Here is a 57671-nt window from a genome sequence, read left to right as displayed (position 1 = left end):
GGGCTCCCGATCCCATGGGTCCAAGTGCGGCGCTCGAAATCAACATCCGTGAACTGACCAAGGCCTACGGGCCAGTGCGTGCGCTCGACGCGGTCGATCTCGACATCCGCGCGGGCGAGTTCCTGACCCTGCTCGGGCCGTCTGGCTCGGGCAAGACGACGCTCCTGATGGCGCTGGCCGGCTTCCTGAGGCCCGACCGCGGCAGCATCCGCTTCGGCGGGCGCGAGGTGGTGCGGCTCGCCCCACACAGGCGCGACATCGGCATGGTGTTCCAGAACTATGCCCTGTTCCCGCATATGGACGTGGCCGCCAACATCGCCTTTCCGCTGAAGCTCCGGCGCGTGGCGGCCGCCGATATCGCCCGCCGCGTTGAGGCGGCGCTCGCCATGGTCCAGCTTGCCGGCTACGGGCCGCGCCGGATCGATCAATTGTCCGGCGGCCAGCGGCAGCGCGTGGCGCTCGCCCGCGCCATCGTGTTCGAACCGCGCATCGTGCTGATGGACGAGCCGCTCTCGGCGCTCGACAAGCAGCTGCGCGAGGCGATGCAGATCGAAATCCGCCAGCTGCACGAGAAGATCGGCTCGACCACCGTCTACGTGACCCACGACCAGCGCGAGGCGTTGACCATGTCGGACCGCGTAGCGGTGGTCAATCACGGCCGGATCATCCAGATCGGCGCGCCGCGCGACATCTACGAGCGGCCGAACAGCCGCTTCGTCGCCGAATTCATCGGCGAATCTTCGTTCCTGCCGGTCGAGCGCCGCGACGGCGTCTGGCACCACGGCGGCACAGCCCTGACAGTGGCGGCCGAACCCGCGGGTACCGGCGGTCACGTGCTGATGATCCGGCCCGAACGGCTGCACCTGATGCAGAGCGGCGACGGGGCCGGGGACACGGCCGGCCGGTCGCTCAATCGCTTCGACGGCACCCTCGCCAACGTGGTCTATCAGGGCGACACCATCCTGATGCAGGTGCGCCTCGCCGACGGCACGCCGCTGCACCTGCGCCAGACCGCCCGCACCTTCGGGGCGGCGCTGCCGGAGCGCGGCGCCACGGTGCGACTCGGTCTCGCGCCCGAGGATACGGTGCTGATCGCCGAGGATCGGGAGGGCGCCCGATGAGCGTATCGACCGGTTCCGCGGCGAAGGCTCCGGCGGGCGACGGCAACGCGGCGGCCCTGCGCCGCGACCACGCCTTCGAGCGGCTGGCGCTGTTCGGTCTGGCCGTACCGGCGCTGCTTCTGGTGATCGTCACCATGGCGATCCCGACCGCCTGGCTGTTCTGGCTCTCTTTCGTCGGCGACGACGGCAGCGTCAGCCTGGTCAACTACCAGCGCATGATCGAGCAGCCCTCGTACATGCGCACCTTCGTGGCGACCTTCCAGATCGCCGGCCTGACCACCGCCATCTGCGTGCTGGTCGGCTATCCGCTGGCCTATTTCCTGTCGCAACTGCCGGAGCGGGTCGCCAATCTGTGCATGATCGCGGTCCTCCTGCCGTTCTGGACCTCGCTCCTGGTGCGCACCTATGCCTGGCTGGTGCTCCTGCAGCGGACCGGGCTGATCAACACCTGGGGCATGAAGGCGGGCCTTTGGAGCGAGCCGCTGCCGCTGGTCCACAACCAGACCGGCACGCTGATCGGCATGGTCCATGTGCTGCTGCCCTTCCTGGTGCTGCCGCTCTACGGCGCCATGCGGGCGATCGACCGCGACCTCCTGCGCGCCGCCTCCAGCCTCGGGGCGACGCCGAGCCAGGCCTTCGCCAAGGTGTTCCTGCCGCTCTCCGTGCCGGGACTGACCGCCGGGGGGATGATCGTGTTCATCCTGTGCCTCGGCTTCTACGTGACGCCGGCCGTGCTCGGCGGCGGCAAGGTGACGATGGTGTCGAACCGGATCGCGGACAATATCGAGGTCTTCTTCAACTGGGGCGCGGCGAGCGCGCTCGGCGTGGTGCTGCTGGTCCTGACCTTCGCGCTCCTCTGGCTGGCCGGGCGGCTCGCACGCGGCGTCGACCTCTTCGGCGGAGGGCACGGCTGATGTCCTGGCTCGACCGTCCCGCCTCGGAAACCCAGATCACGCACCGCAACCGGCTCTGGCTTTATGCGCTTGGCATCCTGACGCTCGCCTTCCTGGTGCTGCCGACGCTGATCGTGGTGCCGATGTCCTTCTCGGACTCGCAATATCTCGAATTCCCGCCGCGCCGCTGGTCGCTGCGCTGGTACGAGGCCTATTTCGCCTCGGCGTCCTGGATGGATGCGACCGCGACCTCGCTCAAGGCCGGCATCCTGACCGCGCTGATCGCCACCCCGCTCGGCACGGCCGCCGCCTACGGTTTCTTCCACTCGCGCTTCTGGTTCGGTACTCTCGGCTTCTGGCTCCTGATGACGCCGATCATCGTGCCTGTGATCCTGGTCGGCATCGCGATCTTCTACGCCTATGTGCAGCTGAAGCTGGTCAACTCGCTGATCGGCATCGTGCTCGCCCATGCGGTGCTGGCCATCCCGATCGTGCTGGTCATCGTCACCTCGGCCTTGAAGAGCTTCGACGCCAACCAGGAGCGCGCCGCCCAGAGCCTCGGCGCCTCGCGGGCGCGGGCCTTCTTCCTGGTGGTCATGCCGCAGATCCGGTTCCCGCTGGTCACGGCGGCGATCTTCGCCTTCCTGACCAGCTTCGACGAGGTGGTGGTGGCGATCTTCATCTCGGGCGGGCCCAATTCCACGCTGACCCGCAACATGTTCGCCTCGCTGCGCGACCAGATCGACCCGACCATCGCGGCCATCTCGAGCATCATGATCGCCGCCACCACGGTGCTGATTCTGCTGACTCAACTGCGCGGCGGCGGGCAACAGCGGTAAGGGCGGGGGAGCGGCTTCGGCCGCGCTCCCCGGCCGGCAGGCCTATTCGCCGCGCATCCGGCTCGGCGGCGCGTCGTGGACCCGCCCCCAGGCGCGGCGCAGTTGGCGGGTCGAGCCGAAGCCGGCGCGTTCGGCGACGGTCTCCATGTCGAGGCGCGAGCCGGCCAGCAGGTCGCGGGCGAGGGCCAGGCGGATGCGGTTGACATAGTCGGTCACGCTCGACCCGGCATGTTCGTTGAAGAGCCGCGACAGGTTCCGCGGGCTGGTCCCGGCGACGCGGGCGAGGCTCGCCACCGACCAGTCGCGCGCCGGCTCGGCCGCGACCGCATCCTGCGCGCGGTGGACCGCCGGATGGATGTGGTTGCGCCCTTCGAGCCAGGGCGAGAGCTGCGGGTCCTGGCCGGTGCGGCGCAGATAGACGACCAGATAGCGGGCGACCGACAGCGCCACCGCCGGCCCGGCGATGCGGGCGACCAGATGCAGCATCAGGTCAATGCCGGCCGTGATCCCGGCCGAGGTCAGCACGTCGCCATCGTCGACGAACAGCCGGTTCTCGCGCACCCGCGCGGTCGGGGCGAGGCGGGCGAGTTCGTCGAGACAGGCATGATGGGTGGTGCAGTCGCGCCCTTCCAGGAGGCCGGCCCGGGCGGCAAGCAGCGCACCTGAGCAGATCGAGACCAGCCGGATGCCGAACACGTCGGGGTCCGCGGCACCGGCCTGTTCGGTCCTGCCACCTGGCGCGGCCACGCCGGCCTGTTTGGCCACGCGGGCGAGCCAGCGCACGATCTCACGTTCCGCGGCGCCGTCCCGGTCCTCGCCGGGCCGGACGCCGCGGAGCGGCACTTCGGTGCTGCCCGGCACGATCAGGATCGTGCCGGGGGCGAGGCGGTCGGGCAGGGGAGCAAGCCCGGCAAGGTCCAAGCCGATGGAACTGCCGGCCGTTCCGCCCGGCGCCACATAGGTCACCTCGAAGCGCACCGCCTCCTGTTCGAGATTGGCCTTGCGCAGCACCTCGATCGGGCCGGCGAGATCGAGCAGCAGCACCCGCGGCGGCACCACGGCGACGACCGGCACGATCCCGGTCAGGCCGGAGAGTCCGGCCGGCGCTTTGGTGGTGGCGGGTGCCTGCTCGTCCGTCATGCGGCGATCCGGGCGGGTAGCGCGCCGAGCGCCTCGGCGACGGTGACGATCCGGGCGAAGCGACCGGCCAGCACCAGTTCGGTGCGCGCGGCGATCTCGGCCGGGCTCCAGACGCGTCCCGCCGCATCGGTCATCGGGAAGCTGTGCGTCGCCTCGGTGCAGAAATCGACCTTGAAGCCGAGATCGGAGGCGTGCCGGGTGGTCGTCTCGCAGCACTGCTCGGTGCGGATGCCGGAGACGATCAGCCGGCCGATGCCGTGGCTGGTCAGCCAGACATCGAGGCCGGTGCCGACCAGCGCCGAATGCCGGCGCTTGTGGAAGACGGCATCCGGCGCGATCGCGAGCGGCGCCAGCGGCACGACATGGCCGGAGGCGAGCGCGAAGGGGCCCTGATCCTCGATATGGAAGATCTGCACGACCGGGATGCCGGCAGCCTTGGCGCCGTCGATCAGCGCCTGCTGGCGCTCCAGATAGGCGTCGAGGCCGACGGGCGTGAAATAGGGGCGGTGGCGGAACGACTCCTGCACGTCGATGACGATCAGGGCGGTCTTCAGGTCGGACATTCTCGTCTCCCTCGGTTCGAGTATGGATACGAGCCTAGCCGTGGGGCGAAAAGCCGAAAGCACGGCGACGGACGAAGAGCGGACAGATCGCGCCACCGTGGCGCGGCGAACGGGGGAGGGACCGGATCACCGGGCGGCGAGCGCACTCAGCCAGCGGAAGAAGCGCAAGGCGGCGGCCCGCGCCGCAGCGAGAAGCGGCGCCAGTGCCGCCCAAATCCGGCCGAGCAGGGCCCGCAGTTGCGCCTTGAGGGCCGCCGCGAAGGCGGCCGCGACCTGCCAGGCCCGCGTCGCCTTGACGATGCCGAAGGCCCAGTCGCGCCAGCCCATCACCTTGCGGTAGCACCAGGCGAACCAGCCGATGCTCATCAGCTTGTCGCGGGTGACATGAAACAGGCGCTCGATGGCCATGAAGCCGAACACCTTGAGGGCCAGATAGACCGCCAGCCCGGCGAAGAAATGGCCGGTCGCCATCAGATAGACGGCATAGAGCTTCGGCGGCCAGATCGCCGCAAAGGGGATCAGGAACAGGAGCAGGGTGGGATAGGGGGGCAGCCGATGGATTGCCGCGCCCAGGCGCGCGAACAGACGCAGTTCGGCCAACCGGCGAAAGACCGGTCGGATCGCTGCGAAGACGACATCGTCGATCAGGAAGGACAGCGCGACCAGGATGACCAGCGGCACCCGCGCAATGTGGCGCAGGAGGGCGTATCCGCGATGCGTCGGCTGCCGGTCGTCCATTCAACCCCTCGAAATATCGTAACGTCGCTCCCAGGTAAGCGGTTGCCGGCAGGTCTGGCAAGCTGGCTTGCGTCCGCGGCTTGACCTCGGCGCCGGATCCGTTACCACCGCGCTGCACAATCGGCGAAGGACCACCCCCCGCGATGACCCGTTCCAGCCTCGAAGCCCTGCTCGCCGAGCGTCCCGTCCTGCTCGCCGACGGCGCGACCGGAACCAATCTCTTCGCCATGGGGCTCGAGGCGGGCGATCCGCCGGAATTCTGGAACGACCTGCATCCCGATCGCATCCGCGCCCTGCATCAGGGCTTCGTCGATGCCGGCGCCGACATCATTCTGACCAACAGCTTCGGCTGCAACCGCCGCCGCCTCGCCCTACACAAGGCCGAGGGACGCACGCGCGAACTGGCCGAGAAGGCGGCCCGGCTCGCCCGCGAGGTCGCCGACGCGGCCGGTCGCCCGGTCGTGGTTGCCGGCTCGGTCGGGCCGACCGGCGATCTCTTCGCCCCGCTCGGGCCGATGACCGAGGAAGAGGCGATCGACGTCTTTGCCGAGGAGATCGAGGGGCTGAAGGCCGGCGGCGCCGATGTCGCCTGGATCGAGACCATGTCGGCACCCGAGGAGATCCGCGCCGCGACCGCGGCCGCGATCCGGGTCGGGCTGCCCTTCACCGTGACGGCGAGTTTCGATACGGCGGGGAGGACCATGATGGGCCTGCCGCCGGCCGCATTGGCCGACCTCGCCGCCGGCCTGGCGCAGGCCCCGCTCGCGGTCGGCGCCAATTGCGGCGTCGGCGCCTCCGACCTGCTTGCCTCCGTCGGCGCCATGACCGAGGCCCATCCGGAGATGGCGGTGGTCGCCAAGGCCAATTGCGGCATCCCGCGCATCGACGGCGACAAGGTCGTCTATACCGGCACGCCGGAGCTGATGGCCGACTATGCCCGGCTGGCGATCGACACCGGCTGCCGCATCGTCGGCGGCTGCTGCGGCACCTCGTCGGGCCATCTCGCCGCCATGCGCCGGGCGGTCGACGAGCATATCCGCCGCGCCCGTCCGAGCCTCGATGAGATCGTGGCCGCCGTCGGCCCGCTGCAGAGCCCGCCGCCGAGCGCCGAGACCCGCGCCCGCGGCGGTCGCCGGCGCGGGTGAGGCCCGCACCGGGTCGCAGAGGCCTGACTTAGCCCTGTTCGCGCCGCAACACGGCGCCGAGCACATCGCGCACGCCGATGGCGCCGACCAGATGGTCCTCGGCATCGAACACTGCGACCGGCCCGGCATCGCGTTGCATGGCATGCATGACATGGCGCAGTGGCGTCGTCTGGCACGCCCAGAAGGCGACATGGGCGCCGTCCGGGAAGGGCTTGCCGGCATCCTCGGTTGCCACCCAGGTCGCCGCGCTGCCCATCGCCTCGGCCTGGACGACCTTGCGGTCCGGTCCGAGCCGGAAGCGCGTGGTGCGGCGGCGGTCGAGCCACAGCCAGCCTTCGCCGGCCGGTTCCAGGTCGCGGGCGTCGCGCATGACGTTGTAGGCCGTCAGCACGTTGAGCGGGTTCACGTTGGCGACGAACTCGCGGACATAGTCGTTGACCGGCTTGAGGATGATGTCCTCCGGTGGCCCGTACTGGACGACCCGGCCGCCCTCCATGATGGCGATGTGGTTGCCGAGCTTCAGCGCCTCGTCGAGATCGTGGCTGACGAAGACGATGGTCTTCTTCAGCTCTTTCTGCAGGATCAGAAGCTCGTCCTGCAGCTTGGTGCGGATCAGCGGGTCGAGCGCCGAGAAGGGCTCGTCCATCAAGAGGATGTCGGCATCGGTCGCGAAGGCGCGGGCCAGGCCGACGCGCTGCTGCATGCCGCCGGACAGTTCGTTGGCGAACTTGTCGGCCCATTTCGACAGGCCGACCATGGCCAGCTTTTGGTCGACGACCGCGTCCCGCTCGGGCTTGGTCATGCCGCGCAGTTCCAGGCCGAAGCCGACATTCTCGCGCACCGTCCGCCAGGGCAGCAGAGCGAATTGCTGGAACACCATGGTGACGCGCCGCTGGCGCAACCGGCGCAGCGTCTCGGCCTCGCAGGAGGCGACATTGATCATCTGGCCTTCGTCGGCGACCAGGATCTCGCCGCGGCTGACCTCGTTCAGCCGGTTGATCGCGCGCAGGATGGTCGACTTGCCGGAGCCGGACAGGCCCATCAGCACGCAGATCTCGCCGCGCTTGACCTCCAGCGACACGCCGGCGGCGCCCAGCACCGCATTGGTGGCGGCGAGGATCTCCTCCCGGCTGCGGCCCTCGTCGAGCAGCTTCAGGGCCGGGGCCGGGTTCGGGGCGAAGACGATATCGACATTGCGGATCGAAATGGCGGTCTCGCCCTCGCTCATGGCGTCCCCCTCTTACGTTCGGGGGCCTTGCACACCCGGTCGAGAATAATGGCGAGCAGCACGATGGAGAGGCCCGCCTCGAAGCCCATCGGAATGTTGACGCTGGACAGCGCGCGCACCACCGGCTTGCCGAGACCGCCGGCGCCGACCATGGCGGCGATCACCACCATCGACAGGCTGAGCATGATGCACTGATTGATGCCGGTCATGATGGTCGGCAGCGCCGAGGGCAGTTCCACCTTCCAGAGCAGCTGCTGCCTGGTGGCGCCGAAGGCCTGGCCGGCTTCGAGCAGCGGCTTCGGCACGGAGGTGATGCCGAGATAGGTCAGCCGGATCGGCGCCGGCACGGCGAAGATGACGGTCGAGATGATGCCCGGCACCACGCCCAGCCCGAACAGGACCAGCGTCGGGATCAGGTAGACGAAGGTCGGCAGGGTCTGCATCAGGTCGAGGACGGGCCGCATGGCGTCATAGAGCCAGGGACGGTGCCCGGCGGCGACGCCGAGCGGCACGCCGATGACGACCGAAAACAGCGTCGCATAGCCGACCAGCGACACGGTCTCCATCAGCGCTTCCCAGTAGCCGAGATTGGCGATCAGCAGGAGCGCGGCGGCGACGCCGACGGTCAGCGACACCTTGCGGTGCAGCCACCAGACCAGGGCGGCGACGAGGGCGATCATGGCCAGGGGCGGCAGGAGCAGGAACACCCAGGTGGTGCCCTCGATGATGAACTTCATCGTGTCGGTGATGCCGTCGAGCGCGGTCCCGAAATTATCCTGGATGAAGTCGATGACGACCTTCATCCAGGCCCCGAAGGGCAGTTTCCAAGCCGTCAACCACTCTTCCATGCCGAAGCCCCCCGCGGTCGCCGGCGCCACCGCCGGCCTCCCAATGACTGGAAAGACCGCCCCCGCCGGTCACGGCGGAAGGCGAGAACGTCGAAATCCGGCCGCTCCCAATCCCCCGGATCCTTCCCCTTCTCCCCTTGCGGGAGAAGGTGCCCGAAGGGCGGATGAGGGGTCGCGATGCGGCAACCCGTTGTGGACTTTCGGTTCCCCTCGGACCGGACTCGGACGGAAGATCCTGCGGACATCCGCGCGATCCACCCCCTCATCCGGCCTTCGGCCACCTTCTCCCCCTCCAGGGGGAGAAGGGGAGGTTGCGGGATCGAGCCAGGGCTGTGAGGTGCTACTCACCGCGTTCCCGATTCCCCGGTTCCTCTCCCTACGATCCACCGGATCCTGCCCCTTCGATCCCCCGGCACCTTCGCCTTCTCCCCTTGAGGGAGAAGGTGCCTGAAGGGCGGATGAGGGGTGCGATGCTGCGAGGCCGACAGAGCTTCCGGTCCAGCACCCACCCGGCTTAGGGAGAAGGCCCCGCGGCCTTTGCCGCGGGGCGCGCGCGGTCAGGTCAGAGGCCGAGGCTCTTCTTGACGGCGGGGAGGCCGGGCTTGCCGTCGAGGGTGGAGACGTTCTTCAGCCAGTCGTCGAGCACCTTGGGGTTCGACTTCAGCCACTTCTCGCCGGCCTTGCTGCCGTCGAGGCCGCCGTCCAAGATCAGGCCCATCACCTCGTTCTCCATCTTGAGCGAGAACTTGAGGTTCTTGAGCAGCTGGGCGACGTTCGGGCATTCGGCCAGGTAGCCGGCGCGGACGTTGGTGTAGATGGTGGCGCCGCCCAGATTCGGGCCGAACACGTCGTCGCCGCCTTCCAGATACTTCATCTTGAACTTGGTGTTCATCGGGTGCGGCTCCCAGCCCAGGAACACGACGTGATCCTTGCGCTTGGATGCGCGCTCGACCTCGGCGATCATGCCCTGCTCAGACGATTCCACCAGCTGGAAGGTCTTCAGGCCGAACTTGTCGTCCTTGATCATGTCGAGGATCAGGCGGTTGCCGTCGTTACCGGCCTCGATGCCGACGATCTTGCCCTTCAGCTTGTCCTTGAACTTCGCGATGTCGTTGAAGGTCTTCAGGCCGGCATCATAGGTCGGCTGCAGGACGGCGAGGGTGTACTTGGCGCCCTCGAGATTGGCCTCGAGGACCTCGACCGACTTGTCCTCGACGAAGGGCTTCCGGTCCGCCTCCATCGACGGCATCCAGTTGCCAAGGAATACGTCGATGTCCTTGTTCTTCAGCGACTGATAGGTCACCGGGACGGTCAAGACCTCCGATTTCGGCGTGTAGCCGAGGCCGGTCAGAACGCGCGAGGCCAGGCCGGTCGTGGCCGTGATGTCGGTCCAGCCGACGTCGGAGAAGCGGACGGTCTTGCAGCTTGCGGGCTCCGCGGCTGCCGCACTGCCGGCAAAAAAGGCAAGGCCGAATGCCAGGGCGGCGCCGGCGACGAAACGCTTGGATTGCATGGATCTCACTCCTCCCGAACGACCGGCCCCGCCGCCAGCGGCATCCGCGGGAGCCGGCCCCCGATACCGTATCGGTAATGGGGATGCCCGACCATATCCCAATCGTTCCCGATCGTCCCACCGGGAACAATCGATTGAACACCTGATCAATGAAGCCTCAGATGTCTGAAAGCGACGGAATCAGGCGAATTCACGTCAAGGCCGGCAAAGCATTCCGGTCCTTTGGGGCAGCCTTCGGGCATCCCGTTTTCGCGCGGTCGCCGCCAATATTGCAGATCATTCCGACGGTAACCGAAAATGGGCGCCGGTCCGCCGATCGGGTGCCGTCACCGTGCTCACGTCTGGTCGCCATGCGTCATAGGATGTCGCGCTCGCGCTTGTCCTCGATGCGACATGCGATAGATTGAACGCACGTTCAGCAAACCCCCTCGAATGCGAGACCGCCCTTGCCGCAGACCGCCCGCCGCATCGTCCGCGCCCGAACGCCCGAGGCCGAGGACGGGCGCCGCCGCCAGATCATCGAGGCGACGATCGACGAGATCGCGGCGGTCGGCTTCGCGCAGACGACGCTGGCCGGCATCGCCGGCCGTGCCGGCATCTCGACCGGGCTGGTCGCCTTCTACTTCACCGACAAGGGTGGCCTTCTGGAAGCGACGCTGCGCCATCTCGCGGCCGGGCTCGGTGCCTTGGTGTCGGAGGGGTTGAGGGCTGCTCGCTCGCCGCGCGCGCGCATCCAGGCGGTGATCGACGCCAATCTGGGCGAATGCCAGTTCGAACGGCGCATCGCCACCGTGTGGCTCGCCTTCTGGGGCGAGGTCACCGTCATGCCGCGCTTCCGGCGCGTGCAGCGGGTCTACGAGCGGCGCATGATCTCCAACCTGAAGGCCGGCTTTCGAGGCTTTGCCGGGCCGGATGCCGCGCAGCGCCTCGCCGAGGCGACGGCGGCGATGATCGACGGCGTCTGGCTGCGCGCCACGCTGTCCGACCGCCCCCTCGACAGCGCGGCCGCACGGGCGACCGTCTCCGCCTTCGTCGATGCCCAACTCGCGCTGCTCGCTCTCGCCCTCGTTGCGCCCGCACCGCCAAGGACACGCCCATGACCCGCTTCCCCCTGGTCTGCAACCATATCGGCGGCGCCTATGTCTCGACCGCGTCGGGCGAGCGTTTCCAGAGCCGCGATCCGGCGCGCGGGGAGTTGCTCGCGGAGATCGAGACGGCCGGGCCCGACGAGGTCGAGGCGGCGGTCGTGGCCGCGGAAGCCGGCTTCAAGGTCTGGTCGCGCATGACCGGCGCCGAACGCGCCCGCATCCTGCGCCGGACTGCCGATATCCTGCGCGCCCGCAACGCGGAACTGGCCGAACTGGAGACCCGCGACACCGGCAAGCCGATCCAGGAGACCAGCGTCGTCGACGTGCTGTCCGGCGCCGACTGCCTCGACTATTTCGCCGCGATCGCCGCAACCCTGACCGGCGAGCAGGTCGATCTCGGACCCTCCGCCTTCGGCTATGTCCGGCGCGAGCCGCTCGGCGTGGTCGCCGGCATCGGCGCCTGGAACTATCCGCTGCAGATCGCCTGCTGGAAGGCCGCTCCGGCACTCGCCTGCGGCAACGCGATGGTGTTCAAGCCGGCCGAACTGACACCGCTGTCGGCCGCGAGGCTCGCCGAGATCTTCGTCGAGGCCGGCCTGCCGGCGGGTGTCTTCAACGTCGTGCAGGGCGATGCCCGCACCGGCCGGGCCCTGGTCGCCCATCCGCGCATCCGCAAGGTGTCGCTGACCGGCGAGGTCGGCACCGGCAAGCGCGTCATGGCCGATGCGGCCGCCACCCTGAAGCATGTCACGCTCGAACTCGGCGGCAAGTCGCCGATCCTGGTCTTCGACGACGCCAACCTGGACAATGCGGTCGGCGGGGCCCTGCTCGGCAATTTCTATTCGGCCGGCGAGGTCTGCTCCAACGGCACGCGCGTCTTCGTGCATCGCACCGTCAAGGCCGAGTTCCTGGCCCGGCTCAAGGCGCGCGTCGAGCGCATGGTGGTCGGCGATCCGCTCGACCCGGCGAGCCATGTCGGCGCGCTGATCTCGGCCGAGCACATGGACAAGGTGCTCGGCTATATCGAAAAGGGTCGCGCTGAAGGCGCGCGCCTGCTGACCGGCGGCGAGCGCGTCACCTGCGACGGGCTCGACCGCGGCTTCTTCGTCGCCCCGACCGTGTTCGACGGCTGCCAGGACGGGATGGCGATCGTGCGCGAGGAGATCTTCGGGCCGGTCATGACCGTGCTCGAATTCGACGACGAGGACGAGGTGGTCGAGCGCGCCAACGCGACCGAGTTTGGCCTCGCCGCCGGCGTCTTCACGCGCGACTTGACCCGCGGCCACCGCGTCGTCGCGGCGCTCGAAGCCGGCACCTGCTGGATCAACCACTACAACGTCACGCCGATCGAACTGCCCTTCGGCGGCGTCAAGCTATCCGGCCTCGGTCGCGAGAATTCGCGCGCCGCGGTCGAGCACTACACCCAGGCGAAGAGCGTCTATGTCGCGCTCGCCGATGTCGAAAGCCCCTATTGAGCGGTCGACCGGTCCAGCCGTCGACAAACCGCTTCAAACGTCCGGGATGCCGTCCATGGAGTTCGATTTCGTCATCGTCGGTTCGGGATCGGCCGGTTCGGTCCTCGCCGCCCGCCTGACCGAGGATGGCCGCCACAGCGCGATTGTGCTGGAACGGGGCGGCTGGGACGGCTCGATCTTCATCCAGATGCCGACCGCGCTGTCGATCCCGATGAACCAGCCGCGCTACAACTGGTTCTACGAGACCGAGGCCGAGCCGCATCTCGGCGGCCGCCACCTGCATGTGCCGCGCGGCAAGGTCATCGGCGGATCGTCGTCGATCAACGGCATGGTCTATATCCGCGGCAACCCGGCCGATTTCGATCGTTGGGCGGAAGAGGGCGCCGATGGCTGGTCCTATGCGGACGTGCTGCCCTATTTCAAGCGCGCCGAGACCCGCGCGGCGGGCGAAACCGAGTATCGCGGCGGGTCCGGCCCGCTGAACACCTCCTACGGCACGCTGAAGAACCCGCTCTACCGCGCCTTCGTCGAGGCGGGCCGCGAGGCCGGCTATGCGGAGACCGACGACGTCAACGGCTACCGGCAGGAGGGCTTCGGCCGCATGGACATGACCGTCCATCGCGGCCGGCGCTGGTCGACCGCCAATGCCTATCTGAAGCCCGCCCTGAAACGGAAGAACCTGGCGGTGATGACCGACGTGCTGGTCACGCGCGTCGTGTTCGAGGCCGGCCGCGCGGTCGGCGTCGAGATCGAGCGCGGCGGGGCGCGCGAGACCATCCGGGCGCGGCGCGAGGTGATCCTGTCGGCCGGTTCGATCGGCTCGCCCCAACTCCTGAAGCTGTCTGGGATCGGGCCGGGGGCGGAACTCGGCCGTCTCGGCATTCCACTCTTGGCCGACCGGCCGGGCGTCGGCGAGAACCTGCAAGACCATCTGGAATTCTATTTCCAGGTCGCCGCGCGCGAACCGGTCACGCTCTATTCGCACATGAATCCGCTCGCCAAGGCGCTCATCGGCATGCGCTGGATCCTGCGCCGCGACGGGCTCGGCGCGACCAATCATTTCGAGACCTGCGGCTTCATCCGCTCGCGCGCCGGCATCCGCTATCCGGACATCCAGTATCACTTCCTGCCCGCCGCGGTGCGCTACGACGGCGCCGCCCATGTCGACCGCCACGGCTTCCAGGCCCATGTCGGGCCGATGCGCTCCAAATCGCGCGGCCATGTCCGCCTGAAAAGCGCCAATCCGCAGGACAAGCCGTCGATCCTGTTCAACTATATGAGCCATCCCGACGACTGGGAGGAGATGCGTGCCTGCGTGCGGCTGACGCGGGAATTGTTCGCCCAGCCGGCTTTCGCCCGCTGGCGCGCCGAGGAGATCCAGCCCGGCGCCGACGTGACCTCCGACGCGTCGATCGACGACTGGATCATGCGCAATGTCGAGAGCGCCTATCATCCCTCCTGCACGGCCCGGATGGGGCGGCGCGACGATCCCCAGGCGGTGGTGGACGGGCAGGGGAGGGTCTATGGCGTCGACGGCCTCCGGGTCGCCGACAGTTCGATCATGCCCTCGATCACGACCGGCAATCTCAATGCGCCGACCATCATGATCGGCGAGAAGATCGCCGACCATGTGCTCGGCCGGACGCCGCTGCCGCGCTCGAACGCGCCGTATTTCATCCATCCGGAATGGGCAAGCCGGCAGCGCTGACGCCGCGCGCGGCGCTTGCCGTTCAGCGGCGGACCGCTCGCCTCAGGCGGCGCAGGACAAATCGGGCAAGGTTGCCGATCCGTTCCAAAGCCGGGCCGAGGCGACCGCGATCATATTTGCTGCCCGCCTTGCGGCTCGGCCCGACGGTGGCGGCCAGTTGATCGGTCAGCCGGTCGATCGCGGCCTGGGCGGCGACCGGATCGGAACTGTCGATCGGGGCGACCGGTCCTCCCAGAATCCCGGCGAGCGCCGCGCGCGTCTCTTCACTCCACGCCGCCGCGCTGGCGATTTTACCAGGGTCGGTGTCGGAGAAGAAGGGTTGCCCGGTTTCCTTGCGCAGCCAGGCCACGTCCTCCTCGACCGCCTGCATCACCGCCCGCAGTACCGGTTCGGGTAGCGAGAAGTGCGAGCCGGGAACATCTTCGAGGCGGTCGCGCAGGGGGGCGAAGGCCGGACGGCGGCCTTCACGGCTGCGCCTCAGATAGCTGTCGAGGATCAGGATCGACTCGGCATTGCGGGCGGTCTTCGTCCAGATCCCCGCAAGCGCCTGGTGCATGGCGTCCGGCACGCCGACCACATGGCAGAAGTCGACCAGCAGGTCGCCGCCGACGAATTGTGCCCGGTTGAATTCACGCAGGATCATGGCATCCCGGCCGAAGACGGACGCCCAGGTTTCGAGATGCTCGCGGTAATGCGGCACCAGCGGGCTGCGGCCGGTCCGGATCGCGGCCGGGTCGGCCATCTCGGCGAGGGTGCCGCGGGCGCCCTTGACGTTCTGCTGGGCGCGGCTGTTGGCAAGGCTGAGGGGTTCGCGCAGGTAGGCGACGACCCGGATCGTATCGAAATGCGGCGCCAGGAAACGATGCAGGTCGCGGCACTGGGCCTTGGAGAACCGGAACAGCATCTCGCCGGAGGCGATCGTGATCCCAGCGCCCGGAAGCGTCAGCTGTGTCGTGAATGCCTGTTCGAGATCGTCGAGAGAGTAGTCGGTCATCGCGGTGTCCGCACCGAGATGCTTGGTGACCCTCGTCCGCAGTTTCATCTTCTTCGGCGAGAACAGCGCCAGAAAAACCTTGGAATGGCTCGGTCCGAAATCGAGATAGTTGATGCCTGCCGCCAGCAGTTCGGCGCGGTGGGCGTCGAACGACTCCTGGATCGAGGTCGATCCGGTCTTCGGCATGCCGATATGCAGGTAGAGTGTTCGGGGCATGGAGACAGCCTAGAAGGCTGACATTGTTCCTTCAATCCAGACAAGTTTGGAAACGATCCAGTTGGGTGGGAGTTGATCAAGGTGTTGCCGCGACGCCGCGGTCTTGCGGTTGCGGCCAGAGCTGCACCAGCAGGATGGCACCGAAGATCAACAGGCAGCCCACCATGGCGGCCGGGGTCAGCCTTTCGCCGAGCAGGAGGGCGCCGCCGATGGCCGCGAAGGGCGCCTCCGCGGCAAAGACGATCGCGGCATCCGAAGCTTTGGTATGCCGCTGCGCCAGCGCCTGCAGCGTATAGGCGAGCCCGCCGGACAGCAGGCCGCCATAGAGCAGCGGCCAGACGGCGTCGCGGACGGCGTCCAGACTGATCGGCGCCGTGGGTATCGCGATCGCCACGCAGGCGAGCCCGGTGAAGAGGCTCTGCACGAAGGCCAGCCCGACCGGCCGGCCGGCCGCCTGGACCACCCGCCCGATCAGGACGATCAGCGCCGCCCAGCCGATTGCCGTCACCACGATCATGCCGTCGCCGCGGGTGAAGCCGGATAGACCGCCGCCGAGCAGCCACGTGCCGGACAGGCCGACCGCGGCGCCGACCCAGACGATCGGCCGCGGCCGGTCCCGATAGAGCAGCCAGCCCACGATCGGGGTGAAGAGCACGTAGAGGCTGGTCAGGAAGCCGGCATTGGTGGCCGTTGCCGACACCATCGCCACCTGCTGGAGGGCCGAGGCGGCGAACATCACCAGGCAGATCGCCACGACCGTGCCGACGAGGCGACGCGGATACGGCTGCTGCGCGCGCCGCCGCTCCGCCGCCGCGAAGGGGGCCAGCGCCACCGCGGCGATCAGGAAGCGCAATCCGCTGAACCAGAAGGGATCCAGCGTCTTCATGGCGACCGATTGGGCCACGAAGGCGGTGCCCCAGATGGCGGCACAGGCGAGAAGCATCAGGTTGGCGGTGGAGCGGCGCATCGGCAGGACATATCGGCGGGAGCCGGTTGGGACAATCGAATTCGCCGCCGGCGGGATGGTTGTCGACGGGCAGGGCGCAGGTTCCCGTTCAGGCGGCGCCGGCGATCCAGTCGACAAGGCCGCCGAGCCCGGTCGTCCGCATCTCGAAGGCGAGACCCAGGCGCCGGGCGGCGGCGCGCGCATCCGCCTCCAAATTCGCGTCGGGCATCTGCGCCAGATAGATCAGCCGGGTGTAGTTGCCGAAATAGGCGGAGAGCAGGTCGGGATGCCGGTCGAGACCGAGCCCGCGCCAGACCAGGCTGTCGAAATGGCGGGCGAGATAGTCGGTCAGATAGAAGGTCGCCGGATCGGCGTCGTGCAAGGCCGCGAATTCGTCGATGCCGGCAAAGAAGGCGTAGCAATGATCGCCCGCGATTCGCTCGACGCCCTCGGCTGCGAGCATCCGGTCGAGTTCGCCGCCGGTGCCGCAATCGCCATAGGCGACCAGGATGCGGCCATAGCCGTCGCGGATGCGCGCGCTCGCGATTCGGCAGCGGACGGCGTCGGCGATCTTTTCGGGGCGGTTGTGCAGCTTGGCCGGGATGCCGACGACATCGACATGGTCGAGGCCGGCGAGCCGCAGCGCCGCCATCACCTCGCGGACGACGGCCCCGCAGCCGATCACCAGGGTGCGAGCGGACCGGTCGACGGCCGGTCGGGCGGTTGGGCCGGGTTTGCAAGCGGCCGTGACCGAGACCGCCATGTCCCGGCCGGGGGCCCCGGCGGGGGCGTCGGTGGTTGTCGTCGGCCAGGCCGGAGAGACGGTCCGGGCCGCCCGTTCCATCGCGGCCGCCCGGCCGCCGCGGCGACGGCCGGGCGTGGCGCGTCCGGCACCGGTAGCGCCGTCCTGGGGTTTGCGATCGTCGTCGCCGTCGTCCGTCATGAGGTTCGGTCCGTCCGGGCGGCGAAGGCGGCAACCGGGGGTGCCGCCGGTCCAGTGGTTCGATCGAGACGGATGGTCCCCACCCGTCTCGTTGTTCCGAACCGCTCACATTCTTGATTGCGTGGCCAATTCGATCTGACATTTGCGGCACGCAAATGTCAGATTTCGACCGCCAGATCAGCCGCGCGCCTGCACCGAGCCCTGGCGCCGGGCCATCCAGGTCTTGGCGGTCTCGACCGCAATGGCCGCGTCGCGGCAATAGGCGTCCGCGCCGATCGCCTCGGCGAAGGCCTCGTTGAGCGGGGCGCCGCCAACCAGCACGACATGGTCGTTGCGGATACCCTTCTCGCGCATCGTGTCGATGACCACCTTCATATAGGGCATGGTCGTCGTCAGCAGCGCCGACATGCCGAGAATGTCCGGCTGATGCTCGTCGATCGCCTTCAGGTAGTTCTCGACCGGATTGTTGATGCCGAGGTCGATCACCTCGAAGCCGGCGCCTTCCATCATCATGCAGACGAGGTTCTTGCCGATGTCGTGGATGTCGCCCTTGACGGTGCCGATGACCATCTTGCCGATCTTCGGCGCGCCGGTCTCCGCGAGCAGCGGCCGCAGGATGGCCATCCCGGCCTTCATCGCATTGGCCGACATCAGCACTTCCGGCACGAACAGGATGCCGTCCCGGAAGTCGACGCCGACGATGCGCATGCCCTCGACCAACGCCTTGGTCAGGATGTCGTAGGGCGTCCAGCCGCGCCCGAGCAGGATGTTGACGCTGTCCTCGATCTCGGCGGCGAGGCCGTCATAGAGGTCGTCCCACATCTGCTCGACGAGTTCGTCGTCGGAGAGCGCATTCAGATCGAGATCGTCGTCGGCCATTTCGGTCGGATCCTCAGGGGGATAGAGGGCGCAGGAAGCGGCGCCGCAGCGGCAGGTTTCCAGCCATGAGGCTGCCTCGCCGCGTCGTGCCGGGCTATCGTCTCCCGGACCGTCACTGTCGGCGGAACGACATGGTGGAACCTTGGCGGGCCTTCACGCTGCCTTGTCGCAGGACGACCCCGCATTCGCGCCGCCACGATAGGCGGATGTGGCCGAGATGTGGAGCGAAAGGGTCGAGCGCGAGGCCGAGAGGGCGGCGATCTCCGCCTCGCCGTCGCCGATCGCGGCCGAGAAGCCGGCGACCATCTCCTGGCTGAACTCGAATTCGGCGGTCATGCTGCCCTTGTCGGTCATCACCTCGAAGGTGCCCTTGATGGAGACCGACAGGCTCTCGGCCCGCGAGACGGTGGCGACGACTCCTTCGGCGGATGCGGCGGCCGGCGTTTCGGGCAGCGTCGCGAAGGTGCCGAGCAGGGTGCGATAGTCGGCCGCCCGGTCAGGCGGCAGGTTCGCCCGATCCGCGACCCCGCTCATCGCCTTGCCGAAGGCCGCCTTGGCCTCGTCCGGGGGCGCCTTGCCGGTCGCCACGTCGGAGAGATAGCCGAACATGGCGATCTTGTCCGAGGACGACAGGTCCCGGTCCTTCAGGATCATCTGCAGGCTGTCGAGCAGGAATTGCAGGCGGTCGAGCGTCTCGCTGCCCTGAGCGTCGCCGTCCTTGGCGAGAAGATGGTCGAGCGAGGCGTCGAGCGACTTCAGTCCGCCTGCCAGGGTATCCCGCGGCGTCGGCGCGCTGATCGCGAGGGTCGACGTGCTGGATCGGGTGACGGAGATCTCCACGGCCGCCTGCGCGCTGGCGCCGGACGATCGGCCGCCGCCTGTCGCCGATGCGCCGATGCTGCCGCCCGAAGCGAAGAGCGAGGCGGTCAGGTTGATGGTGGATGCGGACGTGCCGGCAAGGGCGAGCATGGCGTATCACTCCGAGTCCCCGCGGAGTTTGACGCCGGACCGTTCCAGTATGGTTAACGAATTCTGTAAAGTCGCGCCAAACCCACCGAAACCGGCCGATCGGGGGCCTTGGCGGCGCGATACGCTTTCCGGTGTCGCGCGATCAGGCTTTGTCTTCGGCCAGAGTGTGCGCGACGATCGCGTTGGCGTGGCCGTGACCCATGCCGTGCTGGTCCTTCAGCATGGCGACGAGGTCCATGTGACGGGCCGGACAGGCGGCCCGGACCACGGCTTTCCATTCGGCGATCGGGCGGCCGTATTTCTTCTCGATCGACGGGAAATACGAGGCAGGGCCTTTGATCGTCTCGGTCATCCGGAGATGAAAAGGCCGCCCGCCGCCGAAGTCAATGCGATCCCCGAATAGGGAAAGGGGGACGCCCGGGCCGCAGCACGAAGGTGCAGCCGCCCGAGCCGTGCTGTCCGCGGTCCCGCTCTCAGGCGCGCAGGCGCAGATTGTCCGGATCGAACGGGCTCTCCGGGACCACGACGGCGCGATGCGTCGTGCCGAGCACGGTAACCTGCAGTTCCGTGCCGACCTCGCCGAGATCGGGCCGGACCATGGCCAGCGCCAGCGACTTGCCGGTCCGCCAGCCGTAGCCGCCCGAGGTGCAGCGGCCGACCAGGACGCCGTCCTTCAGGATCGGCTCGGAGCCGCGGGCATCGGCATCGGTCGCGTCGAGAAGTTCGAGCGTGACGAAGCGGTTCGGATAACCCTTCTCTCGGCCGGCGACCAGCGCGTCGCGGCCGATGAAGTCGCCCTTGTTGGGATGCACGAAGCGGTCGAGCGCGCTCTCATAGGCGGAATACTCGATCGACAGTTCGCGTCCCATGTTGCGGTAGGACTTCTCCAGCGCCATCGAGACCATGGCGCGGATGCCGAAGGGCCGGATGCCGAGCGGCTTGCCGGCCTGCATGATCAGGTCGAACAGGCGGTTCTGCATTTCGATCGGGTGGTGCAGTTCCCAACCCAGTTCGCCGACGAAGTTCACGCGCAGCGCATCGACGCCGACGGTGCCGACCGAAAGCGTCTTGCCGGTCAGCCACGGGAAGGCGGCATTGGACAAGTCGGTATCGGTCAGCGACTGCAGCAACTCACGCGAGCGCGGCCCGGCCAGCACGAAGACGCCCATCGAGGTCGTCAGCGGACGAAGCCTGACGCTGCCATCCGCCGGCAGCAGCCGCTCCAGTACGTCGTGATCGTGCCGCTCCAGGCCGCCGGCGGAGACCAGATAGAACTGGTTGGCGGCGCGCTCGTAGACGGTGAACTCGGCCCGGACGCCGCCCGACGGGGTCAGCAGGTGGCTGAGGGCGAGCCGGCCGCGCTGCTTGGGGATGCGGTTGGCCAGAATGCGGTCGAGCCAGGCGCGCGCGCCGGGGCCGGTCACCAGCATCTTGGCGAAGGGCGTCATGTCCTGCAGGCCGACGCCCTCGGTGACCGCGCGGATCTCGTTGCCGACATGCTGGAAATAGTTCGAACGCCGGAAGGACCAGATCTCCTTCACGGTGCCGTCGGCATCGGGCGTCGGATGGTTGTGGTTGGTGATCACATCCGGCTTGTCGAGGCTTGCCACGTCGATCGCATAGCCCTCCGGTGCGAACCAGTTCGGGCGTTCCCAGCCGTAGACCGAGCCGAACACGGCGCCGAGCGCCTTCATCCGGTCGTAGCAGGGCGAGGTCTTGAGCGGGCGCGCGGCCTCGCGCTCCTCGTCCGGATAGTGCGGCGTGAAGACGTTGCGGTAGGCTTCCTCGTTCTTTTCGCGCAGATAGCCGCGCGAGGCATAGGGGCCGAAGCGGCGCGGATCGACGCCGCCCATGTCGATGGTCGGCTCGCCCTCGACGATCCATTCGGCCAGCTGCCAGCCGGCGCCGCCCGAGGCCGTGACGCCGAAGGAATGGCCCTCGTTCAGCCAGAAATTCTTCAGGCCCGGTGCGGGGCCGACGATCGGCGAGCCGTCCGGCGTATAGGCGATGGCGCCGTTATAGACCTTCTTGACGCCGACCTCGCCGAAGGCCGGCACGCGCACCATGGCGGTCTCGATATGCGGCGCGAGCCGGTCGAGATCCTCCTGGAACAGTTCGTATTCGCTGTCGTCGGCCGGGCCGTCCATGTAACAGCACGGCGCGCCGCGCTCGTAGGGCCCGAGGATCAGGCCGCCGGCCTCCTCGCGCATGTACCAGGCGCTGTCGGATTCGCGCAGCACGCCCATTTCCGGCAGGCCGGCGGCATGCCGCGCCTGGATCGCCGGATGTGGCTCGGTGACGATATATTGGTGCTCGACCGGGATGACCGGGATGTCGAGCCCGACCATGGCGCCGGTCTTGCGGGCGAAGTTGCCGGTCGCCGACACGACATGCTCGCAGGTGATGTCGCCCTTGTCGGTTTTCACCAGCCATTCGCCGCCCGGCAGCTGCTCGATGCCGGTGACGGTGGTGAAGCGATGGATCTCGGCGCCGAGCTGCCGGGCGCCCTTGGCCATGGCCTGGGTCAGGTCGGCGGGCTGGATATAGCCGTCGTCGGGGTGGCGGATCGCGCCGAGGAGCCCGTCGGTCTCGCAGAGCGGCCAGATGGCCTTGACCTCGTCGGGTGTCAGCACCTCAACACGGATCCCGATCGTGTCGGCGATGCCCTTGTAGTACATGTACTCGTCCCAGCGATCCTTGGTCCGGGCGAGACGGATGTTGGAGACTTTCCGGAAGCCGACATGCTGGCCGGTCTCGGCTTCCAGGCTCTCGTAGAGCTTGACCGAATATTTGTGCAGCTGGCCGACCGAATAGGACAGGTTGAACAGCGGCAAGAGGCCGGCCGCGTGCCAGGTTGAGCCGGAGGTCAGCTCCTTGCGCTCGATCAGGCAGACATCGGTCCAGCCCTTCTTGGCGAGATGATAGAGCGTGCCCACGCCCACCACGCCACCGCCGATGACCACCACGCGCGCATGCGTTCTCATTGTCTTTCCCCCGGATCCCGGCGCTTCAATCGGTCGGGAGTGTCGGAGCCGGCGCCGCCCGGAGCTATCCGCCGGACGACGCGGCATGTCGCGGGAGGGATAGGGCGTCGCACCCCTGGTGCGGACGGCCGAGGCACCCCGATCCTGCCCGACGCCGCTTCGGCCGTCCCGTCAGCGCGGCGGCTCGGAGGTCATCGGTGCGGGCGCGCCGGGGACACCTTCCGCCAGACACTTCTCGGCCGAACGGCGCCAGAAGGCGATCGTCCAGGCGACCGCCATGCCGATCGGCAGCGTGATCCATCCGGTCAGCATGACCCCGAAGAAGAGCCCGTAGGTCATCGCGAAGGCGAACATGTATGCGAAATCTTCGAGGCGTCCGGACGAACCGGCCGGGGCCTCGATCGGCTTTTCGGACAGGATGGCCTCGAAGGGCAGGCCGATGGCGAGCATGACCGGGTAGCTGATCAGCACCACCGCAGCGCCGAGCCCGATCGCCCCCCACAGCGAGGTTCGCGGCGGCCGGGCGACCATCGGCCGCCATAGAATGAATGTCGCCACCAGTCCCGCGAGGGCCGCCGGAACGGCAAGCGGCAGGCCGTTGGACAGCGCATAGGCTGTGGTGAAGGCCGCCGCCGCCATGGCAAGACTGGCGACTGCCCGGTCGTACCGCAGGATGAAGGCAGGCCGAGGGGGCGGTGCGGGCGTCATCGCGGATCGGGCTTGAAATCGCCGCCGCCGGCCGGCCCGGTCTCGCCGACCGTCATCCGCGACTTGCCGGCCGTGCGCACGCCTTCGATCGAGCGCAGGGCGCCGTTGAAGGTCGGGTTGGCGCGCAGCGCCTCGCGGCCGGCCTCGATCACCAGATCGACCTGGGCTGCCGGAAGTTGGAGCGTGGTCGGCACCTGGTTGAGCGCCGCCTGCTTGTCGGGCACGTTGTCGAAGGCGACCTGGCCGATGAAGAACTTCAGGTCGCGGCAGTCCCAGCCGGCCGTCGAGCCGCGCAGGCGCTTGACCTCGCTGAAGGACAGCTTGCAGCGATACTCGATCAGCTGCTGCTGCCAGTCGCGCATGGTCATCCGGAAGGCGTCGTAGCTTTCCGCGACCGTCGATTCGATCATCGCGTCGGTGACGGCGCTGAGGAATTCACCGCCGCTCGGTCCTTCGAGGCGACGGCCCCAATCGCCGATCTGCTCGCGGCCGGCATTGACCACCAGATAGACCATCCGCTTCATGCGCACGGCCTGACGGGGTGTCAGGGGGCCGTAGGCGGTCTGCGAGGCGGCGCGCGCCAGCGTCAGGCCGGTCACTCCGAAATTGTCAGACAGGCCGCCGTCGAGCAGCTTGACGTATTTCAGCTTGGCCGGGTCGCGGTAATTCTCCAGCGCGCGCGCATAGTTCTTGAGGCTCTGGGCGGCCTGCATGTTGTGGCGCGCCGTCTCCAGCCAACCGGGCGGATTGTAGGTGCAGCGAGGGCCATAGGCCTCGAGCACGATCGGCGCGAAGGCCACCGGCACGGCGGCCGACGCCGCGACGGCCTCCGACAGCGGCAACTGGTTCAGGTCGCTGCACAGCGCCCGGAACGTCTCGGTCTCGAAGATGAAGGGGGCCCGGCTGTAGAGATCGGTGGCATTGATCCAGATGACCGGCGCGCCCGGCCGGCGCATCTGGCCGAAGCGGGCATTGTGGAAAACCTTTTCGTCCAGCCAGCGGGCGAAGCCGGTGCGGTCGTTGACGCCGCCCGACAGCGCGCGCAGCAGGTTCGACGGCCGGACCATCGAGGTGCGCAGATATTCCTCGGCGTTCTGGATCAGAAAGCTCTCGCGATAGTCCTGGAACCCTTGCGGTCCCTTCAGACCGAAATAGGCGGCGGTCACGGAGCCGCCCGAAACGCCCGAGACGAAGCCGATCGCCTCGATCATGCTGCGCTTGCCGGTCTCTCCGGGCAGCGGCGTTGCGGCCATCTCCTTCAGAACGCCGAACGAAAAGGCGGCAGCGCGCGTCCCGCCGCCCGAGAAGGACAGGCCGATCAGAGTGGCGTTGTCCTCGGAATTCGGGGCGACGGGTTCCGCCGCATTGGCGGCCTCGATGGCCGGCAGGTTGATCGGCTCGTTGAGCACGCTCGCGCAGCCGGACAGCAGACCGGCGGCAAGGACGAGGATGGCGGACGACAGCGGACGCGACATGGAGGGATGCTCGACGAAGGCGGTGCGTTTGAAAGGCTGCGGGATTGTTCGGGCACGACCCCGCACTTGTCCACGCATCCGCTCTGAAATTCGCGATATGACGCATCTTGTAATCTACTGTAATCGGTGCCGTGTTGCAGATCCGCACCGAGCCTGAGCGCGCACGCGCCCAAACCGGTTCGAAAGTGCGATCCGGTCGGCCGGAGGTCGCCCGGTCAGGCGGCCGAGCCGAGGGGAAGCCGGAATGTGACGGTCAGCCCCGGTTGGGCATCGGTGAGCTCGATCCGGGCGCCGTGGCGGATGGCGATGGCGCGCACCAGGCTGAGGCCGAGGCCATGGCCTGGCACCTCGGCGGTGTCGGCGCCGCGGGTGAAGCGGTCGAAGGCGCGCTTGCGGAAGGCGGGGTCGAGCCCGGGGCCGCGGTCGGTCACCGACAGCACGGCAAGATCGTCGGCAACCGTGAGGGCGATCGTCACCCCGGCCCCCGGCGGCGAGAATTTCACCGCGTTGTCGACGACGTTGGCGAGCATGCGGGCAAGCAGCATCCGGTCGCCGAGCACCGGCACCGGCCCGGCCGCGGCGACCGACAGCGTGATGCCGCGCTCCTCGGCCACCGCCTCGTAGAGGTCGGCCACGTCGGCGACCACTGCGGCGAGATCGACCGGCGCCAGGCCGGCCCGGTTGCCGGCCTCGGCCTCCGTGGTGGCGATATCGAGCAGAGCCTCGAACACCCGGACGGTGTCGGAGACCTCGGTCCGCGCAGCCTCGGCGGCGGCGGCACGTTCGGCCTCGCTGCCGGCATCGGCGATCAGGTCGATACGGCCGCGGATGCGGTTGAGCGGCGTGCGCAATTCATGCGCGATCCGGTCGGAGACTTCGCGCAGGCCCCCGATCAGGCGCTCGGTGCGTTCCAGCATGGCATTGACGTGGCGGGCGAGGTCGCCGAACTCGTCCGGCCGGTCGGCTCCGGCGACGCGCGCAGCCATCGTGCCAGCCTCGACGGCGGCCGCAACCTCGTTGACGGCCAGGATGCGGGCGAACAGCCGCCGGCTGGCCAGCACGCCGCCGCCGATGCCGAGCGCCAGGGTGGCGGCGGAGGCGCCGATGAGGATCAGGGCGAGGCGGGCCAGATGGGTGTCGTCCTCGGCCAGCGCATGGCCGATGACGAGCCGGAAACCGCCGGGCAGGGTGGTGCCGGCGCCCCAATAGTCGCCGGGGGGGCGGCCGTCGGCGGCGGCGGTGAAGCGGCCGAGCCGATCGCCGGTCGGGACGCCCACCGGCCACTGCGCCAGATTGCCGGCGAGCCGGCCGTCCTTCTTGTCGGTCAGGAGATAGACCGCCGCGACGGTCGGATCGCGTTCGAGCCGCGTCTCGATCGCCTCGCGCAACGCGATCAGGCGGCGCTGGGCGTAGAGGTCGGCGAGCCCGGTCAGATCGGCGCGGACCAGCGCCTCGGTGCGGGCGGCCACCTCGCGCGCGGCAAACCAGTAGACCCCGGCAAAGATCACCCCATTGGCGATGGTGATCGCCAGCGCGATGCCGAGCGCGAGCCGGAAGGTCGCCGAGCGGGCGAGGGCGGTCGGGCGTCGGGTCGCCGGGTCTGGGGCCGCCGGGTTTGGGGGCGCAGCGCTTGGGGTCGCAGGCGCCGTCACGGGTGCCGCGCGGCGGTCGCGTCCGGCCCCCCGGTCTGGCTCGGACCTCTCGTCTCGGACGGATCGACCGGCTCGAAGGCGTAGCCCTCGCCGCGCTGGGTGACGATCGGATTGGGCAGGCCGTCGATCTCCAGCTTGCGCCGCAGCCGGCTGACATGGACATCGACCACGTTGGTCTGCGGATCGAAGCGCAGGTTCCAGACCGCGTCGAGCAGCATCGAGCGGGTCAGCACGTCGCCGGCATGGTCGGCCAGCATGCGCAGCAGCTCGAATTCCTTGCGCGAGACGGCGACGAACTGGCCGCGTCGGTGCACGGTGCGCGCCTTGACGTGGATCTCGACATCGCCGAGCCGGAGCAGATCGGGGCTCTCCGCCGGCATGGCGGCGCGGCGCATCAGGGCGCGGGCGCGGGCGACGAACTCGTCCGGATCGAACGGCTTGGCCAGATAGTCGTCGGCGCCGCCGTCGAGCCCCTCGACCTTGTTGGCAGCGCGGCCCAGAGCACTCAGGATCAGCACCGGGACGGCCGGCCCCCGGCCGCGCAGGCCGCGCACCCAATCGAGCCCGTCGCCGTCCGGCAGCATTCGGTCGACGACCAGAAGATCGAACGTCTCGCGGGCAACCGCCGTCCGGCCGCCGGCGATGGAGGCGACGCGGGTCGAGGCCCAGCCGGCGGCGTCGGCGATGCGGGCGAGATCGGCCGCCGCGGCATCGTCGTCTTCGACCAGCAGCACCCGTTTCACGTCGCAGCCCCCCTCAGAAGCCGATGCTATCGCGCGGGCGGACATTGCCGCGCGCGCCGATGCCGTCGCCGGGACCCCTGGCCGGATCGACCAGGACATAGCGGGTGCTGCCGTCGGCGCCGCGCAAGAGCAGGACGGCGGTCGCGGCCGGACGGGCGGCGACCCGCGCGCGCGCCTCTTCTGCCGACGCGACCGGGTCGGTCCCGACCGCCAGGACGGCATCCCCGGCGCGGATGCCGGCGGCGGCGGCCGGCGTGCCGGCATCCGGTTCGGCGAGTTCGCTGCCGCTCGACGCGAAGGCAAGGCCGAGACCGGCGGCATCGGGACGGCCGGCGGCGATTGGCGCGGCCCGGCCGTCGGGCGTCAAGGCCGCGAACGGAGCAACGGCGGATGGCGGCGCCGGCGGCAGGTCGAGCATCAGTTCGGATCCGGCCCGGCGCACGGTGAGGGGAACCGGCCTGTCGATGCCGGCCGCATCGAACGCCAACGTCAGATCGAAGGCGCGCCCGACCTTGCGGCCGGCGGCCCCGACGATCACGTCGCCGGCCCGCAGCCCGGCCCGGTCGGCGGCTTCGCCCGGCGCAATCTCCTCGACCAGGACGCCGCTGCCGACGGGATTGCCGAGCGCCCGCGCGAGGTCGCCCTCGATGCTGCGGGCGACCAGACCGACGGTGCGCGTGCCGACCGGCCGCCCGGCGGCGACGTCGGCCAGGAAGCGGGCGACCACGGAGCCCGGAATGGCGTAGCCGATGCCGACATGGCGGCGGAAGCCGTCCGGCATGGCGGCGTTGAGGCCGACGGCGCGGCCGGCGCGGTCGACCAGCGGCCCGCCCGAACTGCCGGGATTGAGCGCCGCGTCATGCTGGATGGCCGGGTAGGGCGAGCGCGCGTCGATCTCGCGGCCGAGCGCCGAGACGATGCCGCGGGTGACCGAGTGGCCGAGCCCGAGCGGGGCGCCGACGGCCAGGACCTCGTCGCCCGGCGCCAGCCGGTCCTCGGGCGCGACCGCGATTCCCGGCCCATCCGGCCCGCCGGTCAGAGCGGCGATGTCCTTGATCGCATCGCGCGCCACGACCCGCGCCTCGGCTCGGCGGCCGGCGCGGTCGGCCAGTACGACCGCCTCGGCATCGCCGACGACATGGGCGGTGGTCACGATCAGCCCGGTCGCGGCATCGCGGAAGGCGGTGCCGACGGCCGGAGCCTCCTCGCCGCCGAGGGGATGGACCGAAAGGGTCGCCGCCAGAGCGATCGAAGCCGGGCTGGCGGGCGGGGCCGGAGCGGTCGTCGGCGCCATGTCGACGGCGGAAGGCCGTGGGACCGGCGCGCAGCTGCAGCTCGGACGGACCAGAAGGATCACGCCGGCGACGAGAGCGACGGCAAAGAAGCCGGCGAGGACGAGAGGGAATGCGCGTCGGCCCATGGTCACCGTACCGCCCGGAGAGCGGGGTTCGAGTCGAAGGACATGCCGTTTTACCCTCTCGCGGCGAAGTCCTCCCGTGAAAAATTCCGTCATCCGGCAGCGGACACCCCGCCGCCCGCCGCGTTCGCGCAACCGACCATGCGAATGACGGAATTTGTCACGCAGGCCGTCGTTGCGCCGTGGCGGCGCAAGGGCTTAAGGTCCCGCCGTCGCGTTTCGACCGGGGGGCAGGGGCCGGTTCTCGCGATCCGGCTTGCCGCCGGTTCAATGCCACGGGGGAAATCATGATCACGCGCCCGGTTCGCTTTGCTGTGCTTCTCGCCGGCTCCCTTCTCGCCGGCCTTGCCGTCCCGGCCTCCGCCCAGGAGGGCGTCAACCGCGCCGACGGCTCGGCGAAGAAGGACGGCGAGGCGATCGCCAAGTATCTGCAGATGTCCCGCGAACTGGTCGATTTCGGCCGTGCCAACCGCAGCCCCGCGGCCCTGGTGGTCGCCGCGCAACTGCGCGCCCAGGCGCCGCTGCACCCGATCGAACGCCAGCCGAAGACCGAAGGCGGCGAGGCGGGGCCCAAGGACGACAGCGCCATCCTGACGGTCGCTTCGATCCTGGCCGAGGCCAAGGCCATGTCGCGCAACGATCCGACCATCCTGGCGCTGGCCGACGACGTGATCGCCACCCAGCCGAAAGGGCGTCTGGCCGGGCCGGGCTACAACGTCAACGTCGTGCCGGCGCGCGGCACCGACACCTATTCGAATGTCGGCTTCGCCGGCGGCCGCTATGCCGAGGTCTATGCCGAGGGCTCGGGCCGCACCGATCTTGATCTCTTCGTCTACGACCAGAACGGCAACCTGATCTGCTCGGATACCGACGCCAGCGACGTGGTCTATTGCGGCTGGACGCCGCGCTGGAACGGCAGCTTTACCGTGAAGGTCGTCAATCGCGGCCAGCATGCCAATAAGTATGCGCTGATCACGAACTGATCGGCCGCATTTCTCCTGCCGTTCGCCTGATTCCCGGGGTGCCGCCGAAGCGGCGCCCCGTTTGCGTTTCCGTGCCCCGCCTTTGTTCGGCCGCCTTGTCACGACGCTCCCGGAAGGGGGAAATACGGACCGCCCTCTTGCGTCTGGTTCCGGTATATGTCTATACATAATGACCGCAGGGAGAGCGCGATGACCATGCCCCGACCCGACCGCCTCTGGCGCAACGCCAGGCTCGCCACCATGGCCCCCGGTCTTCCGGGGCTCGGGATCGTCGAGGCCGGCGCCGTCGCCGCAAGCGGCGGGCGGATCGTCTATGCCGGCCCCGAGGCCGACATGCCGGCGGCTCTGCGCGAGGCGGCCGAGACGGTCGATTGCGGCGGACGCTGGATCACGCCTGGTCTGATCGACTGCCACACCCATCTGGTTCATGCCGGCGACCGTGCGCACGAATTCGAACTGCGGCTGCAGGGCGCCAGCTACGAGGAGATCGCGCGCGCCGGCGGCGGCATCGTCTCCTCCGTCAAGGCGACGCGCGCGGCGAGCGAGGCCGATCTCGTCGCCGCGACCCTGCCGCGGCTCGATGCGCTGATCGCCGAGGGCGTCACCACCGTGGAGGTCAAGTCCGGCTACGGGCTCGATCTGGAGACCGAGGCGAAGCAGTTGCGCGCCGCGCGCCGGCTCGGCACGGTTCGCGACATCGGCGTCGCCACGACCTTCCTCGGCGCCCACGCCCTGCCGGTCGAGGCCGGGGGCGACAAGGATGCCTATATCGCCAAGGTCGCCGACGAGATGCTGCCGGCCATCGCGGCGGAGGGCCTCGCCGATGCGGTCGATGGCTTCTGCGAGGGCATCGCCTTCTCGCCCGAGCAGATGACGCGGGTGTTCGAGGCCGCGACGACGCTCGGCCTGCCGGTCAAGCTCCATGCCGACCAGCTCTCCAACCTGCATGGCGCCGCCCTTGCGGCCCGCTTCGGGGCGCTGTCGGCCGATCACCTCGAATATGCCGATGCCGAGGGTGCGGCCGCGATGGCGGCGGCCGGCACCGTGGCGGTGATCCTGCCGGGCGCCTTCTATTTCATCCGCGAGACCAAGGTACCGCCGATCGACCTGTTCCGCGCCGCCGGCGTGCCGATGGCGTTGGCGACCGACTGCAATCCCGGCACTTCGCCGATGACCTCGCTGCTTTTGACCATGAACATGGCGGCGACGCTGTTCCGCATGACCGTCGAGGAATGCCTCCTCGGCATCACGCGCCACGCCGCCCAGGCCCTCGGGCTGGCGGCCGAGACCGGCACGATCGAGGCCGGCAAGTGGTGCGATCTCGCCATCTGGGACATCGATCGCCCGGCCGAACTGGTCTACCGGCTCGGCTTCAATCCCCTGCACGCCCGCATCCGGAGAGGCCGATGAGCATTGCGATCCATCCCGGCGAGGTCTCGCTCGCGTCCTGGCGCGCGGTCTGGGAGGGTGCCGATCTGGCCCTCGATCCGGCCTGCCGGCCGAAGATCGTCGCCAGCGCCGAGGCCGTCCGCCGCATCCTCGCGGCCGGCGCGCCGGTCTACGGCATCAATACCGGCTTCGGCAAGCTCGCCAGCGTGCGCATCGCCGATGCCGACCTGGAGACGCTGCAGCGCAACATCGTGCTCAGCCATGCCGCCGGCACCGGCGCGCCGATGCCGAAGCCGGTCGCCCGGCTGATGATGGCCTTGAAGCTCGCCAGCCTCTCGCAGGGCGCCTCGGGTGTCCGGCCGGAAGTGATCGATCTCCTGGTCGCCATGCTGGCGCGCGATCTGATCCCGGTCGTGCCCTGCCAGGGTTCGGTCGGCGCCTCCGGCGACCTCGCCCCGCTCTCCCATATGACCGCGGCCATGATCGGCGTCGGCCATATCCTGGTCGGCGACGCCCATGTCCCGGCCGCCGATGCGCTCGCGCGCGCCGGCCTCGCCCCGCTGACGCTCGGCGCCAAGGAAGGGCTCGCGCTCCTCAACGGCACCCAGTTCTCGACCGCCTACGGGCTCGCCGCCCTGTTCCAGGCCGAGCGGCTGTTCCAGACCGCGCTGGTCACAGGGGCGCTCTCGACCGACGCGGCGCGCGGTTCCGACGCCCCGTTCGATCCGCGCATCCATCGCCTGCGCCGCCACCGCGGCCAGATCGAGACCGCCGACGCGCTGCGCCGGCTGATGGCCGGCAGCGCGATCCGCCAGTCGCACCTGGTCGACGATCCGCGTGTGCAGGATCCCTATTGCCTGCGCTGCCAGCCGCAGGTCATGGGCGCCGTGCTCGACGTTCTCCGCAGCGCCGCCGGGCTTCTCGGCACGGAAGCCAACGGCGTCTCCGACAATCCGCTGATCTTCGCGGAGGAGGGCGAGGCCCTGTCGGGCGGCAATTTTCACGCCGAGCCGGTCGCCTTCGCGGCCGACATGATCGCCATGGCGGTGTGCGAGATCGGCTCGATCGCCGAACGGCGCATCGCCATGCTGGTCGACCCGGCGCTGTCCGGCCTGCCGGCCTTCCTGACGCCGAAGCCGGGGCTCAATTCCGGCTTCATGATCCCGCAGGTCACCGCCGCCGCGCTGGTCTCCGAGAACAAGCAGATGGCCCATCCGGCGAGCGTCGATTCCATTCCGACCTCGGCCAACCAGGAGGACCACGTCTCGATGGCCGCCCATGGCGCGCGGCGGCTGCTCGGCATGATCGCCAATGCCGAGGCGGTGATCGGGATCGAACTCCTGGCGGCCGCGCAGGGCGTCGATTTCCATGCGCCATTGACCTCCTCTGACCCGCTCGAGGCCGTCCGCCGGGTGCTGCGCGCCGCGGTACCGCATCTCGACGACGACCGGCACTTCCACCCCGACATGGAGGCCGCCAACCGTCTGGTCCGCTCCGGCGCCATCGCGGCGGCCGCCGGGCTCGACCTGCCGGGGCTGTTCTGATGGCCCCGACCGGCTGGCTGACCGTCACCCGCGGCGACGCGCCGCTCCTGGTCTCGATCCCGCATACCGGGACCGACATCCCGGCCGCGCTCGAAGATCGCCTCGTCTCGCCCTGGTTGGCGCGCAAGGACGCCGACTGGTGGATCGACCGGCTCTACGACTTCGCCGCCGGGCTCGGCGCGACCGTGGTGCACACGGCGATCTCGCGCACGGTGATCGACGTGAACCGCGACCCGTCCGGCGTCTCGCTCTATCCGGGCCAGGCGACGACCGGCCTCTGCCCGGTCGAGACCTTCGACGGCGAGCCGCTGTACCGGTCCGGGCAAGAGCCCGATGCGGCCGAGATCGCGGCGCGGCGGACGGCCTATTTCGAGCCCTACCACGACGCGCTCGCCGCCGAGATCGCGCGCCTGAGGGCGATCCACCCGCGCGTCGTGGTCTATGACTGCCACTCGATCCGGTCGGTGATCCCGCGCCTGTTCGAGGGCTCATTGCCGAACTTCAACATCGGCACCAATTCCGGCGCGAGCTGCGATCCCGCGCTGACCACGCGCATCGAGGCGGATGTGTCGGGCGGCGGCTTCGACCGCGTCACCAACGGCCGCTTCAAGGGCGGCTTCATCACCCGCAGCCTCGGCCGGCCGGCCGACGGCGTCCATGCCGTGCAGATGGAACTCGCCTGCCGCGGCTACATGGCCGATCCTTCCGGGTCGCTCGGCCCCGAGACCTGGCCGGCGCCGTTCGATCCGGCCTTCGCGGCGCCGATGCGCGACCGCCTCGTTTCCGTTCTCAAGACCTGCCTCGCCTTTGCGCTCGAAGGAGCCCGTCCATGACCCGCCCCGTCTCCCGCATCGACAATGCCCGCGTCATCCGTGCCCCGCGCGGTCCCGTGCTCAACGCCAAGAGCTGGATGACCGAAGCGCCGCTGCGCATGCTGATGAACAATCTTGACCCGGAGGTCGCCGAAAAGCCGGGGGAGCTGGTCGTCTATGGCGGCATCGGCCGCGCCGCGCGCGACTGGGACCAGTATGACCGCATCGTCGAGACCCTGAAGCGGCTCGAAGAGGACCAGACCCTGCTGGTCCAGTCCGGCAAGGCGGTCGGCGTGTTCCGGACGCACGCCGACGCGCCGCGCGTGCTGATCGCCAATTCCAACCTGGTGCCGCGCTGGGCGACCTGGGACCATTTCCACGAGCTCGATCGCAAGGGCCTGATGATGTACGGCCAGATGACGGCCGGCTCCTGGATCTATATCGGCAGCCAGGGCATCGTGCAGGGCACTTACGAGACCTTCGTCGAGGTCGGCCGGCGCCACTATGGCGGCGACCTGTCGGGCCGCTGGATCCTGACCGCGGGGCTCGGCGGCATGGGCGGCGCGCAGCCGCTGGCGGCCGTCATGGCGGGCGCCTCCTGCCTGGCGATCGAGTGCCAGCCCTCGCGCATCGAGATGCGGCTGAAGACCCGCTACCTCGACGTCCAGGCGAAGGACCTCGACGAAGCGCTTGCCATCATTGAGCAAAGCTGCCGCGACAAGAAGCCGCTCTCGGTCGGCCTGGTCGGCAATGCCGCCGAAGTCCTGCCCGAACTGGTGCGCCGCGGCGTGCGCCCGGATGCGGTCACCGACCAGACCTCGGCGCATGATCCGATCAACGGCTACCTCCCGGTCGGCTGGACGCTGGACGAATGGGCGAGCCGGCGCGAGAGCGATCCGAAGGCGGTCGAGACGGCGGCGCGCGCCTCCATGGCGGCCCATGTCCGCGCCATGCTCGACTTCCACCATGCCGGCGTGCCGACGCTCGACTACGGCAACAACATCCGCCAGATGGCCAAGGAGGAGGGCGTCGCCGACGCCTTCGACTTCCCCGGCTTCGTGCCGGCCTATATCCGGCCGCTGTTCTGCCGCGGCATCGGGCCGTTCCGCTGGGCGGCGCTGTCGGGCGATCCGGAGGACATCTGGAAGACCGACGCCAAGGTCAAGGAACTGCTGCCCGACAACAAGCACCTGCACAACTGGCTCGACATGGCGCGCGAGCGGATCGCCTTCCAGGGCCTGCCGGCGCGCATCTGCTGGGTCGGCCTCGGCGACCGCCACCGGCTCGGCCTGGCCTTCAACGAGATGGTCGCGCGCGGCGAACTGAAGGCGCCGGTCGTGATCGGCCGCGACCACCTGGATTCCGGCTCGGTCGCCTCGCCGAACCGCGAGACCGAGGCGATGAAGGACGGCTCCGACGCCGTCTCCGACTGGCCGCTCCTCAACGCGCTGCTCAACTGCGCCTCCGGGGCGACCTGGGTCTCGCTGCATCACGGCGGCGGCGTCGGCATGGGCTTTTCGCAGCATTCCGGCGTGGTCATCTGCTGCGACGGCAGCGAGGCGGCGGCGAAGCGCATCGGCCGGGTGCTGTGGAACGATCCGGCGACCGGCGTCATGCGCCATGCCGATGCCGGCTACGACATCGCGCTCGATTGCGCCCGCGAGCAGGGCCTCGATCTGCCGGGCATCCTCGGGTGAGCCGGCCCGTCCTGCTCCCCGCCGCCGCCCGCGTGCCCAGGCCCTGGAAGAACGGCGGCGGGGTGACGACCGAGATCGCCGTCTTTCCGGACGGGGCGGGTCTCGATGATTTCGACTGGCGGCTTTCGGCCGCCGAGGTCGCCAGCGACGGCCCCTTCTCGACCTTCCCGGGCATCGACCGCATCATTGGCATCCTGGCCGGCGACGGCCTGATCCTGACGGTCGAGGGGATCGGTACGGTCCGGCTCAACCCCCGCTCGGACCCATTCGCCTTTCCGGGTGACGCGCCGACGGACGGGCAGCTGGCCGGCGGTCCGGTGACCGATCTGAACCTGATGGTCCGCCGGGGCCGGACGGCACGCCTGGAGCGAATCGAACTCTCTGGTTCGCACGCGCTGACGGCGGGACCGGGCGTGCTGCTCTGGCAGACCGGACAGGGCGGCGTGACCGTCGGCGACCGCGCCGTCGGACTCGCGGCCATGGACGGCTTGCAATTCGCCGACCGATTTCCGTGCCTTGTCCAATCCGACGGGCCGGGAACGATTTGGCTGGCGACGATCGACCGAGCGGGCGATTGACCGGCAACGCAATCGGAGCGATGGAAAACTGTGGCTCGCAGGACGGACGAGCCAGCCCGGTGCCCGTGTGCGACATGATCTCTGCCGGCGAGGTTGGTGCAAAGATTGGTGCTGGCTGTCGTTCGCGCAGCTCAGGTCACTGGGCCTTGCGTATCGTCACCGCCGGCAGCCTGCTCGTGCCGATCGCCTTACTCATCGGCTTTGCGGTACTGTCCTATACTGAACGCGCCAGGGCGGCGAGGGAGACCGTCTACAGTCAGATGGTGCTCGTCCAGGAGCATGTCGAACGGGTCTTCGGCACCTTCGAACTGATCCGCGCCTATATCGACGAAGCCACGGACGGTTTGACCAACGATCAGGTGCGGGCCGACGAGGTTCGGATACACCGCAAGCTCGAACGCTTCAGCCAGGACTATCCGCAGGTCCAGGGCATCTGGGTCCTCGACGAAACCGGGCGGCCGCTGGTCAGCGCGAACATCTTCCCGCTGCCGCCGAATCTCGATCTGTCGGATCGCGCGTATTTCAAGGCTCAAGTCAAGGAAGACAAGCCCTACATCAGCGAGATCATGGTCGGCCGCGTTCAGGACTCTCGGTTTTTTCAGGTGAGTTATCGCCGGGCACGGGCAGACGGGAGTTTTTCAGGTGTCATCGCCATCTCGGTCCAGCCTGAATATTTCAATTCGTATTTTCGAAAATACGGTCAAAGTGGCATAAATCACGTCACATTGTGGCGGGATGACGCTACGGTCTTGGTACGCTTCCCAGAACTGCCGAATATGAACATTCAAGATGCGAATTTGGAGCGATTCGTCAAAACGATTGCGCGTAAGCCGGATTGGGATGTCATCACTGGACGCGGCGTCTTCGAAAACGTGCCAAGGACGATCGGCTATCACAAGGTGGCCGGCTATCCGCTCTATGTCTCCGTTTCGATCGACGATGCGCAGGTCTGGAAGGCTTGGCGCGAGGCCATGCTGTGGCCGCTGCTGATCGGCATCGCGGGTATCTTCGGATTGTTCCAACTGATCCGGATAGCGGTGCGCTTCGCGGAGAGCGAGAGCCGGGCGCGCGGCGAACTGGAGGACGAAAAGCGGCTTCGGGAGCAGATGGAGGAAGAGCGCCACGCCATCGAGGAGGCCCTCTATCAGGCACAGAAGATGGAGGCGGTCGCCCGTCTGACGGCCGGCGTCGCGCATGACTTCAACAACATTCTGATGATCGTCCGCGGCAGCGCCGAGGCCCTGCGCCGGCGCGCCACCGACCCCGCCCGATCCGGCCGGCTGATCGATGCCATCGCGGCCGGGGCCGAGCGGGGTCAGACGCTGACCCGCCAATTGCTGGCCTTTTCGCGGCCATCCGCTGCGCAGGCCACCACGATCCGTCTCCAAGGCCTGGCAGCGGAGCTGAAACGCCTGCTGGTCCAATCCACCCGGGCCGATATCGACGTGGAAGTCGCGATGGCGGGCGACCTTTGGCCGGTTCGGGTCGATCGCAACGCGTTCGAGGTGGCGCTCATCAATCTCGCCGTCAACGCACGCGACGCCATGCCGGCCGGCGGTCGACTCAATCTTTTGGCCCGTAACGTCACCGCCGACGATGCTGCCTTGCCGCTTACTGGCGAAGCGGTCACGGTCACGGTCCGCGATACCGGCTCCGGGATTGCGCCCGATCATCTCGGCAAGGTCTTCGAGCCGTTCTTCACCACCAAGGGGCAGGCGGGCCGGGGACTCGGTCTCAGCCAAGTCTATGGTTTCGCCCGCAATGCCGGCGGAGTCGTGACGATCGAAAGCAGCTTGGGTCGGGGCACGTCGGTGACGCTCTGGCTGCCGCGGGTCAAGGCGGCCGTTCGGGACTCTGGGGAACCGGGCGGGCTGACGATGGCAGCCGCCCGGCCGGGCCATGCCATGCTGCTGGTCGAGGACAATCCCTGCGTGGCGGCCTCGGTGATGGAGATGTTCAAGGGCCTCGGCTATGCCGTCGATTGGGTTACCGACGCCGAACGGGCCGCGGACGTGCTGGCGGGCGGCTCCTATGAGTTGGTTCTTTGCGATGTCGTGATGCCGGGTCAATCCGGGCTCGACCTTGCCGAAAGTCTGGCTCGAAGCCGACCCGATCTGCCCATGATCCTCATGACCGGTTACAGCGAGATGCTGGAGCAGGCGACGCCCGCAAAAATCGAAATCCTATGGAAGCCCTTTTCGGAAGCGGCGCTCGGCGAAGCGATCGCCCGGGCTTTCGACCGCATCCGGGCCGGAGAGCACGTCGCCTCTGAGCCCGTCACCGCCGACAATGTCATTCGATTTCCGGGCGTCTAGAGCACGGTTCGATCGGAGCGGCTGCACTCTGATCGGAGCAGAAAAGCTTGGCCAAACATAAACTTGCGGCGGCAGCATTCGGGTGCTTCCGGGCGGGGATATTGCTTCGGCATCGGACTCGAGGCGGAACGGTCACGCGTCCGGGGCCGGTACTCTCCGCCACGCCGCCGTCAGTGCCGGCCGATCCGATAGAATCGGGCGGCCGTGCCGCCGAAAATCTCGGCCCGATCGCTCGCGCCGAGATCAGCCGTCAGCTTTTCTGCCGCAGAGACCCAGCCCGCATATTCGGTTCTCAGCCGGCAGACCGGCCAGTCCGAGCCGAACATCAGCCGCCGCGGACCGAAGGTCTCCAGGAGATGGTCGACATAGGGTCTCAGCGCCTCGACCGTCCAACCCGGCTCGGCTTCCGTAACCAGTCCGGACAGCTTGCAGAAGGCCGGCGTCTCGCGCGCGATCGCGGCGATGCCGGCCGACCAGGCCGAGAAGTCGTCGTCGACCGTGCCGCGATCGCGGATGCGCGGCTTCATGGCATGGTCGACGACCACGCGCAGGCCCGGATTGCGGCGGAAGACGGTCAGGAAGTTGCCGAGGTGACGGGAGAAGCCGAGGGCATCGAAGGTCAGGTCGAGTTCGCCTGCGGCGGCGAATGCCCATTGCACGTCGGCCCGCAGCATCCAGTCGACATCCGCGATATCCTGGATCATCGGGCGGATGCCGGCGAATTTCGGATGGGCGGCGAAGCGTTCCAGGCGGGCGCGCTGCTCCGGCCGTTCGAAGTCGATCCAGCCGACCACCTTGGCGACCGTCGGGCAGGCATCGGCGATGCCGAGCATGTATTCGGTCTCGTCGAGGCTCGGCGCCGCCTGGACCAGCACGGTCGCCTCGAAGCCGGCGGCGTCCAGGTCGGGCGCGAGGTCGGCAGGCCGGTAGGCGCGCGACAGCACCGGATCGTCGGCCGGCATCCAGCCGTAGTCGCCGCGGCGGGGGTCCCAGTAGTGCTGGTGGGCGTCGATGCGCCGCGTCACGATCGGGCCTCGCCGGGGACGGGTGCATGCGGCGCGAGCAGGCCTTCGCGCTTCAGGTCGGCCCAGAGCGCATCCGGAATGGCCGCGCCCAGGATGTCCAGATTGCCGCGGACCTCGGCGGCGCTCTGGCCGCCCGGGATCACCGAAACCACAGCCGGGTGGGCGAGGGGAAAGCGCAAGGCCGCCTCGATCAGGCGGACGCCGTGACGCTGGCAGACCGCCTGCAGCCGACCGGTCCGCTCCAGGATCTCGACCGGTGCCGGATTGTAGTTGTAGAAGGCGCCGGGGCGGGGGCCCGTGGCGAGAAGGCCGGAATTGTAGGGTCCGCCAAGCACGATTCCGATGCCGCGCGCCTCGCACAGCGGCAGAAAACTGTCGAGGGCCTGCTGTTCCAGGAGCGTGTAGCGACCGGCGAGCAGGAACAGGTCGAAATCGCCCCGCCGCGCCATGGTTTCGCAGGACTGCCACTCGTTCACGCCCGCGCCGAAGGCCTGGATGGCGCCCTGGTCGCGCAGCGAGAGCAGCGCGTAGTAGCCCGAGCGCATGAACGCCTCGAGCCGTTCGTCGAGGGCCGCCTGGCTGCCATGAGTGAAGACATCGAGATCGTGGGCGAACAGGATGTCGACCCGGTCGAGACCCAGCCGTTCCAGCGAGGCCTCGAACGAGCGCATCACGCCGTCGTAGCTGTAGTCGAACACCTCGCGGCGGCTCGGCGTGTCGAAGAACTTGCCCTGGCCGGAGCGTTCCGCCGGCGGGCAGGCCTTGAGCAGGCGGCCGACCTTGGTCGAGATGACATAGTCGTCGCGCTTCACGCCGCGCAGGAACCGGTTCAACCGGGTCTCGGACAGGCCGTAGCCATATTGCGGGGCGGTATCGATGTAGCGCACGCCGCTCGTCCAGGCCGCCTCCAGGACGGCATCGGCCTCCGGCTCCGTGATCGCCTTGTAGAGATTGCCGAACGGCGCCGTGCCGAGGCCGAGTTCGGTGAAGGTCAGACCGCCGTTGCCGATCCGATCGAATCGCCGCGTGCGCATTGCCGATTTCCTCCTGTCGGGCTGCGCCGCTCGCCCCGGCACCATGTCGCCGGGCGTCCGATCGCCATGGCGGGTGGGGGAATTGCCGGCGCGGCACCCATCCGCCCCTGTCAGCCGAGCGGTTCGGGCAGGAGACTAGCAAGGGGCATCTCGGCCGAATAGGCCCGGCGGCGCATTGCGGTCCCGGTCGCCGACGCTATCCTGCCGGCCCGAACAAATCCGGAGGACGCGCCGTGCTGAAGGGACTCGATCCGCGGCTCAATGCCGATCTGCTGCACGCGTTGATGGCCATGGGCCATGGCGACGATCTCGTCCTGGTCGATGCCAATTTCCCGGCCGACTCCGTCGCCCGCCAGACCCGTCTCGGCCGGCCGCTGAGCCTGGAGAATCTGACCCTTCCTCAGGCGCTGGCGGCGATCCTGACGCTCTATCCGCTCGACGATTTCGTGCCCGATGCCTTGGCCCGGATGGAGGTCGTCGGTGATGAAGAGGCCATCCCGGAGGTGCAGGCCGAGGCCCAGGCGGTTGTCGACGCGGCGGAAGGGCGCCATCGTCCGTTCGTCGGCCTCGAACGCCACGCCTTCTATGCCCGCGCTGCAACCGCCTATGCGATCGTGCGGACCGGCGAGCGACGCTTCTATGGCAATGTCGCCTTGCGCAAAGGCGTGATTGCACCCGAAACGGCAAGGCCCATCTAGTCTCGACGGCCGCCTCGGCATCTGCCGCCGGCGTTGAAAACATGCAAGAAAGAGGCATGCGGCCGAGCCGGTCCGACCCGTGCGCTCTGCCGTCGACGCAGGGGAGCGGCAAAGGGGCGGGTGGGCGAAGCCGCCAAATCCGTCCCGGCAGTCGAGGCCCCCGGCTGTCGCCGGGCGTTTCGGACATGCCCCGGCGGGAATGATCGGGCCGGCGGCCGGCGCCGTCCTGGGTCGAGGAGGAAGTCGAAATGGCAATAACCGATACCGAGGCGCCCGAGACCCTTCGGTCGCAGCCCTCGGATCTCGATATTCTCGAAGGCAAGGCCGATCAGGCGGCGCGCCTGCTGGCGGCGCTCGGACACACCAAGCGCCTGCTGGCGCTGTGCCGGCTGATGGAGGCCGAAATGTCGGTCGGTGCCTTGGCCGAAGCCGTCGGGCTCGGGCAGTCGGCGCTTTCGCAACATCTGGCGCGGCTGCGCGACCTCGGCATCGTCGCCACCCGACGCGAAAGCCAGACGATCTACTATCGCCTCGCCTCCGATGAGGTCCGCCGGTTGATCGCCGTTCTCTACGACATCTATTGCCGCTGATCGGGCGGCCTGTCGATCAGGATTCCGGCCGCGGCCGGAAGAGGGTCCGCCCATAGGCCCAGACGAAGGTGCCGAAGGCCGCCAGCCACGCAAAGGCCGCGAGGAGAAACGCCGTGCGGTTGCCGTCGAGGCAGGCCATTGCGACCCGACCAACCGTCGCCACTGCAATTCCGGCATAGAGGAACTGGGTCGCCGCGGAGGCGGCGAGAGGCCGCCCGGTATGGCCGAGCGTGGCGCGTGTCATGACGGCAAGCGTCATGGTGCCGATCGCGCCGACGCCGAGCGCATGGATCCCCGCCGCCTGCGGTAAGGCGGCCGGCGCCAGTCCGTGCAGCCCGGCCAGGAGGAGGCCTGCGGCAAGAAAGCCGTAGCCGACATGCAGCACCAGGACCAGCCGATCGGACAGGACGCGGTGTCCCTGCCAGCGGGCCAGCCGGACCATATGACCGATGCCGGCCCCCGTCATGGCGATGCCGGCGACCGGCCCATCGGGGCTGACCGTCCAGACGGAAAGCGCGATCACCGCCATCGCCATGACGGCCTTGTCGAAGCGGCCGAACGGTGCGGGACGGACGGCCATCCCCTGCCGGGTCAGCCAGTTGCCGGTAAAGCTCGGGATGATCCGGCCGCCGATCAGGGCGATCAGCAGGACGATCAGGGCAAGCCCGGCGCGTGCGGAGACGCTCGCCGATCCGGTCCTAGCCTCCAGGTGAAAGGCAAGGTTGGCACAGGCCATCAGGAGGACGATGCCGACGACGGGAAGATTGCGCCGGTTGTTGCCCTGCCAGACCTCCCGGAAGGCGACGCCGGCCAATGCAACCAGGAAGGCGACATCGACGGCGGCCGCCGCGGCCCAGCCGAGCCAGTCCGAGAAGAGAACCGCCAGCCGGCCGGCGGCCCAGACCGAGACCATCGCGCCGAGCGGCCAGCCGACCACCGGCAGCCGACCGGTCCAGTTCGGAATGGCGGTCAGAAGAAAGCCGGCCATGACGGCGGGCACGAAGCCGAACATCATTTCGTGGACATGCCAGTCGACGGCGGAGAAGACCGTCGGCAGGCTGATCCTGCCGTCGAACAGCGGCAGCCAGATCGCCATGGCCAGCACCGCCCAGAAGCCGGCGCTGACGAAGAAGGGACGGAAGCCCCAGCTCAATATGGCCGGACCGGCATAGGCCCGGGCACGGGCGGCGGTGGACACGGACGGATCCTCCTCGGTTCAAGGGTCCGCGCACCATGGCCCCCGGATGCCGCCGCGGCCTGAACATCGGTCAAGCGGCGACGGCGGCAGAGTGCTCAACCCGGTTCGGAGGGGACGTTCGGACCCCCGGGTATGTTCGGTCCGGCGCCGACATTCGAGCGCCCGCGCGGCAGACCGAGAGAATCCGAACCGGCTGCGCGCCGTCGAAAGGGAAGTGCCTGCCGATCGTCCTCGGTCGGGGCCGACTTCATGCCCTGCTGTAGGCCGCCTCCATGAAGGTCTTCCAGGATCCGTCGTCCGTCTCGATCAAGGAGGTCAGCCGGCGCGAGCCGTCCGGCATCAGTTCGATGATGTCCTGGAAGCGCTTCAGGCCGCCTGAACTGCTCATGTCGGGGCCGACGGTGTCGAGCACCAGACGATCGCCGTCGAGAACCCCTTCGTAGACCCAGAGATGGGTCATCATCGAACCGAGGAAGGTCCCGACGAACCGACCCCTGGCCGGATCGAAGCCGATCGTCATCACGGTGGTGTGCCGGCCGCAGCCGGCCATCTCGCCCTCTCCTTCGGCGATGATCCACAAGCCGCCGATCGAACGGATCGTCTCGACCCAACTGCCGCCGCCGTCATGGCCGGTCATCGTCCAGGTGCCGACGAAGCGCTCGAGCCATCGATGCTCGGCCGTCGGCTCCGGCATCGCAAATCCCGGCGCGCCGTCATTCTCCGCACTCGACATGTCCGCCTTGCTCCTCTGATGCGTCGCGCTCCCTCGGCGCGACTTCAGCACAGGACGCCGGACCTGTCATCTTGCCGACAGGTCCGGTGAAAATTCGCCAGCGGGTTGCAAGCATTGTCCAGGACCGCCGATCGACAAGCCGTCCGGCCGCCCTGCGACGGTGCCTGATTGCTGCAGCGGCGCCCGGCTGCCGGTTGGCGATCCCGGCCATGACGACGGTCCGCAGAAGGCCCCGGCGGTCGCCGCCATGGGTGAAGCGGTCGACGGCGCCGGGCCTCTCGGACGGTCATACGACGTTCAACGATCGCCCTTGACGGTCAGGCCGTCGGCACGGTCGCGGGCTGTCGCGGCGGACATGCGCTCACGCGGGTCCCCATAACCGCCGCCGCCGGGAGTCACCAGGGTCAGGATGCCGCCGGAGGCCAGTGTACCGCGACCGGCGACCAGCGGTGCAGCGCCGGCCCCGAGGTCCACTGCCGAACCGGCGCCCTTGCCGCCGCCGGCGATGCCCCATGGCGCCGACCGCAGGCGCGAGGTGTCGATCTCGATCCGGCAGTCGGTCTCGGCGCGATAGACGCGGCGCAGCCCCATCCCGCCGCGCTGCCGCCCCGGCCCGGCGGAGCCTTCCGCCAGTTCGTAGCGCAGTACCGTCAGCGGATACTCGATCTCCAGAGCCTCGACCGGCAGGTTGGAGGTATTGGTCATATGCACCTGGATGCCGTCGAGCCCGTCCTTGGCCGATCGCGCGCCGCCGCCGCCGCCGATCGTCTCCAGATAGATCCAGGTCTCGCCGGTCTGCGGATCGACGCCGTCGAAGCTCGCCACCATCACGGTGCCGCAGGCGGCGGCGGTGACCCGTTCCGGCACCACCTGGGCGAAGGCGCCGAAAACGAGATCGACCACCCGCTGGCACGGGCCGATGCGGTTGAAGACCGCCGCGGGCGCCCGGCAGTTGAGCACGCTGCCCGGAGGGGCGCTGACCGTGATCGGCCGGGCCAGGCCGGCATTGGGCAGGATGGACGGATCCACGACCGCCTTGACCGCGTAGTAGACGGTCGATAGCAGGGCCGTGAAGGTCATGTTGAAGCCGGCGCGCTGCTGCGGTGGGGCGTCGAAGGCGAGATGCACCGTCTCGCCGCGCTTGGTCAGCGTCAGCGAGAAGGCCAGTTCGCCGTCGATCTCGGGATTGTCGAAGACATCGGTGAAGGACCACGCACCGTCCGGGATGGCGGCGAGGCCGGCGCGCATCTTGCGCTCGGCATAGGCCATCAGCGCGGCGCCGGCTGCGAGCAGCCGGGCGGTGCCGTAGCGGACGGCGAGTTGCTGCAGGCGTGCGACCCCGAGCCGGTTCGCCGCCATCTGGGCGCGGAGGTCGGAAAGCCGCTCGCGCGGCACCTGGCAATTGAGCAGGATCAGCGCCTCGACATCGGCGACGATCTCGCCCGCCCGCTTCAGCCGGATCGGTGGGATGCGCAGGCCTTCCTGGAAGATATGGGCATGGCCGCGGTCGGCGAAGTCGGAATGGTGGGCGGTATTGACCGCCCAGGCGATGATCGCACCATCGACGAAGATCGGCTCGGCGAGCACGAAGTCGGGCAGATGGGTGCCGCCGCCCTCATAGGCGTCGTTGCCGATGAACACGTCGCCGGGGCGCATCGCGTCGAGCGGGTGGCGCGCCAGGATCGCCGGCACGATGCCGATGAACGAACCGAGATGCATCGGGATGTGCTCGGCCTGGCACAGCGTCTCGCCGTCGCGCGTGAAGAGCGCGGTCGAACAGTCACGCCGCTCCTTGATGTTGGTCGAATAGGACGACCGCACCAGCGTCTCGCCCATCTCCTCGACGATCGAGACGAGCGCAGATCCGATGACCTCGACGGTGATCGGATCGATCGCGGGAGCCGTGCCGGCGGAAGGGAACGCATCGCTCATCACCGGCCGTCCTCCAGGATCAGGGTCTCGTAGGCGTCGACACGGGCGGTCATGCCCGGCAGCACCACCGTGGTGGTGTCCATCTGCTCGATGATCGCCGGACCTTCGATGCGGTTGCCGGGCGCCAGCCGTTCGCGTGCATAGACCGGCGTGGCGACGAAACCGCCCGCCTCGGGCATCCAGACATCGCGCCGGCCGGTAAGGGCCGCCGAGGCATCCGGGCCGGCGTCGGACCGCGGCTCGAATCGCGCCTTGGGGACCAGTCCGGCCGCCTCGATCCGCGCGGTGACGATCTGGATCGTCTCGCCCTCGGCCAGGAAGCCGTAGCGCTCGCGATGCAGCGCCTCGAAGCCGCGCGCGAGCGCGTCGAGCGTTGCGGGGCCGAGCGGGCCGTCGGGCAGGGTCACCGGCAGTTCGTAGTTCTGCCCGCGATAGCGCATGTCGACGGTGCGGGTCAGGCGGCGCGCCGCGGCCGGCAGGCCCTCGGCGGCGAGCCAAGCGTCGGCGTCGCGGGCGAGGCCGGCGAAGAGCGCTTCGAGCGGGTCGAGCGAGGCCTCTTCCAGGGTGAGCAGGCGGGTCGCGGCGAAGTCGGCGCGCAGATCGGTCAGCAGCAGGCCCATGGCGCAAAGGATGCCGGGAAAGCGCGGCACGATCACTCGCGACATGCCGAGTTCGCGGGCGAGACGGGCGGCATGCAGCGGTCCGGCCCCGCCGAAGGCGGCGAGCGCGTAGTCGCGCGGGTCGTGGCCGCGCTGCACCGAGACCACCCGGATGGCGCGGGCCATGTTGGCGGTGACCACCGAGATGATCCCCTGCGCGGTCTCCATGGTGCCGAGCCCGAGGCGTTGCGCCAGCCTCTCGATCGCGGCGTGCGACAGGTCGCGGCGGATCGCCATCCGGCCGGCCAGGAGATGGGTCGGGTTCAGCGTCTGCAGCACCACATTGGCGTCGGTGACGGCCGGTTCGATACTGCCCTGGTCGTAGCAGACGGGGCCCGGGAAGGCGCCGCAACTCTGCGGCCCGACCTTCAGCAGGCCGCCCGAGTCGATATGGGCGATCGAGCCGCCGCCCGCGCCGACCGTATGGATGTCGAGCATCGGCGCCTTGATCGGATAGCCGTGGACGACGGCCTCGCTGGCAAGCTGGCAGCGCCCGTCGCGGAGCAGAGCCACGTCGCTCGACGTGCCGCCCATGTCGAAGGTGATGATCCGGTCGAAACCGGTCGTCGCGCCGATCGCCTGCATGGCGACGACGCCGGTCGACGGGCCGGACAGGACGGTCCGGACAGGCAGCCGGGCCGCCTGGTCGAAGCCGATGACGCCGCCGTTCGACTGGGTCAGGAGCGGGCGGATGGCAAGGCCGAGTTCGGCGAGCCGCGCGTCGAGGCGGCGGATATAGCCCTCCATCACCGGACCGAGATAGGCGTTGACCACCGTGGTCGACAGGCGTTCGTATTCGCGGAACTCCGGCGCCACCTCATGGCCGGCGGACACGAACACACCGGGACATTCCGCCTCGATGATCGCCTTGGCGCGGGCTTCGTGTTCGGGACGCACGAAGCCGTAGAGGAAGCTGACTGCGACCGCGGCGACGCCGGCCGCAGCGAAAGCCCGCGCAGCATCGCGCACCGCTGCCTCGTCGAGCGCCGTCTCGACCGCGCCGTCATGGCGGATGCGTTCGGGAACCTCCAGCCGCAAGGCGCGGCCGACCAGCACTTCAGGCTTGTCGGCCTGCAGATCGTAAAGATCGGGCCGCTTCTGCCGGCCGATTTCGAGCAGGTCGCGGAAGCCGTCATTGGTGACGAGACCCGTCTTCGCGCCACGCCGCTGGATCAGCGCATTGGTGCCGACCGTCGTGCCATGGCCGAGAAAGCCGAGCGCGGCGGCCGGAATGCCGAGCCGGGCGAGCCCGTCCTCGACGCCCTGGACGATGCCGCGCGAGGGATCGTCGGGGGTCGACGACACCTTCCACACCCGGATGTCGCCGGTTTCGTCGTCGAACATGCAGACATCGGTGAAAGTGCCACCGGAATCGATGCCCATGCGCCAGGTCATGCCGTGTCGCGTCCTCATGTTCGCGGTCCCGAGGGGGCCGATGCGGGGCGAGCCGCCTTCGGGTCGGGCACGCAAGTCCTCGTTCGCGGCGCGCGGTCTGTTGGCGCACGCCCCGTCGTCGATCGGTCTCGGATCCGAATTCCCGTGGGCGCCCGCCGGAACGGACGCCGGGTCGTCAGAAGAAATGCACCGGCTGCGGCCCCCGCCGCGGCTCCTTCGACGAGGCCGCTTCGAGATTGGCGAGCAAGATGCGGGTTCCGGCGTCGATCGCGCGCTCGATCGCGCCGCGCACCGCGGCGGCATCGCGCGCCGCGAGGGCGTCGAGCAGGTCGTCGTAATTGTGGCGGCCGAGATCGACCTCGTCGGGTCGCGGGTAGAGATGGTTGAGGCTCGGCCCGATGCGCAGCCAGAGGCGTTCGATGATGTCGATCAGGTTCGGCATGTCGGCCGCCTCGTAGAGCGTGAAGCGGAAGGCCTGGTTCAGGCGCAACGCCTCGCCCACGTCATGGGCGCGGCGGGCGGCGCGATGCGCCTCGTTGATCTCGCCCAGGCGGGCGAGGCGTGCCGGCGTCATCACGGCGGTGGCGCGCTCGGCGGCGAGACCTTCGACGGTGCGCCGGATGTCGGCCATCTCGGCATATTCGCGCGCCGTCAGCACCGGCACGGTGAAGGCCTGCGCCGGCGCCATCTCCAGCGCGCCGCCGGCGACGAGTTTCAGCAAGGCTTCGCGCACCGGCGTCGGGCTCGTGCCGAGCCGCGCCGCCAGATCGCGGGTGACGAGCCGTTCGCCCGGCATCAGGCGCCCTTCCATCAGGCGCTGCTTCAGCGTCGCCTCGACGAAGCCGCTCAATCCGCCTTTCGGCGCGGCCGGTAGATCCACGCGAACCTCCAGTGTCCGGGCGGGGGTCTCGAAGCCCGCGCCGGGACGAAAAATCATTCTGTCGCTGCCGAACATAAGGGCATGGCGCCCCATTGAGCAAGCCTGATACACGATATATCATGCAACGCAGTCAGCCGACGTCAGGGTCCACGGATCGGTCCGCGGGGCAGAGCGACGGTCGCGACGGAGGGCAAGATGATGCGTTTCTCCCGTAGTCTCCTGGCCGCCACGGCACTCGCCGCGGCCTTGGTGTCGATCGCGCCGGCAAGCGGTGCGGAACTCGTGATCGGGCGCCCGGCCTCGCCGGCGACCTTCGATCCGGGCTTCCTCAAGGAGGCTGCGACGCTGGTCGACAACGTCTTCGACACGCTCGTTCTGCGCGATGCCGACATGAAGCTGGTGCCCGGCCTTGCGCTCTCCTGGAAGGCGCTTGACGACGCGACCTGGGAGATCAAGCTCCGCCCCGGCATCAAGTTCCACAATGGCGAGGCTTTCGACGCCGAGGCGGTGAAATTCACCTTCGAGCGCGTCCTCGATCCGGCCGCCAAGTCGCCGACCATCTCCTATGTGCGCACCATCGCTGGCGTCGATGTCGTCGACCCGCTGACCGTGCGCATCCGCACCAACGGTCCCGATCCGCTGCTGCCGACCCGGCTCAGCCGCTATCCGGCCTATATCGTGCCGCCCGCCTATGTGAAGCAGGTCGGCGCCGCCGAATTCGCCCGCCGTCCGGTCGGGACCGGCCCCTACAAGGTGACCGAGTTCGTCCCCGACGACCATGTCACCATGGTCGCCAACGAGACCTATTGGCGCGGCAAGGCGGCCATCGACAAGGTCGTCTGGCGGCCGATCCCGGAGGCCACCGCCCGCATCGCGGCGCTGCTGTCCGGCGAGGTGCAGTTCATCGAAAGCGTGCCGGCCGAACTCGTCGACACCCTGAAGACCTCCGGCGCGGCCGACGTGGTCGACGTGAAGAATGGCGGGCTGACCATCTATCTGGGTCTCAAGTCGGCCGAAAAGCCGCTCGACGACGTCCGTGTCCGGCGCGCCCTGTCGCTCGCCATCGACCGCAAGGGTCTGACCGTCGACATCCTAAAGGGCAAGGCGACGCTGACCGGCACCCAGGTCAGCCCGTTCGACGCCGGCTACAAGGACATCCCGACGCCGGCCTACGATCCGGCCGCCGCCAAGAAGCTCCTCGCCGAGGCCGGCTATCCGAACGGCTTTACCATCCGCTTCCAGGCCCCGCGTCGTTACATCTCGTCGGCCGAGGTGGCGCAGGCGGTGGTCCAGCAATGGGCGGCGATCGGCGTCAAGGCGGAACTGGAAGTGCCGGAATGGTCGGTCTATGCCCAGCAGGTCCCCGCCGGCAAGCAGGCGCCGATCTACATGCTCGCCTGGGGCTCGACCCAGACGCTCGATGCCGACGCCGCGCTTTACGCCATCCTGAAATCGGGCGAGCCCTATTCGACCGTCGCCGACAAGGCGCTCGATGCGCTGCTCGACGAGAGCCGCAAGACCATCGCGACCGAAGCCCGGGCAGCCATCTTCGCCAAGATACAGGACCACGTCGCCGAGTCGGTGCCGCTGATCACGCTCTACCGGGAGGATTCGCTCTACGGCAAGGCGAAGTCGGTGACCTTCGGCGGTCGTCCGGATGCCCGCATCCCGGTCTATGACATCCGCGTGGTGAAATGAACCGCCTCGCGCTTCTGCGTGGCATGTCCGTCGACCTGTGGGTCGGCGGGGGACTGGTCGTCGCGGTGATCCTCGCCGCGGCGGTCGGCCCCTGGTTCTGGCCGGTCGATCCGCTGCGCGGCGCGCTGGCCGCCTCGATGAAGGCGCCCGGCACGGTGGTCGCCGGCCAATGGTATCCGCTCGGCACCGACCAACTCGGGCGCGACCTGCTCGCCCGGCTGCTGTCGGGCTTGCGCCTGTCGCTGGTCATCGTGCTGATCGCCGGCTTCGTCTCCGTGACGCTCGGCACGCTGCTCGGCCTGGTCGCCGGCTATTTCCGCGGCATCGTCGATACCGTGATCATGCGCGCGGTCGACATCCAGCTGTCGATCCCGTTCATCCTCCTGATCCTGCTGGTCGTCGCCGTGATCGGGCCGAGCGTCTTCAATCAGATCGCCGTGCTCGGCGTGACCGGCTGGGCGATCTTCGCCCGCGTCGCCCGGGCGCGCACGCTCGAAGTGCGCGAACTCGACTATGTCGCCGCCGCCCGCAGCCTCGGCCTGCCGACGCGCAGCATCCTGCTCCGCCACGTTCTCCCCAACATCCTGACGCCGCAGATCGTCCTGCTCACGCTCGACCTGCCGCGCCTGGTCGTGCTCGAAGCCTCGATCGGCTTCCTCGGCCTCGGCGTCCAGCCGCCGACCCCGAGCCTCGGCAACCTGATCGGCGAGGGGCGCTCGCTGATGCTGGTCGCCGACTGGCTCGTGCTGTGGCCCGGCGTCGCCATCGCGATCCTGGTGGTCGGCTTCAATTTCCTCGGCGACGGACTGATCCGGCGGACGGAGGCGCGCGTCGCATGAGATTGGCCGCGTTCCTCGCCCATCGTCTCGCGCTCGCCGCCGTTGTCCTCGTCGGCGTTTCGCTGGTGGTCTTTCTCTGTCTCTTCCTGACCGGAGATCCGGCCGCGCTGATGCTGCCGCCCGACGCGACCCGCGAGGAGATCGCCCGTTTCCGTCAGGCCATGGGCTTCGACGACCCCTGGGCGGTGCAATATCTGCGCTGGATCGGCCGGATCGTTCTCGACGGTGATTTCGGCACATCGCTGCGCTTCGGCCGGCCGGTCGGCGAACTGATCCGCGAACGCCTGCCGGCGACCGCGCTGCTCGCCGTGGTCGCGCTCGCCTGGAGCACCGCGGTCGGCTTCGTGCTCGGCACCACCGCGGCGGTCTGGCGCGGCGGCATCATCGACTTCCTGGTTCGGGCGATCGCCCTGTCGGGACAGGCCATCCCGGTCTTCTGGCTGGGCCTGCTGCTGATCCTGTTCGTGTCGCTCCGGCTGCGCTGGCTGCCGACCGGCGGCTATGGCGAGGCGCGGCATCTCGTGCTGCCGGCGATCGCACTCGGTGCCTATTACATGAGCGCCGTCACGCGTCTGGTCCGTGCCAGCCTGATCGAGGCGCTCGACCAGGACTATGTCCGCACCGCACGCGCCAAGGGGCTCTCCGAATGGCGGGTGGTGATACGCCATGCCCTGCGCAACGCGCTCATTCCCGTGGTCACCGTCCAGGCGATGTATTTCGCCTCCCTGCTTGGCGGCGCGCTGGTCACCGAGATCGTCTTCGCCTGGCCCGGCATCGGCCGGCTCGCCGTGCAGGCGATCCAGAACCGCGACTTCCCGCTCGCCCAGTCGATCGTGCTCTTGGCCGCGGCCGTCTTCGTGGTGACCAACCTCTTGGTCGACATTCTCTACGTGCTGCTCAATCCGAGGATCCGGCTGTGAGCGCATCGTTCGATCTGGCGCGCCTGCGCACGGAAACGCTCGATCTTCTCGCCGGCTGGACGGCGATCGAGAGCGTCGCCGGCCATCCGGCGGGCCTGAGACGGATGGCGAACCTGCTGGTCGCGCATCTGACGACCCGGCTCGGCGCCACGATCGTTGCCGAGGGGCTGGCCCTCGATCCGCCGGTCGTCCACGCCCGCATCGATCGCGGCACGGGCCGGCGCATCCTGCTCTACAACATGTATGACGTGATGCCGGCGCCGCCGGAGGGATGGTCGGTCGCGCCCTTCGCGGGCGGCATCGTCGATCGGCCGGGGCTGGGGCCCTGCTTCGTCGGGCGCGGCGCGGAGAACAACAAGGGACCGCTGGCCGGCATGCTGGTGGCGCTGGAAGCCCTGATCGCCGCCGATGCGCTCGATGCCGATATCGAGATCCTGATCGAGGGCGAGGAGGAAAGCGGCAGCCGCGCCCTCCGGCACTATCTTGATCGACCCGATACCCCCGTCCGGCCGGCTCTGGCCGCGCTGTTCCCGTCCTTCTGCGAATATGGCGGCGGCCGGCCGCGCGTCTATTGCGGCTTCAAGGGGATCGTCCACGGCATGTTGCGATCGTCCGGCGGCGCCTGGGGCGGACCGTCGGCGGCGATCCACGGCTCCAACGCGCCCTGGATCGCCAATCCGGCGTGGCGCCTCGTCGAGGCGCTGGCAACGCTGGCCGAACCGCCGACCGGATTCCTGTTCCGGACGCCCCTGGCGCCGGCCTGGCGGCCGATGCTCGACGCGCTCGCCGCCACCTTCGATCCCGATGCCGAACTGGCCTTTCGCAAGACCGAGCGCTTCGCCATTCCGGGCAGCCCGGCCGAACGGCTTGAACATGTGTTGACGAGCGCCGTCCTGAGCCTGTCCCGGCTGGCAACCGATCCGTTCGATGCGCGTGGCGTGATCCCCTGTGCCGCAGAAGCCCGCTTCGAACTCCGCTTGCCGCCGGGTGCCGCACCGGAGACGGTTCTGTCCGAACTCCGGGCTCGACTCGCAGACGCGGGCCGCGCCGACGTCGAAATGCGCGAGGACGATGGCTTTCCGGGCATCGCCTTCGCGCCCGACGCGCCCGGCGTGGCGGCGCTCGTCTCCACCTATCGCGCCCATGGCGCCGATCCGCAGGTCTGGCCCTGGGCAATCGGCGCAGCGCCCGCCTATGCGTTTGCAGCCGTCGCCCCCGCCTTCCTGATCGGCGGCCTCGGCCATGGCGGCAACGCCCACGGCATCGATGAATTCGTCACCCTCGAAGGCATCGACCGCTTCCTCTCCTCCCTGCTCACATGGCTCCCGGCCATCGCCGATGAGAGCCGCACCCGCGCCGACGAAAGGTCCGCCCCATGAAAACCCCGGCCGATTTTCCGCGCCTCGCGCTCGGCTTCATGCCGACCCCGATCGAGCCCCTGAAGCGCCTGTCCGCCGAACTCGGCATCGATCTGGCCCTCAAGCGCGACGACTTCACCGGCTTCGGCGGCGGCGGCAACAAGGTCCGCAAGCTGGAATTCCTGATGGCCGAGGCGGTCGCTGCCGGGGCCAATGTCCTGATCACCACCGGCGGCCACCAGTCGAACCACGCCCGCATGGTGGCGGCGGCCGCGCGCCGCTTCGGCATGGAGGCCGTGCTGGTGCTGCGCGGCAATCCGCCGACCGCCTATCAGGGCAACCTGCTGCTCGACCGCCTGTTCGGCGCCACGCTCGAATTTCTGGAGCCGACCGAATATTTCACCCTGGTCGAGCCGCGCATGGCCGCCCATGCCGAAGCCGCCCGCGCGGCCGGCAAGGTGCCCTTCATCATCCCGCTCGGCGGGGCCACCCCGACCGGGGCGCTCGGCTATGTGCGTGCGGTGGAAGAGATGGACGCGCAGTTGAAGGCCGAGAGCCTGCCGCCGCCGGATGCCATCGTGGCGCCGGCCGGTTCCGGCGGGACGCTCGCCGGCTTGGCGCTTGGCGCCGCGCGCCATTGGCCGCAGACCCGCATCATCGGCATCAGCGTCAGCCGCGATCGTGCCTGGTTCCAGGCGCGCATCGCCGCGATGGCCAACGACACCGCGGCCCTCCTGGAATGGCCGGAGCGGATCGAGCCGGCGGCGCTCGAGATCGAGGACGGCTACGTCGGTTCCGCCTATGGCGTGCCGAGCCCCGGCGGCAACGCGGCGGTCGCCCGGCTGGCGGGAACCGAGGGCGTGCTGCTCGATCCGGTCTATACCGGCAAGGCGATGGACGGCCTGTTCGGCCTCGTCGCCTCCGGCGCGCTGCCGCCCGGCGCGCGGGTGATCTTCGTCCATTGCGGCGGCAGCCCGGCGCTCTATCCCTTCGCCGACAGCCTGCTGGCCTCGTGAGGCCCGCCATGGAGCCCGTGACGATCCGCTGGCTCGGACGCGCCGACGTGCTGGCGGCGGGCGGCGGCGACTTCGCCGCCGCGCTCGACGATGTCCGCGCCGGCTTCGCCCAGATCGCCGCCGGTCGCGCCACCATGCCGGCTGAAATCAGCGTCGGACTCGGGCCCCTGGAGCCGCCGATGCAGGGCGCGCGCGCCTATGCGCTGCCGGCCCGCCTTGACGGCGCGCGGCCGGTCGCCGGCCTGAAATGGACCGCCCACCGCCCGCCGCTCGACGACGGCGCGCCGACGATCCTGTCGACCACGACGGTCAACGACGCGCTGACCGGCCGGCCGATCGGCATCGTCGAAAGCGCCGGCCTGACCGTGATGCGTACCGCCGCCGTCACGGCCCTGGCGCTGGAGACCGTCGCGCCGCGGCCGCTGCGCCGCATCGCCGTGCTCGGCGCCGGCCAGCAGGCCGCCGGCCACCTCGCCATGCTGGCGGCGCTCGGGCCGCGCCTCGCCCCCGATCTCGCCGAACTGCGGCTCTGGAACCGGACGCCGGCGCGCGGCGAGGCCCTCGCCGAGCGTTTCGCCGCCCGGCTCCCGGTCCGCATCGCCGCCGACATCGATCAGGCGCTCGACGGCGCCGACGCGGTACTCGCCTGTACGGCGGCTCTGGAGCCGGTGCTGCCGGTCGAGGCGGTCCGCCCCGGTCGTCTCGTCGCCCAGATCGGCCATCACGAGGCGCCCTTCGCGGCGATCGATCGGGCCACGCAGGTCTTCGTCGATCTCTGGGGACCCTTCGCCGAGGCGAGCGGCAAGAGCCTGTTCCGGATGTACCGGGTCGGCCGCTTTTCGCCCGAACGGGTGACCGCCGATCTCGCCACCATGCTCGCCGGCGCGCCACGCCCCGGGCCGGATGCGGCGGTCTACGTCTCGTCCTTCGGCCTCAACGTCTTCGACGTGGCCCTTGCCGCCCGCGTCCTCGCCCGTGCCGAAGCGCTCGGCCTCGGCACGCCGCTGACGCTCCTCGATCGCCCCTGGGAGGCCCCATGACCGGATCGATCACCATCTCCGCCGCGGATCTACTGGCCCGATTGGGCGAACCGGGCCTCATCCTGGTCGATACCCGCGATGCCGCCGACTGGCAGGCGGCCACCATCCCCGGGGCCGTGCGGCTCGACGTCTACGGCTATTTCGTGCCGGCGAGCGATGCGGCCGGCCATGCCGATCTCGAACGGGCGACCTGGGCCGGACTGTCGGCGATCGGCGCGACCGAGGCCAGGACCGTCGTCTTCTTCGAGGCGAAGACCGGCATGGTCTCGCCGCGCGGCCTGTGGTTCCACCGCTTTGCCGGGCTCGACGGCGGCCTGATCCTGGACGGCGGCTTCGACGCCTGGGTGGCGGCCGGCGGACCGGTGGCGCCGGGCATCGGCGCGGAGGGTGCGATCGCGCGCGGCACGGGCGAAACGCCTCCGCCGGCGCCGCGCCGCGACCTGCTCGCCGGCATCGACGAGGTCGTGAACCTGCCGCCGGGCGCCGTCGTTCTCGACGTGCGCCGGCCGACCGAGCATGCCGGCAGCTTCGTGCATCCCTGCTGCGCGCGCGCCGGCCGCATCCCCGGCTCGGTGCTGCTCTTCTACGAAGACCTCCTGGTCGACGGGCACTACCGCCCGACCGAGGAGATCGCGGCGCGCGCCCGCGCGGTCGGCCTCACGCCCGAAACCCCGGTCGTCGTCTATTGCCATCGCGGCGCCCGCGCGGCGACCGCCCTGTTCGGACTGCGCCTCGCCGGCTTCGCCGAGGCGGGCCGCGTCTTCGTCGGCTCCTGGCACGAATGGGCCGAGCGCTGCGATCTGCCGGCCGATCTCGGCCCCGACCTGGGAACCGCCGGATGAACGACGCGGAGCCTCTCCTCTCCGTCCGCAATCTCACGATCGGCTTTCCGGGCCGGCCGGAGCCGACCGTCGCCGACATCGCATTCGACGTCGCGGCCGGCCGGGTCACGGCGCTGGTCGGCGAAAGCGGCTCCGGCAAGTCGCTGACCGCTGCGGCCCTGCTCGGCCTCCTGCCGGGCGGCGCGCGCTGCCGGTCCGGGCAGATGCGGTTCGACGGCCGCGACTGCGATCTGGCCGATCCGCGGGCGGTGGCCGCGCTGCGGGGCGGGGAGATCGGCATGATCTTCCAGGAGCCGATGACGGCGCTGAACCCGGTCCTGACCGTCGGCGAGCAGATTGCCGAGGGGATCGTGCGCCATCGCGGCCTTGGCTGGCGGGCGGCGGGAGAGGAGGCGATCGGCCTGCTCGACCGGGTCGGCATCCCCGAGCCGCGGCGCCGGGCGCGCCAGTATCTGCACCAGCTCTCCGGCGGCATGCGCCAGCGCGTGATGATCGCCTCGGCCCTTGCCTGCCGGCCGAAGCTGATCGTCGCCGACGAGGCGACCACGGCGCTCGATGTCACCATCCAGGCCCAGATCCTCGATCTCCTCGCCGATCTCCAGGCGAAGGAGGGGCTCGGCGTCCTGTTCATCACCCACGATCTCGGCATCGTCGCCGAGATCGCCGACCATGTCGCGGTGATGCGCGCCGGCCGCATCGTCGAGACCGGCGCCACCGCCACGGTGATCGGCCGGCCGCAGAGCCCCTATACGCGCGCCCTGATCGACGCGCTGCCGGGCGGTGCCGGCTTCGGCGCGGTGCGCGGCGGCGATGCCGGCACGTCGGCCCCGCTGCTCGAGGTGCGCGGCCTCGTCAAGACCTTCCCGGTCGGCGGAACCTTCCTGGGTGGCCGGCGCACCGTGACGGCCGTCGCCGGCGTCGACATCGAGGTCCGGCGCGGCGAGGTGATGGCGCTGGTCGGCGAGAGCGGTTCGGGCAAGACCACCATCGGCCGCTGCATCGTCGGCCTGGAGACGCCGAGCGCCGGCACGATCCAGTTCGCCGGCGGCGGCGGGCTCGCCCCCTCCGCGGCGCGCCGCCGCATCCAGATCGTCTTCCAGGATCCCTATTCCAGTCTCAACCCGAAGCTGGACGTGGCCGTGCTGGTCGGCGAGGCGATCGCCCATCATGGTCTCGCCCACGGCGCCGACGTCCGCCGCCGGGTCGGCGACCTCCTCGACCTGGTCGGTCTCGACCGGTCGATGATCGACCGCCGCCCCGCGGCCTTTTCGGGCGGGCAGCGCCAGCGCATCGCCATCGCCCGCGCCCTGGCGGTGGAGCCGGACCTGCTCGTCGCCGACGAGGCCGTCTCCGCCCTCGACGTCTCGGTCCGCGCGCAGATCGTCCGGCTGCTCGCCGATCTGCGCGACCGGCTCGGCCTCGCCATCCTGTTCATCACCCACGATCTCGCCCTGGTGCGCCACTTCGCCGATCGCGTCGCGGTACTCTATCTCGGCGAGGTGATGGAGGAGGGGCCGGTGGAAGCGGTCTTCGCCGCGCCACGCCATCCCTATACCCGCGCCCTGCTCGACGCCGAACCCGACATCGCCCACGCCGCCGAGACCGCCCGCGGCCGCCGCTCCTCGCCGCTGTCGGGCGACCTGCCGAGCCCGATCGACCGCCCGCGCGGCTGCCCCTTCTCGACCCGCTGCCCGTCCGCCTCGGCCCTCTGCAAAACCACCCCGCCGCCGATGACCGCCGCCGCGGCGGGCCACCGCTACGCCTGCCATCACCCGCTGGCGTAACGGGAGCGAGCGATCGCCGCGGCCGCCCGCATCGATGTCGGCGGCGGGTTCAACAAGTGGCAGGGGGCGGCCGCCGGCCATGTGCGGTGCCACCCGGTCGACGAGGGACAGGTCGACTCACTCCCAACGATTTCGCGCCGGCATCCCGAGCCGACCGGCACGGGATTGAAGTCTGGATCGGGAGGGGGGGAGCGAATGGGGTGGCGGGCCGAAGCCGACGAAACGGAGAACTACACCTACGCTATAGCCCTCTAAATTGAGGCACGCGCGAATGGCTCCGATGGGGTGGGAAGCTGTCGCGCAGGCTTCGGGCTGCTGCATCGGGAAAGCAGCCCGTCATCCGGTTTACCGGCTTCGTCGGCAACACAAATATACGTGCGGTAGCGAGGCGAGCTGCTCAGCAGCCAAAACTAGGCCCTGTTGACAAATGCCCGTATCCAGAGGCGGATGGCTGCGATCTGGACGAAGCCGAGGTAGCTGGCCGCGG

Annotated in this window: 49 protein-coding genes; 24 read left to right on the top strand and 25 right to left on the bottom strand. The window is 69.3% G+C overall.

Annotated elements, in window-relative coordinates:
- Positions 1-14: 14 nt before the first annotated feature.
- The 3 genes from KL771_RS22070 to KL771_RS22060 are packed head-to-tail and all read left to right on the top strand — an operon-like array spanning position 15 to position 2853.
- Positions 15-1121, top strand: a complete 1107-nt coding sequence (locus tag KL771_RS22070; protein ID WP_261970677.1) for an ABC transporter ATP-binding protein — start codon at positions 15-17, stop codon at positions 1119-1121.
- Entirely contained in the window at positions 1118-2035 is a 918-nt protein-coding gene (locus KL771_RS22065; protein WP_261970676.1) for an ABC transporter permease, read from the top strand. The genes KL771_RS22070 and KL771_RS22065 overlap by 4 nt, the downstream gene beginning before the upstream one ends.
- Positions 2035-2853, top strand: a complete 819-nt coding sequence (locus tag KL771_RS22060) for an ABC transporter permease (protein ID WP_261970675.1) — start codon at positions 2035-2037, stop codon at positions 2851-2853. Before KL771_RS22065 ends, KL771_RS22060 begins: the two co-directional genes overlap by 1 nt.
- 42 nt (positions 2854-2895) lie before the next feature.
- On the opposite strand, the gene KL771_RS22055 is transcribed toward KL771_RS22060, so the two are convergent.
- From KL771_RS22055 to KL771_RS22045, 3 genes are all read right to left on the bottom strand, one after another.
- Positions 2896-3993 (bottom strand): GlxA family transcriptional regulator, encoded by a 1098-nt coding sequence (locus KL771_RS22055; protein ID WP_261970674.1) that lies wholly within the window; start codon positions 3991-3993, stop codon positions 2896-2898.
- On the bottom strand, positions 3990-4556 hold the full coding sequence (locus tag KL771_RS22050) for an isochorismatase family protein (protein WP_261970673.1): 567 nt from the start codon (positions 4554-4556) through the stop codon (positions 3990-3992). The genes KL771_RS22055 and KL771_RS22050 overlap by 4 nt, the downstream gene beginning before the upstream one ends.
- Before the next feature lie 126 nt (positions 4557-4682).
- Positions 4683-5294 (bottom strand): hypothetical protein, encoded by a 612-nt coding sequence (locus KL771_RS22045; RefSeq protein WP_261970672.1) that lies wholly within the window; start codon positions 5292-5294, stop codon positions 4683-4685.
- A gap of 143 nt (positions 5295-5437) precedes the next feature.
- On the opposite strand from KL771_RS22045, the gene bmt reads away from it, so the two are divergent.
- Complete coding sequence (gene bmt / locus KL771_RS22040) at positions 5438-6439, top strand: betaine--homocysteine S-methyltransferase (protein WP_261970671.1); 1002 nt, start codon at positions 5438-5440, stop codon at positions 6437-6439.
- 28 nt (positions 6440-6467) lie between these two features.
- On the opposite strand, the gene choV is transcribed toward bmt, so the two are convergent.
- The 3 genes from choV to KL771_RS22025 form a co-directional block, all read right to left on the bottom strand.
- Positions 6468-7667, bottom strand: a complete 1200-nt coding sequence (gene choV / locus KL771_RS22035; protein ID WP_261970670.1) for a choline ABC transporter ATP-binding protein — start codon at positions 7665-7667, stop codon at positions 6468-6470.
- On the bottom strand, positions 7664-8515 hold the full coding sequence (choW, locus tag KL771_RS22030) for a choline ABC transporter permease subunit (RefSeq protein ID WP_261970669.1): 852 nt from the start codon (positions 8513-8515) through the stop codon (positions 7664-7666). The genes choV and choW overlap by 4 nt, the downstream gene beginning before the upstream one ends.
- A gap of 562 nt (positions 8516-9077) precedes the next feature.
- Complete coding sequence (locus KL771_RS22025; RefSeq protein ID WP_261970668.1) at positions 9078-10028, bottom strand: choline ABC transporter substrate-binding protein; 951 nt, start codon at positions 10026-10028, stop codon at positions 9078-9080.
- 446 nt (positions 10029-10474) lie between these two features.
- On the opposite strand from KL771_RS22025, the gene betI reads away from it, so the two are divergent.
- The 3 genes from betI to betA are packed head-to-tail and all read left to right on the top strand — an operon-like array spanning position 10475 to position 14299.
- On the top strand, positions 10475-11128 hold the full coding sequence (gene betI, locus KL771_RS22020; RefSeq protein ID WP_261970667.1) for a choline-binding transcriptional repressor BetI: 654 nt from the start codon (positions 10475-10477) through the stop codon (positions 11126-11128).
- Entirely contained in the window at positions 11125-12591 is a 1467-nt protein-coding gene (gene betB, locus KL771_RS22015) for a betaine-aldehyde dehydrogenase (protein WP_261970666.1), read from the top strand. The genes betI and betB overlap by 4 nt, the downstream gene beginning before the upstream one ends.
- A 55-nt stretch (positions 12592-12646) precedes the next feature.
- Positions 12647-14299 carry a choline dehydrogenase gene (gene betA / locus KL771_RS22010; RefSeq protein ID WP_261970665.1) on the top strand — a complete coding sequence of 551 codons (1653 nt, stop codon included), beginning with the start codon at positions 12647-12649 and terminating at the stop codon, positions 14297-14299.
- A gap of 22 nt (positions 14300-14321) precedes the next feature.
- On the opposite strand, the gene KL771_RS22005 is transcribed toward betA, so the two are convergent.
- The 12 genes from KL771_RS22005 to KL771_RS21950 all read right to left on the bottom strand — a co-directional run bounded on the left by KL771_RS22005 (position 14322) and on the right by KL771_RS21950 (position 28228).
- Positions 14322-15509 carry a hypothetical protein gene (locus KL771_RS22005; RefSeq protein ID WP_261970664.1) on the bottom strand — a complete coding sequence of 396 codons (1188 nt, stop codon included), beginning with the start codon at positions 15507-15509 and terminating at the stop codon, positions 14322-14324.
- Between the two features lie 76 nt (positions 15510-15585).
- Entirely contained in the window at positions 15586-16476 is an 891-nt protein-coding gene (locus KL771_RS22000; protein WP_261970663.1) for a DMT family transporter, read from the bottom strand.
- An 88-nt stretch (positions 16477-16564) separates the two neighbouring features.
- Positions 16565-17398, bottom strand: coding sequence for a DUF1638 domain-containing protein (locus KL771_RS21995; protein WP_261970662.1), 834 nt, complete (start codon positions 17396-17398; stop codon positions 16565-16567).
- A 177-nt stretch (positions 17399-17575) separates the two neighbouring features.
- Complete coding sequence (locus KL771_RS21990) at positions 17576-18277, bottom strand: corrinoid protein (protein ID WP_261970661.1); 702 nt, start codon at positions 18275-18277, stop codon at positions 17576-17578.
- A gap of 153 nt (positions 18278-18430) precedes the next feature.
- Positions 18431-19246 (bottom strand): hypothetical protein, encoded by an 816-nt coding sequence (locus KL771_RS21985; RefSeq protein ID WP_261970660.1) that lies wholly within the window; start codon positions 19244-19246, stop codon positions 18431-18433.
- A 142-nt stretch (positions 19247-19388) separates the two neighbouring features.
- A complete protein-coding gene (locus tag KL771_RS21980) occupies positions 19389-19598 on the bottom strand; it encodes a DUF4287 domain-containing protein (RefSeq protein WP_261970659.1) in 210 nt (69 codons plus the stop codon).
- Positions 19599-19719: 121 nt separating this feature from the next.
- Positions 19720-22230, bottom strand: coding sequence for a GcvT family protein (locus KL771_RS21975; RefSeq protein WP_261970658.1), 2511 nt, complete (start codon positions 22228-22230; stop codon positions 19720-19722).
- A gap of 171 nt (positions 22231-22401) precedes the next feature.
- Complete coding sequence (locus tag KL771_RS21970) at positions 22402-22938, bottom strand: hypothetical protein (RefSeq protein ID WP_261970657.1); 537 nt, start codon at positions 22936-22938, stop codon at positions 22402-22404.
- Complete coding sequence (locus tag KL771_RS21965) at positions 22935-24413, bottom strand: patatin-like phospholipase family protein (protein WP_261970656.1); 1479 nt, start codon at positions 24411-24413, stop codon at positions 22935-22937. Before KL771_RS21965 ends, KL771_RS21970 begins: the two co-directional genes overlap by 4 nt.
- A 215-nt stretch (positions 24414-24628) precedes the next feature.
- A complete protein-coding gene (locus KL771_RS21960; RefSeq protein ID WP_261970655.1) occupies positions 24629-26065 on the bottom strand; it encodes a HAMP domain-containing sensor histidine kinase in 1437 nt (478 codons plus the stop codon).
- On the bottom strand, positions 26062-26808 hold the full coding sequence (locus KL771_RS21955; protein ID WP_261970654.1) for a response regulator transcription factor: 747 nt from the start codon (positions 26806-26808) through the stop codon (positions 26062-26064). Before KL771_RS21955 ends, KL771_RS21960 begins: the two co-directional genes overlap by 4 nt.
- Positions 26809-26821: 13 nt before the next feature.
- Complete coding sequence (locus tag KL771_RS21950; RefSeq protein ID WP_261970653.1) at positions 26822-28228, bottom strand: S1C family serine protease; 1407 nt, start codon at positions 28226-28228, stop codon at positions 26822-26824.
- 284 nt (positions 28229-28512) lie between these two features.
- Here KL771_RS21950 and KL771_RS21945 point away from each other — a divergent pair, with 284 nt between their 5' ends.
- The 7 genes from KL771_RS21945 to KL771_RS21915 all read left to right on the top strand — a co-directional run bounded on the left by KL771_RS21945 (position 28513) and on the right by KL771_RS21915 (position 37543).
- Positions 28513-29208: a hypothetical protein gene (locus KL771_RS21945; RefSeq protein ID WP_261970652.1), complete on the top strand. Its 696-nt coding sequence runs from the start codon at positions 28513-28515 to the stop codon at positions 29206-29208.
- Between the two features lie 195 nt (positions 29209-29403).
- Positions 29404-30618, top strand: coding sequence for an imidazolonepropionase (gene hutI, locus KL771_RS21940; protein WP_390867504.1), 1215 nt, complete (start codon positions 29404-29406; stop codon positions 30616-30618).
- Entirely contained in the window at positions 30615-32141 is a 1527-nt protein-coding gene (gene hutH / locus KL771_RS21935; protein ID WP_261970650.1) for a histidine ammonia-lyase, read from the top strand. Before hutI ends, hutH begins: the two co-directional genes overlap by 4 nt.
- Positions 32141-32974 (top strand): N-formylglutamate deformylase, encoded by an 834-nt coding sequence (gene hutG / locus KL771_RS21930; protein ID WP_261970649.1) that lies wholly within the window; start codon positions 32141-32143, stop codon positions 32972-32974. The genes hutH and hutG overlap by 1 nt, the downstream gene beginning before the upstream one ends.
- The gene (gene hutU, locus KL771_RS21925) at positions 32971-34650 is read left to right on the top strand and encodes a urocanate hydratase (RefSeq protein ID WP_261970648.1); all 1680 of its coding nucleotides are present in this window, start codon (positions 32971-32973) and stop codon (positions 34648-34650) included. The genes hutG and hutU overlap by 4 nt, the downstream gene beginning before the upstream one ends.
- Positions 34647-35228 (top strand): HutD/Ves family protein, encoded by a 582-nt coding sequence (locus tag KL771_RS21920; protein WP_261970647.1) that lies wholly within the window; start codon positions 34647-34649, stop codon positions 35226-35228. Before hutU ends, KL771_RS21920 begins: the two co-directional genes overlap by 4 nt.
- The gene (locus tag KL771_RS21915) at positions 35225-37543 is read left to right on the top strand and encodes an ATP-binding protein (RefSeq protein WP_261970646.1); all 2319 of its coding nucleotides are present in this window, start codon (positions 35225-35227) and stop codon (positions 37541-37543) included. The genes KL771_RS21920 and KL771_RS21915 overlap by 4 nt, the downstream gene beginning before the upstream one ends.
- A gap of 170 nt (positions 37544-37713) precedes the next feature.
- Here the strand turns inward: KL771_RS21915 and KL771_RS21910 are convergent, their stop codons facing one another.
- The gene (locus KL771_RS21910) at positions 37714-38568 is read right to left on the bottom strand and encodes an amidohydrolase family protein (RefSeq protein ID WP_261970645.1); all 855 of its coding nucleotides are present in this window, start codon (positions 38566-38568) and stop codon (positions 37714-37716) included.
- Entirely contained in the window at positions 38565-39602 is a 1038-nt protein-coding gene (locus KL771_RS21905; RefSeq protein ID WP_261970644.1) for an aldo/keto reductase, read from the bottom strand. Before KL771_RS21905 ends, KL771_RS21910 begins: the two co-directional genes overlap by 4 nt.
- 233 nt (positions 39603-39835) lie before the next feature.
- Between KL771_RS21905 and KL771_RS21900 the strand changes: the two genes are divergently transcribed.
- Complete coding sequence (locus KL771_RS21900; RefSeq protein WP_261970643.1) at positions 39836-40300, top strand: RbsD/FucU family protein; 465 nt, start codon at positions 39836-39838, stop codon at positions 40298-40300.
- A gap of 248 nt (positions 40301-40548) precedes the next feature.
- Positions 40549-40890, top strand: a complete 342-nt coding sequence (locus KL771_RS21895) for an ArsR/SmtB family transcription factor (RefSeq protein WP_261970642.1) — start codon at positions 40549-40551, stop codon at positions 40888-40890.
- A 16-nt stretch (positions 40891-40906) separates the two neighbouring features.
- Here the strand turns inward: KL771_RS21895 and KL771_RS21890 are convergent, their stop codons facing one another.
- From KL771_RS21890 to KL771_RS21870, 5 genes are all read right to left on the bottom strand, one after another.
- A complete protein-coding gene (locus KL771_RS21890; RefSeq protein ID WP_261970641.1) occupies positions 40907-42088 on the bottom strand; it encodes an NnrS family protein in 1182 nt (393 codons plus the stop codon).
- A 247-nt stretch (positions 42089-42335) separates the two neighbouring features.
- A complete protein-coding gene (locus KL771_RS21885; protein WP_261970640.1) occupies positions 42336-42821 on the bottom strand; it encodes a DUF1579 domain-containing protein in 486 nt (161 codons plus the stop codon).
- Between the two features lie 297 nt (positions 42822-43118).
- The gene (locus KL771_RS21880; RefSeq protein ID WP_261970639.1) at positions 43119-44753 is read right to left on the bottom strand and encodes a hydantoinase B/oxoprolinase family protein; all 1635 of its coding nucleotides are present in this window, start codon (positions 44751-44753) and stop codon (positions 43119-43121) included.
- A complete protein-coding gene (locus KL771_RS21875; protein WP_261970638.1) occupies positions 44753-46825 on the bottom strand; it encodes a hydantoinase/oxoprolinase family protein in 2073 nt (690 codons plus the stop codon). Before KL771_RS21875 ends, KL771_RS21880 begins: the two co-directional genes overlap by 1 nt.
- A gap of 157 nt (positions 46826-46982) precedes the next feature.
- Positions 46983-47687 (bottom strand): FCD domain-containing protein, encoded by a 705-nt coding sequence (locus KL771_RS21870; RefSeq protein WP_261970637.1) that lies wholly within the window; start codon positions 47685-47687, stop codon positions 46983-46985.
- A 195-nt stretch (positions 47688-47882) separates the two neighbouring features.
- On the opposite strand from KL771_RS21870, the gene KL771_RS21865 reads away from it, so the two are divergent.
- Genes KL771_RS21865 through KL771_RS21830 form a run of 8 tightly spaced genes read left to right on the top strand, consistent with a single transcriptional unit; the run spans position 47883 to position 57184 of the window.
- Complete coding sequence (locus tag KL771_RS21865) at positions 47883-49385, top strand: ABC transporter substrate-binding protein (RefSeq protein ID WP_261970636.1); 1503 nt, start codon at positions 47883-47885, stop codon at positions 49383-49385.
- A complete protein-coding gene (locus KL771_RS21860) occupies positions 49382-50224 on the top strand; it encodes an ABC transporter permease (protein ID WP_261970635.1) in 843 nt (280 codons plus the stop codon). The genes KL771_RS21865 and KL771_RS21860 overlap by 4 nt, the downstream gene beginning before the upstream one ends.
- The gene (locus KL771_RS21855; RefSeq protein ID WP_261970634.1) at positions 50221-51144 is read left to right on the top strand and encodes an ABC transporter permease; all 924 of its coding nucleotides are present in this window, start codon (positions 50221-50223) and stop codon (positions 51142-51144) included. The genes KL771_RS21860 and KL771_RS21855 overlap by 4 nt, the downstream gene beginning before the upstream one ends.
- Complete coding sequence (locus KL771_RS21850) at positions 51141-52523, top strand: M20/M25/M40 family metallo-hydrolase (RefSeq protein WP_261970633.1); 1383 nt, start codon at positions 51141-51143, stop codon at positions 52521-52523. Before KL771_RS21855 ends, KL771_RS21850 begins: the two co-directional genes overlap by 4 nt.
- Positions 52520-53518 (top strand): 1-aminocyclopropane-1-carboxylate deaminase/D-cysteine desulfhydrase, encoded by a 999-nt coding sequence (locus KL771_RS21845; protein ID WP_261970632.1) that lies wholly within the window; start codon positions 52520-52522, stop codon positions 53516-53518. Before KL771_RS21850 ends, KL771_RS21845 begins: the two co-directional genes overlap by 4 nt.
- An 8-nt stretch (positions 53519-53526) precedes the next feature.
- Positions 53527-54558 carry a hypothetical protein gene (locus KL771_RS21840; RefSeq protein ID WP_261970631.1) on the top strand — a complete coding sequence of 344 codons (1032 nt, stop codon included), beginning with the start codon at positions 53527-53529 and terminating at the stop codon, positions 54556-54558.
- On the top strand, positions 54555-55400 hold the full coding sequence (locus KL771_RS21835) for a sulfurtransferase (protein ID WP_261970630.1): 846 nt from the start codon (positions 54555-54557) through the stop codon (positions 55398-55400). Before KL771_RS21840 ends, KL771_RS21835 begins: the two co-directional genes overlap by 4 nt.
- Positions 55397-57184 carry a dipeptide ABC transporter ATP-binding protein gene (locus tag KL771_RS21830; protein ID WP_261970629.1) on the top strand — a complete coding sequence of 596 codons (1788 nt, stop codon included), beginning with the start codon at positions 55397-55399 and terminating at the stop codon, positions 57182-57184. Before KL771_RS21835 ends, KL771_RS21830 begins: the two co-directional genes overlap by 4 nt.
- Positions 57185-57671 lie beyond the last annotated feature (487 nt).

This window comes from Prosthecodimorpha staleyi, assembly GCF_018729455.1.
In the GTDB taxonomy this organism is placed as follows: domain Bacteria; phylum Pseudomonadota; class Alphaproteobacteria; order Rhizobiales; family Ancalomicrobiaceae; genus Prosthecodimorpha; species Prosthecodimorpha staleyi.
The sequence above is the reverse complement of the archived record's forward strand: the minus strand, read 5'-3'. Positions and strand labels throughout refer to the sequence as shown.

Coding starts and splice junctions, on each gene's coding strand:
- KL771_RS22070 (WP_261970677.1), top strand. CDS start 15: ATGGGTCCAAGTGCGGCGCTCGAAATCAACATCCGTGAACTGACCAAG.
- KL771_RS22065 (WP_261970676.1), top strand. CDS start 1,118: ATGAGCGTATCGACCGGTTCCGCGGCGAAGGCTCCGGCGGGCGACGGC.
- KL771_RS22060 (WP_261970675.1), top strand. CDS start 2,035: ATGTCCTGGCTCGACCGTCCCGCCTCGGAAACCCAGATCACGCACCGC.
- KL771_RS22055 (WP_261970674.1), bottom strand. CDS start 3,993: ATGACGGACGAGCAGGCACCCGCCACCACCAAAGCGCCGGCCGGACTC.
- KL771_RS22050 (WP_261970673.1), bottom strand. CDS start 4,556: ATGTCCGACCTGAAGACCGCCCTGATCGTCATCGACGTGCAGGAGTCG.
- KL771_RS22045 (WP_261970672.1), bottom strand. CDS start 5,294: ATGGACGACCGGCAGCCGACGCATCGCGGATACGCCCTCCTGCGCCAC.
- bmt (WP_261970671.1), top strand. CDS start 5,438: ATGACCCGTTCCAGCCTCGAAGCCCTGCTCGCCGAGCGTCCCGTCCTG.
- choV (WP_261970670.1), bottom strand. CDS start 7,667: ATGAGCGAGGGCGAGACCGCCATTTCGATCCGCAATGTCGATATCGTC.
- choW (WP_261970669.1), bottom strand. CDS start 8,515: ATGGAAGAGTGGTTGACGGCTTGGAAACTGCCCTTCGGGGCCTGGATG.
- KL771_RS22025 (WP_261970668.1), bottom strand. CDS start 10,028: ATGCAATCCAAGCGTTTCGTCGCCGGCGCCGCCCTGGCATTCGGCCTT.
- betB (WP_261970666.1), top strand. CDS start 11,125: ATGACCCGCTTCCCCCTGGTCTGCAACCATATCGGCGGCGCCTATGTC.
- betA (WP_261970665.1), top strand. CDS start 12,647: ATGGAGTTCGATTTCGTCATCGTCGGTTCGGGATCGGCCGGTTCGGTC.
- KL771_RS22005 (WP_261970664.1), bottom strand. CDS start 15,509: ATGCCCCGAACACTCTACCTGCATATCGGCATGCCGAAGACCGGATCG.
- KL771_RS22000 (WP_261970663.1), bottom strand. CDS start 16,476: ATGCGCCGCTCCACCGCCAACCTGATGCTTCTCGCCTGTGCCGCCATC.
- KL771_RS21995 (WP_261970662.1), bottom strand. CDS start 17,398: ATGACGGACGACGGCGACGACGATCGCAAACCCCAGGACGGCGCTACC.
- KL771_RS21990 (WP_261970661.1), bottom strand. CDS start 18,277: ATGGCCGACGACGATCTCGATCTGAATGCGCTCTCCGACGACGAACTC.
- KL771_RS21985 (WP_261970660.1), bottom strand. CDS start 19,246: ATGCTCGCCCTTGCCGGCACGTCCGCATCCACCATCAACCTGACCGCC.
- KL771_RS21980 (WP_261970659.1), bottom strand. CDS start 19,598: ATGACCGAGACGATCAAAGGCCCTGCCTCGTATTTCCCGTCGATCGAG.
- KL771_RS21975 (WP_261970658.1), bottom strand. CDS start 22,230: ATGAGAACGCATGCGCGCGTGGTGGTCATCGGCGGTGGCGTGGTGGGC.
- KL771_RS21970 (WP_261970657.1), bottom strand. CDS start 22,938: ATGACGCCCGCACCGCCCCCTCGGCCTGCCTTCATCCTGCGGTACGAC.
- KL771_RS21965 (WP_261970656.1), bottom strand. CDS start 24,413: ATGTCGCGTCCGCTGTCGTCCGCCATCCTCGTCCTTGCCGCCGGTCTG.
- KL771_RS21950 (WP_261970653.1), bottom strand. CDS start 28,228: ATGGGCCGACGCGCATTCCCTCTCGTCCTCGCCGGCTTCTTTGCCGTC.
- KL771_RS21945 (WP_261970652.1), top strand. CDS start 28,513: ATGATCACGCGCCCGGTTCGCTTTGCTGTGCTTCTCGCCGGCTCCCTT.
- hutI (WP_390867504.1), top strand. CDS start 29,404: ATGCCCCGACCCGACCGCCTCTGGCGCAACGCCAGGCTCGCCACCATG.
- hutH (WP_261970650.1), top strand. CDS start 30,615: ATGAGCATTGCGATCCATCCCGGCGAGGTCTCGCTCGCGTCCTGGCGC.
- hutG (WP_261970649.1), top strand. CDS start 32,141: ATGGCCCCGACCGGCTGGCTGACCGTCACCCGCGGCGACGCGCCGCTC.
- hutU (WP_261970648.1), top strand. CDS start 32,971: ATGACCCGCCCCGTCTCCCGCATCGACAATGCCCGCGTCATCCGTGCC.
- KL771_RS21905 (WP_261970644.1), bottom strand. CDS start 39,602: ATGCGCACGCGGCGATTCGATCGGATCGGCAACGGCGGTCTGACCTTC.
- KL771_RS21895 (WP_261970642.1), top strand. CDS start 40,549: ATGGCAATAACCGATACCGAGGCGCCCGAGACCCTTCGGTCGCAGCCC.
- KL771_RS21885 (WP_261970640.1), bottom strand. CDS start 42,821: ATGTCGAGTGCGGAGAATGACGGCGCGCCGGGATTTGCGATGCCGGAG.
- KL771_RS21880 (WP_261970639.1), bottom strand. CDS start 44,753: ATGAGCGATGCGTTCCCTTCCGCCGGCACGGCTCCCGCGATCGATCCG.
- KL771_RS21875 (WP_261970638.1), bottom strand. CDS start 46,825: ATGAGGACGCGACACGGCATGACCTGGCGCATGGGCATCGATTCCGGT.
- KL771_RS21865 (WP_261970636.1), top strand. CDS start 47,883: ATGATGCGTTTCTCCCGTAGTCTCCTGGCCGCCACGGCACTCGCCGCG.
- KL771_RS21860 (WP_261970635.1), top strand. CDS start 49,382: ATGAACCGCCTCGCGCTTCTGCGTGGCATGTCCGTCGACCTGTGGGTC.
- KL771_RS21855 (WP_261970634.1), top strand. CDS start 50,221: ATGAGATTGGCCGCGTTCCTCGCCCATCGTCTCGCGCTCGCCGCCGTT.
- KL771_RS21845 (WP_261970632.1), top strand. CDS start 52,520: ATGAAAACCCCGGCCGATTTTCCGCGCCTCGCGCTCGGCTTCATGCCG.
- KL771_RS21840 (WP_261970631.1), top strand. CDS start 53,527: ATGGAGCCCGTGACGATCCGCTGGCTCGGACGCGCCGACGTGCTGGCG.
- KL771_RS21835 (WP_261970630.1), top strand. CDS start 54,555: ATGACCGGATCGATCACCATCTCCGCCGCGGATCTACTGGCCCGATTG.
- KL771_RS21830 (WP_261970629.1), top strand. CDS start 55,397: ATGAACGACGCGGAGCCTCTCCTCTCCGTCCGCAATCTCACGATCGGC.